Here is a 54,983-nt window from a genome sequence, read left to right on the forward strand (position 1 = left end):
CGCTGCTGGAACGCGATGCAGCCCGCGAGGCAACGGGCGCCGACCGCTACCTCGCGGTGATGCGCGATGCGAGCGGCGGCGACCTGCAACCCCTGGACTATGCCCGCGGCCTGGCGCGCGCAGCCCTGCAGGCCGGCGCCGCGGTGCATGGCGGCACGCCCGTCACCGTGCTGACCCGCGCCGAGGGGCGCTGGCGCGTGGCCACGCCGACCGGGACGGTCACGGCCGAGACGGTGATCCTCGGCACCAATGGCTATACCGGCGACCTCTGGCCGGGCCTCCGCCGCAGCGTCGTCCCCGTCTTCAGCTCCATCGCCGCGACGGCGCCGCTGCCGGAGGCGGTGGTGCGCGGCATCATGCCGATGCGGGCCTCGCTCTATGAAAGCGGGCATATCACCGTCTATCTGCGCGTGGACCAGCACAACCGCCTGCTGATCGGCGGCCGCGGGCCGCAGCGCCCGATCGCCGATCCCTCCCCCATCGCCTATCTCATCCGCTATGCGGAACGCCTCTGGCCCGCGCTCCGGGGGGCCGAGTGGACGCATGGCTGGAACGGCCAGCTGGCGATGACGCCGGACCATTATCCGCATATCCACCAGCCGGCGCCGGGGCTGCTCTGCTGCCTTGGCTATAACGGCCGCGGCGTCGCGCTCTCGACCGCAATGGGCGGCGAGGTCGCCCGGCTGGCGACCGGCACGCCGGCCGAGGAGATCGCCATGCCGGTGACGCCGATCCGGCCGATGCCCTTCCACGGCTTCTGGCGGGTGGGGGTCGCGGCCAAGGTCCTGGAGGGTCGCCTCCGGGATCGGCTGGGGCTTTAGACCAGGGTTTGAAGAGATTGCGCCGCCTGGAGCCCCAGGCACCGACCGCACAAGCGGAGAGCGCGTTCGCCGGGAGCGAACACTCCCTGGGCTACCCGCGTCACGCGGATCTCTTGCTGTGGCCCCTCACTGCGCGAGGCGATACCACCCCCCCTTCCGGTGCGCGGCCGTCCGGCCGCTCCACGGCGATGACCTTCTCCGCCAGCTCGATCCAGGCATCGAGGACGGCCTCGTTCACCGCGTCACTGCGGTTGAAGCTGGCGTGGATGGCCATGCCGCGGAGGAGGCAGAGCGTCATGTACTGGAACTGCTCCTCCTTCCGCACATCGGGAAACCGCAGCAGCGCGCGCCAGCGAAGGTTCCGCTGGCTGGCGGGCGAGTCGAGCGCCTGGCGCAACCTCTCGCCGAGTTCCTTGTCCACGCGTGCGGCCAGCATCAGCTCCAGCGCGGCGATATAGCTTGGCTTGCTGAAGATCTCCCGCCAGACGAAGCGGAGATAGGCCTCGAAGGGCAGCTCGCCCAGATCCCGTCCGCCGAAGGCCAGCTGGCGCGCCGCGTCCCAGCTCTGGAGCAGGTGCTCGAAGGCGCCTACCAGCATATCCGCCTTGGTGGCGAAGTGGTGCGTCTGCGCCCCGCGCGAGACGCCCGCGCGCGCCGCGATCATGGTGGTCGTGAGGGATTCGTAGCCCACCTCGCAGAGTGCATCGAGAGCGGCCTGGCAGAGGCGCTGGCGCATATCCGCCGACCGTTGCGCCTGTCGCCTGGGATTGGGCCTCGGCGCCGACGGGGCCGCCCCTTCCCTGCTCACCATGTCTGCCGGCATCAGCGGCCCCTCCCCTGGCCTGGCGGAAACGCCCCGATCCGATCGCCTGCCATCGGGCTTGCCCTTAATTTACAAACAGTCTAGTCTGTTTTTTAACGAGACGCCATAGGTCTTTGCGTCGCGCCCGGGCCCGCCATTCGGAAGGGTTTCGAACGCGGCAGCGCGATCCGGGGCGGCTTCATCCAGCGCCGCGGGCTGCGCCTCGGCTGACCAGAACGGACCACGAGGAAGGAGAACGCAACCATGGCCGCCCTCAGCACCGCCGTCCGCGACTACCGCTTCGGCCTCATGCAGGCCTTGATGGAGCGCGAGGGCTATGATGCCCTCGCCTTCACCCAGGCCGACTTCTTCCAGTTCGCCACCAATTTTGCGACCGACGTGCAGACCTGGGAGCGTCCGATCGTCTGCATCGTGCCGCGCAACGGCACGCCCTTCGTCATCCTGAACGAGCTCTCGACCAACCACTGGCGCTTCGGCATCGAGGCGGAGAAGCTCTGGGTGACGGATGCGGAATTCTACGCCGAGCATCCGCGCCTGACCCGCCGGGTGCCACTGGTGACGCAATGGGCCGAGGCCGTGGCCGACCGCCTGCGCCGCGCCGGCCTTGCCCGCGCCCGGATCGGCGCCGATGCTCCCGGCGGCATGCTGGCCCGCGCCGCGGCCCTGCTGCCGCAGATGAAGCTGGAGGGTGCCACGGCCGGCTGCCGCAGCCTGCGCTGGGTGAAGCACCCCGAGGAGATCCGTCTCCTGCGCGAGATCGCCGGCCTGACCGACTGGGTCCAGGACCGCTACCGCGAGGCGATCCGCCCCGGCCGGCTGGTGCAGGAGATGGACATGGCCATGGCCGCGGCGATGGCCGAGGAATCCGCCCGCCGCTTCCCGGGCGAGCATCTGGAGATCATGCGCTGCTGGACGCTGTCCGGCCCGGCCAGCTGCGCCCCGCATGGCGACGGGCGCTCCTCGGGCCAGCGGATCGAGAAGGGCCACGGCCTGGTCAACATCGTCATCCCCCGCGTGAACGGGCTGGTCGTGGAGAACGAGCGCACCTGGTTCTGCGGCAAGCCGGACAACCGCCAGGCCTTCCTGTTCGAGACCGCGCGCGCCGCGAACGAGGCCGCCTGCGAGGCGGCCATCACCGGGCGCCCGGTTTGCGACATCGACGCGGCCGCCCAGGCGGTGATCGAGCGGGCCGGCTGTGCGGACCTCATCCTCCACCGCACCGGCCACGGCATGGGCACGCTCGGGCACGAATTCCCCGAGGACATGGCCTTCAACACCCGCCCGCTGCTGGAGAACGAGGTCTATTCGGCCGAGCCCGGGCTGTACCAATGGGGATTGGGCGGCTTCCGCCACGACGACACGGTGGTGGTCGGGGCCCGGCCCGAGGTGCTGACGCGCGCCCCCAAGGACCTCGCCTCGCAGACGGTGGCATGAGCACGGAGCCGGTGCGGCGGGTGGCCGCCGCGCTCGCGGCCCCCGGCCAGCCGGGCTCCGGCCTGGCGGCACTGGACGTGGCGCTGGCCGATTCGGTCGGCCACCGCCTCTTCACCGTGCTGGTGCTCGACGAGGCGCGCGGCGTCAGCCGCCGCGCCTATACCAGCCAGCCGGAGGCCTATCCCGTCAGCGGGGAAAAGCCGCTGCGGCGCGATTCGGAATTCTACGCCCTGGTCGCCCGGCAGGGCCTGCCGCGCTTCTGCCGCGACCGCGGGGACATCATCCGCGCCTTCCCGGACCACGAACTGATCCTCTCGCTGGGCTGCGAAGCCGCGGTGAACATGCCCGTGCGCTGGGACGGGCGGACGCTCGGTGCCCTGAACCTGCTGCACGCGGCGGGCCATTACACCGAGGCCCAACTTCCCGCGCTGTCGCTCTTCGCGGCGCTCGCCGTCGCGCCCATCCTGCACATCCTCGGAGAAGAGGGACGATGACCCGCCCCGTCACGCGCCGCGCCGCCGGCGCAGTGTTCGCCGCCCTTGCCACCCCCGCGCTTGCCACCCCCGCCCTGGCGCAGGAGTCGGGGCAGCCGCTGCGCCTCATCATTCCGCAGCCGCCGGGCGGCGCCACGGATATCCTGGCCCGCCTGGTCGCCGAACCGCTCTCGAAGGAATTGGGGCGGCCGGTGGTGGTCGAGAACCGGCCCGGCGCCAACGGCATCGTCTCCATCAACGCGCTGAAGCAGGCCCGGCCGGACGGCAGCACCGTGCTGCTGGGTGGGGTCTCGATCTTCAGCTTCAACCCGAACCTCTACCCCAACCTCCCCTACGATCCGTGGCGGGACTTCGCCTGGATCGCGCCGATCGCCGACACGCCCTTCGTGGTGGTGGCGGGCCGCCGTACCGGCATCAGGAGCCTGGAGGAATTCGTCGGGCGCGCCCGCGCCAAACCCGACAGCATCACCTATGGCAGCGCCGGGATCGGAAACTCGACGCATCTGGCGATGGAGATGATCGCCGAGAGCGCCGGGATCCGCCTGACCCATGTGCCCTTCGCCGGCTCGGCACCGGCGCTGACCAGCATCGTCGCCGGCGACACGGATTCCATGGTGAATCCGCTCGGCAGCACCCTGCCGATGATCCGGGAGGGCGCGGTGGCCGCGCTCGCAACACTCGGGGCGGAGCGTTCTCCGGCGCTGCCCGATGTGCCCACGCTGCGCGAGACGGGACTGGCCGGCGTGACCATGCCCGGCTGGTATGCCTTCGTCGGCCCGGCCGGCATGCCGGCGCCGGTGGTGGAGCGGCTGAACGCCGCCACCCGCGCCGTGGTGGACAGCCCGGCCGTGACGCAACGCCTGCGCGAGGCGGTGCTGGAGCCGGTCTCCGGCTCGGCCGCCTATATCCAGGACCGCGCCCGCTCGGAGAGCGACATGATGGCGGCCTTCATCCGCCGCCGCGGCATCAAGGTGGAATAGCGCCATGTCCCGTCCCGAACGGCGCCTGGAGGCGGCGCCGCCCGCAACGCAACGGCTCGGCCGCTGGAACTCGTGAGGAACGACAGGTCATGACACTCTCCCGCCGCGGCCTCGGCCTCGCCGCGCTCTCCGGGCTTGTCACGCCCGCGCTGGCCCAGGCGCAACCCTCGGCCCCCTGGCCGCAAGCCCAGCCCGTCCGCTTCGTCGTGCCCTTCGCGCCTGGCGGCACCACCGACATCATCGCCCGGATCCTGATGGCCGATGTGTCCCGCCGGATCGGCCAGACGATCCTGGTGGAGAACCGCCCGGGCGCGGGGGCTACGCTCGGCACCGGCCAGGTCGCCCGCGCGGCGCCGGACGGCTACACGCTGGTGCTCTCGGTCATCAGCGCGATGGTGGTGGGCAAGGTGCTCTATGGCGAGCGCGTGACCTGGGACCCCGACCGGGACTTCGCGCACATCGCCATGGTAATGAGCACGCCCTACCTGATCCTCGTCCGCCCGGACCTGCCGATCCGCAGCCTGGCCGACCTCGTGGCCGAGGCGCGGCGCCAGCCGGACGCGCTGAGCTATGGCAGCGCCGGCATTGGCTCCATGCCGCACCTCGTGATGATGCGCTTCCTCGCCGCGGCCGGGATCACGATGACCCACGTGCCCTACCGGGGCGCGGCGCAGATCGCGACCGACATCGCGGGCGGCGTGCTGCCGATGATGGTGGACAGCCTGACGGCGGCCAGCGCCAATATCCGCAGCGGCGCGCTGCGCCCGCTGGCGCATACCTGGCCCGAGCGCATCCCCGCCTTCCCGGAGATTCCGACCTTCCGCGAACTGGGCTTCGGGGATCTGGTGGTGGACGGATGGTCCGGCGTCGCCGCGCCCGCGCGCACGCCGCGCCCGATCCAGGAGCGGCTGGCCGCCGCGATCCGCGAATCGCTGGAGACACCCGATGTCGTCCGCCGCTACGCCGAGACGGCGACCGCGCCGGGCCGCTTCTTCCTCGACGACGCGCAGCGCTTCGTGCGTGAGGAGCTGGTGGCCTGGACGCCCATCATCCGCGCCTCCGGCGCCACGGTGGACTGATGTTCTACGAGCCGCGCCACGGCCACGGCCTGCCGCACGACCCCATCAAGGCGATCGTCGCGCCGCGCCCGATCGGCTGGATTTCCACCATCGATGCCGCCGGGCGCCCCAATCTCGCGCCCTACAGCTATTTCAACATGGTGCATAACCGCCCGCCCATGGTGGCCTTCGGCAGCGAGGGGCTGAAGCATAGCGCGGCCAATGCCTTCGCCACGCGCGAATTCGTCTTCAACCTGGCGACGCGCCCGCTCTTCGCGGCGATGAATGCCAGTTCCGGCGATCTGCCGGAGGGCATGAACGAGTTCGATGCCGCCGGGCTTGCCGCCGTGCCCTCGCGCATGGTGCGCCCGCCGCGCGTGGCGGAGAGCCCCGCCGCCCTGGAATGCCGGGTGGTGCAGGCGATGAAGTTGAACGACCTGGACGGCCGCCCGACGGACGGCTTCCTCGTCATCGGCCAAGTGGTGGGAATCCACATCGACGACCGCTTCCTGATCGGCGGCCGGTTCGACGCAGTGGCAGCGCAGACCATCGCGCGCTGCGGCTACCGCGACTACACCCAGGTGACGGAGACGTTCGAGGCGCTACGACCCTCGGACCAGGGAAGGTTCCCGGACGCAAGCGACGCTGCACGATAGACCATATCGAACGGGCGTAGGCCGCGCCGCGCGCGAGACGCCTGCACGGCCCGCAGGTCGCGCCGGTTCCAGGCCGCGATCCACTCCGCCGCGTGCCGGATCATTTGATCCCGATCCAGGTGTGCCCGCTGGCGCGGCGCCGCGAGTGAGAACGGCGCGCGTCCGTTAACCGCCGTTCACTGAGGGGCCCGGCGGACGCCTTCGCATCGGCACTCGCGATGGCCACCGCGGCACGCCTTGAGGTTACCTCACGCGCCGTGAGGAGTTCTCGCTCGCTGCCCCGGTGCCGTCCGACGACCATGGCGGCATGACGACTTTGGCACAGGCTCCTGCAACGCCAATCCGGAGAGAGACACAGGCGCCAGACGCCGCGTGTCATGAGAGCGCATCACCCACGGCGCGTGACCGCCTGGCGGAAGGGACCAATGGGGTGCCGGTCCCGCCGGATGCGCTGCATCGGGCCACGCCGCTTGGGCGTCTGGTCGCCACGATCCGGCTCTGGCGGCGCCGCGCGCGGGAGAGCCAGGAGCTCCTGGGCATGTCGGACGCGGCACTGCACGACATCGGGATTTCACGCAACGAGGCCTGGCGCGAGGCGAGGAAGCCGTCCTGGCGCGCCTAGGCATGCGCCACCCTCCGGCACGACAAGGAGCAAGCCATGATTTCGGACCCGGGGCATCAGCCGGCGCCGCTCCACATAGCCCGCGACGGCAGCGTCGCGATTGTCACGCTCACGCGCCCCGAGGCGCTCAATGCCCTGAGCAACGAGCTCATCGGCCGGCTCATGGACGCCCTCGATGCGTTGGAGCTCGACGACGGGGTGCGCGCCATAGCGATCACTGGACGCGGGCGCGCCTTCAGCGCCGGGGCCGATATCAAGGGCTTTCTGCCGCATATGCGGGTGGGGCCGCGCGAGGCAGTCGCACATTTCCTGCGACCGGGGCAGCGGCTGACGGCGCGCGTCGAGGCCTTTCCAAAACCCATCATCGCCGCCGTGAACGGCCTCGCCTTCGGCGGGGGCTGCGAGCTGGTGGAGGCCACGCATATCGCGGTCGCTTCGACCTCGGCGGTCTTTGCAAAGGCCGAGATCAACATCGGGATCATCCCGACCTTCGGGGGAACGCAGCGGCTGCCGCGCAATGTCGGCCGCAAGGCCGCGACGGAGCTGATCCTGACGGGCCGGCGCTTCGACGCGGAGGAGGCGCTGCGGCTCGGGCTGGTCAACCAGGTTGTGCCGGACGAGGCGCTCATGCCGACGGTGCTGGGGATCGCCCGCGACATCGCGTCGAAGCCTCCCCTCAGTGTTTCGGCGGCCCTGTCCGCCATCCATCGCGGGCAGGATGCGGCGATCGAAGGCGGCCTCGCGATCGAGGAGGCGTCCTTCGCGGTGATCGTGCCGACGCGGGATGCCCTGGAGGGGGTTACTGCCTTCGTGGAGAAACGGGCTCCGCATTTCGTCGGGCGCTGACCTGGCGCTCCGCCGCAACATGTCAGCCATGCTTACCCGTCCATAGAAGCGGGACCTGTTCTGCCCTGAAATGGTGGCGGAGGTCCCTGGCTCATGGCGCACCGGCTGCCCCCCTTCTCCGCATTGCGCGTCTTCGAGGCGGCCGGCCGCTGCGGCGGCTTCACGGCGGCGGCCGCGGAACTCGGGGTGACACCGAGCGCCGTGAGCCACGGCGTGCGCACGCTCGAGGATACACTCGGCGTGCCGCTGTTCCACCGGGATCAGCGCGGCATGCGCCTTACGCCAGCCGGCGAGCAGCTTCTGCAGGAGGCGACGCGCGCCTTCGAGGGCCTGTCCCGCTGCGTGGACACCCTCACCCAGCCACGCACGGGACGGCGCCTGGCGGGCAGCGTGGCGCCAACCTTCGCCACGGGCTGGCTTCTGCCGCGCCTTCCCGAGCTGCGCCGGCGGCACCCGACGCTCGACCTGGCGATTTCCACGGAGCGCGAGCATGTGCAGCTCGGCGACGGGCGCTTCGACTTCGCGATCCGCATGGCCGCGGCGCCCTCCGGGGCGGCGGAGTGGCACCGGCTTGCGCCGGTGGGCCTGGTGCCGGTGGCGGCCGCCGAATGCCGGCTGACCCTGGCCGAGGCGCTGGCGCGCCTGCCAGCCATCCATGTCATGGCAGCCGGAGAGGATTGGGATGCCTGGGCCGCGTTGCGCGGCGTCGCGGCGCCTGATCCGTCGCGGGGGCTGCGCTTCGACACGGTCCAGATGGCGTTGGAAGCGGCCGCGAAGGGCCTGGGCCTCGCGCTCGCGCGGCTCCCGGTCTGCGCCGATGACATCGCGGCCGGCCGCGTGCGCAGCCTCGACGCGCCGGTGGAGGGCTGCACCGCCTACTGGCTCCTGACCCGCCCAGGGCTGCTGCGGCAGCGCGAAGGCCGGCTCTTCGCGGCCTGGCTGCGAGAGCAGCTGGAGGGCTGACGCCGGCCGCGAGAGGCATGAGCGGGTCGGCCCCCTCAACGTCTTACCTTCCCGCCGGAGTAGCATCCCTGCGCCGCAGGTCCGTGCCACGGCTTGCCAGGGAAAGAAGGCTGCCCCCCGCCAATACGGGGAGGGCGGGGGTAGGCGCCTCGGCCAATAGCGGCGCGGCGGCGAGCGCCGTCACGGATGGCACCAGCGCCATGCACGCCGCGGCGCCAACCGCCCAAGGCGCTGGACGACCCAGCTGTAGACGAACACGGACACCGTTCCGATCAACACGCCCTGGATCGCCACCTGTGTCAGCACCACGGCAGCGCCTGCCACATGCAGCTGTGGCTCCACGAGGAGCAGATACAGGGGCAGATAGCCGATCGCCGGCAGTACGGCGACCGTCGCTGCCGTGCCGATCGGATCGATCTTCAGGCGCGCCGTCAGGAGCCCGAAGCCAGACCAGACGGCAGAGGCGGAGAGGACGAGGCAGACGCCCAGGATCTGCCTGACGCCCCCCAGGCTTACGTCGTCCAGAAGGACCACGACAAGTGCGGCAGCCACGAGGCAGATCCCCCACAACCGGCGCCTGCTGGGTGGGGGTCTGGCCAAGGCGAACCCAATGACGAAGGTAAAAAGCGGCAGCGCCCCATGCAGCAGCGCACCCGCATGGGAGGCCGGCACGATAGCGAGGCCCGACAAAGGCAAGTCCGGCAAAGCCAATTCCCCCCGCGGCTGCCAGCTTTAGCGAGTCCAGACTGAGGAGGGCACGACCCCGTCGGATTGCGAAGGGCAGCAGCAGAAGACCGCTGGTAGCGAACCGGATGGCCAGAAGGTCCTGCGGCGCAAGGGCAGCCCCATAGGCGAGGCGCGAAGCGAGGGTGAAGGTCGCCAGGATGCCGATCAGCGCCACACCGCCAATGATGTTTCCAACTCTGCCAATGGCGGGCATGACCCCATCAGGCCGTGGCGTCACCATGGGCGGATCCATGCCGCGACGCCCGACCTGGCGGGCTGAAGGGCTGCACAACGGATGCGAAGGCCGGCATCGCCTCGCAAGCCGCGGCATGCGCCGCCAGATGCGGACGCTGCGCCGGGGCGTGCAAGGATGGATGCGCCTCAGCGAGGAACCGCAATGCGCAGGCGACCGCGATGTCGGGATGGCCGGGCGTAGCGCCGAACCAGAACGGCGTCGCACAGGCCACCCGCTCCGCCTCGAGTGCTGCGAGCACGTCGCTGATCTGGGCGGAGCAGCGCGCTATCCAGAGGTCCGAGATCTTGTCATGCAGGAGCTGTTCGTAGAGCAGACTCACCAGCTTGTCGCACAGCCCGGTGGCCAGCGCGCAGATGCGCAGCATGGTCCGCCGAGCCTGCCCCTCCCGCGCGATCAACCGGGCCTCGCCCGCGATCTCATCCAGATAATCCAGGATGGCTGCGCTTTCGATCAGCACTTCGCCGCCATCCAGCACCAATGCCGGCACGCGCCGCAATGGGTTGATGGCCGCCAGGCGGTCGGCATCGCCGAAGGTGGACCAGGGCCTATGCTCGTAGGTCAGGCCAAGGATGCGAAGCGCGACGGCCACGCGCCGCACGAAGGGTGAGTCGTATTGGCCTACCAGGATCACCGCTTTCGACCCATGCATGTCGGGCCATGTTAGCTGCCTGGCGGGTACGTGGCCAGCTTGTGCCTAGCAATTCACCTGGCCCGTCTTCGAATGCCCAAGGCATTCAGGACGTTGGGGATCATGCGCGTATTCGGCACCTTGGCGTGAGCCCCGCTCATCCTGCATGAGGAGATCTGGATTCCGTCGAAGGACAAGGCGGCCGGAAGGTCTCGCGCGCCCCACCCTGTGACGCCGGCTCGGCGCCTGTGACGAGAACTCATCCCCCACTCCGGCGGCCGGATGCCACCCTGCACAGCGTGGTGGATGAGGAGGCGCGGCGCTTGGCAGACAGAACAGCCTCTTCTGGCCTGCGGGCCACCGTCATCGTCGCGGCCTGCGTCATGGCGGTGTCCATGGGCTTGCGGCAATGCTTCGGCCTCTTCCTCGATCCCGTGGTCGCCGATCTCGGCACCTCCGCCGGGTCCTTCGGCTTCGCGGTCGCATTGCACAACCTCGTCTGGGGCCTCTCGCAACCCTTTGTCGGCGCGCTCGGCGACCGGTATGGCCCCCGGCCCGTGCTCCTCAGCTGCGGCGCGCTGTATGCGCTCGGGCTGCTGACCTTCGCGGCGTCCCGCACAGCCTGGATCGGCCTCGATCTCGGCATCGGCGTGCTGACCGGGCTTGGCATCGCCGGCACCGGCTTCGGCGTGCTGCTTGGCGCGGTCTCGCGTGCCGCGCCGCCCGAGCGACGGAGCGTGGTGGTCGGTTTGGTCTCGGGCGCTGGCTCCGCCGGCGTCCTGGCCATCGCACCGCTCGGGGAGGCATTGACGGCTGCCTTCGGCTGGCGCGCGGCGGCGTTCGCCTTCGCCGCGCTCTGTATCCTCATGGCGATGATGTCGGCCGCGATCGGCCGCCAGCCGCTGCGGGTGGATGTTTCGCCGGTGCGGGATGGACGATCCGGGGTGCGGGCAGCGATGGCGCATCCAGGCTTCGTCGCGATGTCTGTCGCCTTCTTCGCCTGCGGGTTCCAATTGATGTTCGTTACCACGCATCTGCCGCGCTTTCTTGGCCTGTGCGGGCAGCCTTCCGCGCTCGCCGCGCAGGCGCTGGCCGTCATCGGGATCTGCAACGCCTTCGGATCGTACGCCTTCGGCCGGCTCGGGCAGAGATACAGCCCGAAGCGGCTGCTGGCCGGCATCTACGCGATCCGCACGTCGGCCATCATCGCCTATCTGGCCGTGCCGGTCTCGGCTGAAACCTCGCTTGTCTTCGCTGCGGTGATGGGTGCCACTTGGCTCGGCGTGGTGCCGCTCGTCTCCGCGCTGATCGTGCGCCTGTTCGGCCTCGCGCAGTTCAACACGCTGTTCGGCCTTGCCTTTCTTGTCCACCAGCTCGGCGGCTTCGCCGGGGCATGGATGGGTGGCGTCGTGCTCGATGCGACCGGGCGCTACGATGCCGCATGGTGGTCCCTGATCGGCATTGGGGTCATTGCCGCGTTGCTGCAATGGCCCATGGATGACCAGCCGCGACCGCACGGCCATGCAGCCACCGCTTTGCCGTAGATCCCGCTGCCATGCAGGTCACCCCTGGCTCAGAACTGCCCTGCCCGAGACGGCCGATCGGCACAGGAGGAATCCTGACTGCGATTCAGTCGTCCGACAGCACGGACAGACCACAGAGATTTTGAAAGGCGTTTCCGATGACCACCGACACCGCCTTCCACGCGGCCGAGCGCGTTGTGGAACTGACCCATGCGGTACAGAGATACTTCGACCTCATGTACGACTGCGACACGTCGCGCTTCGACCAGGTCTTCCGTTCGACGGTGCAACTCCACGGCTTTCGCGGCGGCCAGATGCTGATGTGGTCCGCTTCGGCCTATCGCGGCATTCTCGACAATCGGCAATCTCCGAAGTCGGCGAATGCGCCGCGGTGTGATGAGATCCTGCTGATGGATTTCGCTTCCGACAGCATGGCGCTTGTGAAGCTGCGCCTGAGAGTCGGCCCGGCGGTGTATGTGGATTACCTCACCTGGCACCGTATCGACGGCGAGTGGCTGATCACCTCGAAGGGATACCACATCGAGGCGGAAGGCACAGCCATCCGCAGGGAATCCGGCGGCCATGCCGGGCCATGATCACATCGGCCCCGCATCGGTCAGGATCCGACACCTAGTAGCTGGCGAAGATCCGCTCGATCTCGGCGTGCTCGTTGCTGACGGTCAGCGCGAGCGCCAGCAGGATGCGCGCCTTCTGCGGGTTGAGGTTGTCGGCGGGGATGAAGCCGGCTTCCGCCAGCTTGGTTGTCGGGAAGACCCGGCCGCTGCCGGCGCGCGTCGATTGCATCACCACCACGCCGGCCGCCCGCGCCTCCCGCAGCGCCGCCGCATCGCCCGGCGTGACGAAGCCCGGCGCGAAGCCGGCGGCGATGATCCCTTTGGCCCCGGCGGCGGTGAAGGCGCGCACCGCCGTGCCATCTGCGCCGGCATAGCTGTAGGCGATATCGACCCGCGGCAGCGCCTCCAGCCCGCGAATGTCGAATTCGGTGTCGGGCGCCAGCCGCCGCAGCGGCCGGCGGTACCACACCACCTTGTCGCCATCGGCCTGGCCGAGCACCCCGAAATCCGGGCTCCGGAAGGTCTGCATCCGGCCGGTGGAGGTCTTGGTCACCTCCCGCGCCGCCTGGATCTCGTCGTTCAGCAGCACCAGCGCGCCGAGCCCGCGCGCGCCCTCATCCGCCGCGACCCGCACCGCATTCACCAGGTTCAAGCCGGCATCGGTCGAAAGCGCCGAGGCCGGCCGCTGCGACCCGACCACCACCACGGGCACCGGCACCTTCAGCGTGAGAGAAAGGAAATAGGCCGTCTCCTCCAGCGAGGCGGTGCCATGGCCGATGACGATGCCGGCGACCTGGGGATCGTCCTTCACCACCTTGTCGCAGAGCAGGACGAGCTGCTTCCACTCGGCCCAGGCGATCTGTGGCGAGGGCACGTTGCGGTAGGGCACCGCAAAGACCTCGGCCACCCGCTGCACATCGGGGAAGCGGTCGAGGATGCCGTCGGCCTGGAGCAGGTTGCCCATGGCGCCGTAATTGACGGTATCCAGCGGCCCGTTGCCGAGCGAGGAGATGGTCCCGCCCGTGCCGATGAAGGCGATCTTCTTCTTGCTCATGCAGCCGCACGCTCCTCGGTGGCGAGGCCGGCGATGCATTCATCGACCGTCAGCACATCGCCGAATTGCAGGTAGAAGCTGATCAGGGATGCGCTGTGCTCGGCATCCGTCACCGCGGCGCAGCCATCGCTGACCATGACGGTGCGGAAGTTCAGCATCATCGCGTCCCGCGCGCTGCTCTCGCAGCAGCAATTGGTCACGGTGCCGGTGATCAGCACCGTGTCGAAGCCGCGCGCCCGCAGCCGCTCCGGCAGGTCGGAGCCGCCCTGGATGAAGGCGCTGTAGCGATACTTCCGCACCACCTCGTCGCCGATCCGCACATCGAGCGTCGGCCAGAGCGCATGGCCCGGCATCCCCTCGCTCATGGAGGCGGCGCGGCGGGCGCGGGCCTCGGGCGTCGCCATCTCCTGCATGACGGACCATTCCGTCTCGCAGCGGGCGTCGAAGGTGTTCTGGATCCAGAACACTGCCCCGCCGGCCCCCCGCAGCCCGCCGGCCAGGCGGTTGATCGCCGGCACGACATGTTCCGCCATCGGGCAGAGCGCATGCGCCAGGTCTGCCCGCATGAAGCCGTTCTGCATGTCGATCACCACCAGCGCGGTGCGGCGCGCATCGAGTCGGGCGAAGGGATGCGGCGTGCCGCAACGGCCGGCGACGCGGGCGGCGACGGATGCCGGGATGGAGAAGGGATGCATGCGGGACCTCTGCGCCAATGGACCGAGCCCTGCGCCCTGCGATTCCTCATCCGCCACGCTCTTCGGCCGGCGCGGCGGAAGACTAGGCCGGGGCCGGAACCGCGGCAACCCGGCGACGTTCCGCGGCGGACAGGAAAGGCCATCCCCATGCCGCGCAACGCCAGCGAGATCGTCGTCGATACGTTGCATGCCTGGGGCGTCGATACGATTTTCGGCCTCGCCGGCGACGGGATCAACGGCGTGGTGGAGGCGCTGCGCACCCGCCAGGACCGCATCCGTTTCGTCGCCGTCCGGCATGAGGAGAGCGCCGCCTTCATGGCCGCCGCCTATGCCAAATGGACCGGGAAGATCGGCTGCTGCTTCGCCACCACCGGGCCGGGCGGGCTGCACCTGCTGAACGGGCTCTATGACGCGAAGCTCGACCTCGCCCCGGTCGTGGCGTTGACCGGCCTGCCCTATCACGACCTGGCCGATACCTTCACCCAGCAGGATGTCCCGCTCGACCGGGTCTTCGCGGATGTCGCCGTCTACAACGCCCGCATCATGGGCGCCGCCCAGGCCGAGACGGTGACCAGCCTCGCCTGCCGCACCGCGCTGGCCCGCCGCGGCGTCGCCCATCTCTCCCTGGCAACGGATACGCAGGAGGAGGCCGAGGACGAGGCCTCGCCGCGCGGCTCCGCCCAGACCGCGGGAACGCAATGGCAGGACGGCCTCCGCCTGCCCGACCCGGCCGAGATCGAGAAGGCGGCCGAGATCCTGAACGGGGCGCAACGCGTGGCCATCCTCGCCGGCCGCGGTGCCCTCGGCGCGAAGGCGGAGCTGGAGCAGACGGCGCAGCTGCTCGGCGCCCCGGTGGCGAAGGCGCTGCTCGGCAAGGCGGTGCTGCCGGACGACCATCCCTATACGACCGGCGGCATCGGCTACTACGGCACCTTCGGCACTCATGCCGTGATGGCGGAATGCGACGCGCTGCTGATCGTCGGCTCCACCTTCCCCTACGTCGAATACTACCCGAAGCCCGGCCAGGCCCGGATCGTCCAGATCGACCGCGACCCGCAGCGCATCGGTCTCCGCCAGGCGGCCGAGGCCGGCCTCGTCGGCGATGCCAAGGCGGCGCTCGAGATGCTGAACGCCCGGCTCCGCCGCAAGGAGGATCGGGGCTTCCTCGAGAAAGCCCAGGCCGAGACCCGGCGCTGGTATGAGGCGCTGCGCGCCGCCGAGGACAGCCCGCGCCTGCCGATGAACCCCTCCGCCCCGGTCGCCGCCTTCGGCGCGCGGCTGCCGGCGGATGCGGTGGTCGTCGCCGATAGCGGCCATCATACCGGCCTCGTCGCCCGCCATATGCGGCTCGGCCCGGGGCATGATTTCAGCGTCTCCGGCCTGCTCGCCTCCATGGCCTGCGCCATCCCCTATGCGGTGGCGGCCGGCTGCGCCTGGCCGGGGCGGCCGATCTTCGGCGTCATCGGCGATGGCGGGCTGTCCATGCAGCTCGGCGAATTCGCCACCGCCGTCGCCATGAAGCTGCCGCTGAAGCTGCTGGTGCTGCGCAACGGCGCGCTCGGCCAGATCAAGTGGGAACAGCTGCTTTTCCTCGGCCATCCGGAATTCGGCTGCGAGGTGCCGGCGATCGACTTCGCCAAGGCGGCCGAGGCGATGGGCGGCCGCGGCTTCACGGTGGAGGATCCGGCGCAGCTCGATGCCGTGCTGGACCAAGCGATGGCGGCGGACGGTCCCGTCATCATCCAGGCCATCGTGGACCAGAACGAGCCCCTGCTGCCTGCCGTGGTCTCCGAGGCCTATGCCAAGCACCTGAAGAAGGCGCTGGAGGAGGGGACCAAGGGCGCCACCGAGATCGAGCAGGCGCTGGAGCGCGAGCCCTCGCGGTCCATGCTGGGCGACAAGGCCGCTCTCCTGCCCAACCCGTAGCCCCGAGGCGGACCACCAACCCTTCCCGGCCCCCGCAGACCACGATGCCTTCTTTCTTCACGACAGCTCGCCAGGGATGGTCCCCGTGAACGCTGAGCCCCGCACCGGCTTTCCGGCCGCGCCGAGGGAGATGGGCACCCTCATCCAGGCGCAGGACTGGGCGGCGACGCCCCTCGGCCCCATCGGGGGCTGGCCGCAATCGCTCCGGACCACGGTCGAGATCCTGCTCGCGCACAGCATCCCGATGGTCGCGCTCTGGGGCGAGCAGCTGGTCCAGATCTACAATGACGGCTACCGCGCCCTGATGGGCGGCAAGCATCCGGCCGGCCTCGGCCAGCCCCATCGCGACAGCTGGCCCGAGATCTGGCATATCGACGAGCCGATCTTCCGGCGGGTGCGGCAGGGCGAGACCCTCTCCTACGAGGACAAATTCTACCCGGTCGCCCGCCATGGGCTGAGCGAGGAGGCCTGGTTCAGCCTCACCTACAGCCCGCTGCGCGACGAGGCGGGCGCGGTCGCCGGCGTGCTCGTCACCGTCGTCGAGACCACGGACCGGATCAGGGCCAGGGCAGCACGGCAGGAGAGCGAGCGGCGCCTGGATGGGATGCTCGTAGCCAGCGGCCTCTCCGCCGATTTCCGCGCCCTGTTCGAGGCCGCGCCGGCGCCCTTCCTGGTCGTCGCCCCGCGCGGCCTGCAGATCGTGGCGGCGAACGAGGCCTATCTCCGTGCCACCATGACCGACCGGGCGGCGCTGCTGGGCCGGATGATCTTCGACGCCTTCCCGGCCGATCCGGCCGACCCCGACCAGAGCGGCGTCGCCAATCTCCGCGCCTCGCTGGAGCGGGTGATCGCCACGCGCAGCACCGATGTGATGCCGGTCCAGCGCTACCCGATCCGCCGGCCGGAGGCGCAGGGCGGCTTCGAGGAACGCTGGTGGGCCCCGGTCAATTCCCCGGTGCTGGGCCGCAACGGCGAGATCGCCTTCATCATCCATCGGGTCGAGGACGTCACCGCCCAGTTCCGGGCCGAGGCGGCGCAGCGCGAGAGCGAGGAGCGGTTCCGCCTGATCGTCGAGAACACGCAGGACTACGCCATCTTCACCACCGATGCCGAAGACCGGATCGATGCCTGGTTCCCCGGCGCGGCCCGCGTCTTCGGCTGGAGCGCGGAGGAAGCGGTCGGGCAGCCCGCTGCCATCCTCTTCACCCCCGAGGACCGGGAGCATGGCGTGCCCGAGGCGGAGGTGGAGACCGCCCGGCGGGACGGCGCGGCGGCCAATGTGCGCTGGCATAGCCGCAAGGATGGCAGCCGCGTCTTCATCGAGGGCAGCACCCGGGCGCTGCGCGGGCCCGACGGAGTCCTGGAGGGCTTCCTCAAGATCGGCCAGGACGTGACCGAGCGGCGCGCCTCCGAGGAGCGCCAGCGGCTGCTGATGCGCGAGGTGGACCACCGGGCGAAGAATGCGCTGGCGGTGGTGCAGACCGTGCTGCGGCTGACCCGGGCCGACGACATGCCCTCCTTCGTAAAGGCGATCGAGGGCCGCGTGGCCGCGCTGGCGCGCGCCCAGACGCTGCTGGCCGAACAGCGCTGGCACGGCGCCGACCTGCGTGCCCTCCTTCTCGGGGAGCTGGCGCCCTTCCTCGCCGGCCAGCGGGCCGATCTCGCCGGGCCGCGGGTCTTCCTGCCGGCCGCTATGGCGCAGCCCATGGCCATGGCGGTGCATGAGCTGGCGACCAATGCGCTGAAGCACGGCGCCCTCTCGGTGCCGGAGGGGCGGATCGCCGTCGCCTGGTCGCTCACCGGGGGCAGCCCCGGCGTGCTGCGGCTGCGCTGGTCGGAAGCGGGCGGGCCGCCGGTCGAGGGGACGCCGATGCGGCGCGGCTTCGGCTCCCGCGTGCTCGAGGGCACGGTCCGCGACCAGCTTGGCGGCGCCGTGGCGCTGCGCTGGGAGAGAACCGGCCTGCTCTGCGAATTCGAGGTGCCGCTTCGCCGGGGCGGCTGAGGCGCCGGGGGCCGGCCGGGCCCCGGCGCCCTTGCCCTACCCCACCACCATCGCGGTGAAGGGCCAGACATAGGCCTGCAGCATCACCAGCAGGCCGACCAGCACCGCCAGGCAGATCGAGTGGAGGAAGACGAAGCGCAGGATCGTCCCCTCCTGCCCGAACCAGTTGGTCGCGGTGGAGGCGACGACGATGCTCTGCGCATCGATCATCTTGCCCATCACGCCGCCCGATGAATTGGCCGCCGCCATCAGCACCGGCGAGAGGCCGAGCTGCTGGGCGGTAATCTTCTGCAGCCCGCCGAACAGCACGTTGGAGGCGGTGTCCGAGCCGGTCAGCGCCACGCCCAGCCAGCCGAGCATCGTCCCGAAGAGCGGGAAGAGGAAGCCGGTGGAGGCGAAGGCGAGGCCCATCGTCGCATCCAGCCCCGAATAGCGCGTCAGCGTCCCGAGGCCGAGCATGGCGCCGATGGTGACGAGACTGAGCCGCACCTTCCAGATCGTCCGGCCGTATTCGGCGATCAGGGCGAAAGGCGAGAAGCGCATCAGCAACCCGGCGACGATGGCGGAGAACAGGATGCCGGTCCCGGTCATCGAGAGGATGTTGAAGGCCCAGACCGCGGCCTCGGGCGTCGCGCGTTCGACCACCGGCGGCGCCTTGACGACGGCATTGTGCAGCCCGCCGATCGGGAAGCTGGTGGTGAAGATCCCGTTCAGCGCCGCCCGCACGCTGGGCAGGCCCCAGGCGAAGACGAAGACCGTCAGGATCAGCCAGGGCAGCCAGGCCCGCACCAGCGCCCCGCGGTCGAGCGGCTCGGTGCCGAGCGGCGCCACGGCCGGCGCCGTCGCGGCGCTCGGGTCGCGTCCCCGCAGGCCGGGATTGGTCCAGATCTCGCGCGGCTGCCAGACCTGGAGGAAGCCGACCAGGCAGGCCATGCAGACCAGGGCCGAGATCACATCGACCAGCATCGGGCCGATATAGTTGCTGACCAGGAATTGCGGCACGGCGAAGCTGACGCCGGTGACGAGGATCGCCGGCCAGACATCGCGCATCGCCCGGAAGCCGGCGAAGGCCCAGATCAGCCAGAAGGGCACGATCAGGCTGAAGAAGGGCAGCTGCCGCCCGATCATCGCCGAGAGGTCATAGAGATCGAGCCCGGTGACGGCCGAAAGCGCGATGATCGGCGAGCCGAGCGCGCCGAAGGCGACCGGCGCCGTATTGGCGATCAGCGACAGGCCCGAAGCCGCCAGCGGCGAGAAGCCGAGGCCGATCAGGATCGCCGCCGTCACCGCGACCGGCGTGCCGAAGCCCGCCGCGCCCTCGAAGAAGGCGCCGAAGGCGAAGGCGATCAGCAGCAATTGCAGGCGCCGGTCCGGCGTCACCCCGGCGATGGCGCGCTGCAGGATGGCGAAGCTGCCATTGGCGACCGTCAGCCGGTAGAGGAAGATGATGTTCAGCACGATCCAGCCGATCGGGAACAGGCCGGAAAGGATACCCAAGCCGGCAGCACGCACCGCCATCCCGCCCGGCATGCCGAAGACGACGCTGGCGCAGAGCACGGCGACGACGAGGGCGATGATGGCCGCCCAATGCGCGGCGATGCGGAAGAAGGCGAGCGCCACCAGCATGACGACGACGGGCAGAGCGGCGAAGGCGGTGGACAGGGCGATATTGCCCAAGGGATCGTAAACCTGGGTCCAGGTCATTCGGACGGTTCCGTACTGGTCACGCGACAGGCGGCCAGGAAAGGCGGGCCGCCTGGCATGAATGGCGCAGCCCCCGCCCCCCGGCAACAGCGCCGCTTGGCACCGCCGGCCCGGCTATGGAACAGATGGCGGCCCTTCAGTCCCGGAGCCAACCGCCCCATGCCCGCACCAGTTCCACCCGGCGTCATCGGCCATAACCGCAGCCTCGTCTCCCGCAACTACGCCGTGCTGCCGCCGGAGGGGATGTTCCCCAGCTTCCTGCCCTGGCTGAGCGATGCCTCGGTCTTCTACCAGGCGACGCCCCGCATGGGCGCCCGCTTCACCCAGGGGCGGCTGGAAGCGGCACCCGGCGGCGGCACGGCGGCGCCGCGCCAGGACGGGCTGGAGCATTTCCTCTTCGTCCTCGCCGGCAACCTCGATGTCGCGGCCGATGATGCCTCGGCCCGGCTGGAGCCGGGCGGCTTCGCCTATATCCCGGCCGGCGCCACCTACAGCCTGCGCAACAGCGGGGCGGATCTCGCCAAGGCGGTCTGGATCAGCCGCCGCTACCAGCCGGCCGAGGGCATCGCCCCGCCGCCCCCACGCTTCGGCAGCCGGGAGACCACGCCCGTCACCCGCGTCGACGATAGCGGCCGCTGGCGGCAATACCTCCTCGGCAATCTCGACATGGCCATGGATTTCGAGATGAACGTGATGGGCTTCGACCGTGGCACGCATTTCCACTGCGTCGAGACCCATGTGATGGAGCACGGGCTGCTGATGCTGGAAGGCCAGGGGCTCCAGCTTCTCGACCGCGACTGGCATGAAATTTGGGAAGGGGATTTCGTCTGGATGGGCCCCTTCATCCCGCAGCAGTTCTACTGCACCGGCTGGGGCGGCGCGGCCTATCTGCTCTACAAGGACGTCAACCGAGAGGTCTTCGACTAGCCATGCAGGCGCCCGCCCCCTCGACGATGATGCATCTCTCGGCCCGCTCGGATCGGGCGGGGCTGCGCCAGTTGGCCTTCCACCTCGCCCTGCTGCTCGGCGCCGGCCTGCTGGTGGCGCTGGCCCCCGGCTGGTGGAAGGCGCCGGGGGTGCTGCTGCTCGGCATCGCCCAGGCCGCGCTGTTTGCCCCGCTGCATGAGACGGTGCATCACACCGCCTTCGCCAACCGGCGGATGAATGCCGTGGTCGGCTGGCTGGCCAGCGCGCCGGGCCTGTTCAACTGGCATTTCTACCAGCAATTCCACCTGGCCCATCACCGCCACACCCAGGACCCGGTCAAGGATCCGGAACTCACCCCGCCGCCGCCGACCCGGCTGCCGGGCTATGTGGTGAAGATGCTGGCCCTCCCCTATTGGCGGGGCCGGCTGCGGAACCTTTGGGACGGGCTGCGCGGCGACCTCTCCGCCTATGAATTCATCAATCCCGCCACCGCGCCGCGCATCATCCGCAGCATGCGGGCGATGGTGGCAGCGGTGCTCGGCCTCGCCATCCTCTCCGGCCTCGTCTTCGGCTGGCAGGCGCCGCTGCTCTTCTGGATCCTGCCGCAGCTGGTCGGCCAGCCCCTGCTCCGCCTCTATCTCTTCACCGAGCACACCGGCTGCTCGATGGACCGCAACGGGCTGACCAATACCCGCACCATGCTGACCACGCGGCTGATGCGGCTGCTGATGTGGAACATGCCCTTCCATGCCGAACACCACCTCTACCCCTTCATCCCCTTCCACCGGCTGGAGGAGGCGCATCTGGTGCTCCGCGACCGCCTCGCCCATGTGCATCCGGGCTATGCGAACTGGCATGCGGGGCAGCTGAAGACGATGAGGGCATGACGGCGACGCAGGAGGGCGTCTTCGAGCTCGGCGACCTGAAGCTGCATCGCGGCGGGGTGCTGCCGGGCGCGCGGATCGTCTGGAAGACCCATGGGGTGCTGAATGCGGCGCGGGACAATGTCGTCCTCTACCCGACCAGCTATGGCGCGCAGCACCCCGACCTCGAATGGCTGATCGGGCCGGAGGGCATCCTCGACCCGACGCGCTGGTTCATCGTCATCCCCAACATGTTCACCAACGGGCTCTCGACCTCACCCTCCAATTGCCCGGCCTGGCCGGGGCTGGTGACGGCCTGGGACAATGTCCGCGCCCAGCGCCGGCTGTTGCGCGAGGTCTTCGGGATCGAGCGGCTGCACGCCGTCTATGGCTGGTCGATGGGCGCGCAGCAGGCCTATCACTGGGCCGCCGCCTTCCCCGATTCCGTCGCCCGCATCGTCGTCAATTGCGGCAGCGCCCGCACCGCGGTCCACAACCAGGTCTTCCTCCGCAGCCAGATGGCGGTGCTGGAAGCCGCGCCCGAATATGACGGCAAGGGGCAGTTCACCGCCCAGCCGGCGGCCGCGCTGCGCGCCTTCGGCCGGGTCTATGCCGGCTGGGCGCTGAGCCAGGACTTCTACCGCGCCAATCTCCACCTCACCGCCCTCGGCGCCCCGGACCTTGAGACCTTCCTCCGCACCGATTGGGAGGAGCGCTTCGCCCGCCGCGCCGCCGCCGACCTGCTCGCCCAGCTCCGCACCTGGGATGCCGGCGACATCGCCGATGGCGGCGACCTGGCCGCGGCGCTGGCGCGGATCGAGGCGCGGGTCCTGCTGCTGCCCTCGGCGACCGACCTCTATTTCCGCGTCGCCGACAACGAGGCCGAGTTGCCCCACCTGAAGCATGGCCGGCTCTCGGTCATCCCGAGCATCTGGGGCCATCGCGCCGGCAACCCCGCCCCCAATCCTGCGGATGCGGCCTTCATCCGGGCCGAGGTGCGGGCGCTGCTGGAGAGCTGAATCAGCCAGCCAAGCGCGCCAGCGGCACCTCCAGCCGAAGGGTCAGTCCGGCCCTGTCCCAATCCTGGGCGACGCGGCCGCCGAGCTGGAGGGAGCCGCGCTCGGCCAGGATGGTGCCGAAGCCGCGGCGCTCCGGCGGACCCGCCACCTCCGGCCCGCCGCGTTCCTGCCAGGTCAGGCCCAGCCGCTCCCCGCGCCGTTCCAGGGTGATGGCGACATGGCCCGCCTCCCGCGACAGGGCGCCGTATTTCGCCGCATTGGTCGCCAGCTCGTGCAGGATCAGCGCCAGGGAGGTCGCGGCCTTCACCCCGACCGGCACATCATCGCCCATCAGCCGCAGCCGCCCCGATTCCTCCCCGCCATAAGGGGCGAGCAGGGTCGCCAGCAGCCCGCGCAGGGTCGTCCCCCCGCCCGGCGCCGCGCCCGCGGCTTCGGGCCGGACATAGTCATGCGCCACGGCCAGCGCCTGCAGCCGCCGCCGCAGCACCTGCGCGAAGCCCCGCACCTCCGGCGTCGCGCCGCTGGAGGAGAGCGAGATCATCCCGCCGATCACGGTGAAGATGTTCTTGATCCGGTGCGAGAGCTCCCGCGCCAGAAGCTCCTGCCCCTCTTCGGCCAGCTTGCGTTCGGTGATGTCCATGATGACGCCGCGCAATTCGCTGACCTGGCCGGCGGCATCCCCCTCGCAGCGGCCGCGCGCCACAACCCAGCGCAGGCCGCCATCGCGCTGGCGCAGCCGGTATTCCGCCTCGAACCCGCGTTCGCCCTGCAGCGCCGCGCGGATGCGCGCCCGCAGCCGCAGCGCGTCCTCCGGATGGACCGCCGGCTCCAGCGCCGCTATCGACACCCCGGCCGCCAAGGCCTCGGGCGCGACCGAGAAGAGCCGGGCGAAGCCGGGATCGGCGGCGATGCGGTCGGCCCGGACGTCCCAGATGAAGGTGCCGACCATCTCGGCCGCGCTCAGCGCCAGGCGCAGCCGCTCCTCACTCCGCCGCAGCGCGTCCTCGGTCGCCTTGATGTCCTCGATATCGGTGCAGGTGCCGAACCAGCGCTCGATCCGGCCCTCGGCGTCGCGCACCGGCAGCGCGCGGCCGAGCGTCCAGCGATAGACGCCATCCGCCCGGCGCAGCCGGTATTCGATCTCATAGGGCTCGCCGCTTTCCAGCGAATGGCGCCAGCGCGCCCAGGCCCGGGCCTGGTCGTCCGGATGGAACATGCCGTTCCAGCCGGCCCCATCGGTCGAGCCGAAGGGGACGCCGGTGAATTCGTACCAGCGGGCATTGTAGTAGTCGTGCGACCCGTCCGGCAGGGTGGACCAGACCATCTGCGGCATGGCGTCCGCCAGCACCCGGAAGCGCCGCTCGCTCGCCTCGCGCATGGCCAGGGCCCGGCGCAGCTCCAGCTGCGCCATCACCTGCCGTGCCAGGATCTGCAGCCCGAAGGCCTGCTCCGGCGTCAGCCCCTCAGGCCGCGCCACATAGTCGAGCACGCAGAGCGTCCCGAGCGGCAGGCCCTCCGCCGTCTCCAGCAAAGCGCCGGCATAGAAGCGGAGATGCGGCGCCCCGGTCACCAGAGGATTGGCCGCGAAGCGCGGGTCCCGCGTCGTGTCCGGCACCACGAAGAGGTCGGGCTGCAGGATGGCATGGGCGCAGATCGAGACATCCAGCGGCGTCTCGCGCAGGCTGAGCCCGATCTCCGCCTTGAAGAATTGCCGGTCCTGGTCGATCAGGTTCACCACGGCGATCGGCGCAGCGCAGAGCTGCGCGGCGAATTGCACCACCTCGTCGAAATCCCGCTCCGGCGGGGTATCGAGGATGCCGTAGCTGCGCAGCTCCGCCAGCCGATGGGCCTCGTCCCAGGCGGGGGCGCTGAAGCCGGGCATCTCCGCCAGCGCTGCGCCTGGGGGCAGTTCCGTCATGCGGTCGTCCGTCCTGGAAAACTAGTCCTCGCCGATCAGGCGGGCCCGGAGGGTCCGCTCGATATCGGCCGGGTCATAAGGCTTGGGTACGAAGGGCACATTCCGCAATGGCGCCGGAAGCTCCTCCGGCCGCGAAGCCGAAACAAATGCAAAGGGCGTGCCCCGTTCGTGCAGCCGCGTCGCCACCTCATAGGTCTTGCCGTCCAGGACGTCTATGTCCAGCAGCGCCGCATCGAATTCGAGGCTCGCCAAGGCCCGCTCGGCCTCGCGGACAGAGGCGGCCAGCGCCACGCGCGCCTGCGCATCGGCCCCCAGCACGATCTCCTCGAGATCGAGGGCGACCATCGGGTCGTCCTCGACGATCAATATCCGCCGCATTGCCTTCGATCGCCTGTATTGGGGCCCAAGGGTTGCATGCCCGCCGGCATGCCTCGCATCCCGCAACGCCGCATGCCGGACCCGGCCGCCCCGGATGCCATGGTTTTGACGCAAGCGCGGGGCGGCCTGCAACCACCCCCGCCAATTGTTGACCCGGGGCAAGCGGCCGTGTGCAATCCTGCCCGCCAGAGCAGGGAGGGCAGCAGGCCATGGTGGAAGAGGCCGCGCCGGGAGTCGTCATCGTCGGGGCCGGCCATGCCGGCGGCTCCGCGGCGGCCTTCCTGCGGCAATATGGCTGGAAGGGCCCGATCACCCTGATCGGCGAGGAGCCCCTCCTGCCCTATCAGCGCCCGCCCCTCTCCAAGGCCTGGCTGAAGCGCGAGGCGACGGCCGACAACCTCGCCCTCCGCCCCGCCCGCTTCTACGACCAGCAGCGGATCGAGACCCGGCTCGGCACCCGCGTCATCGCCATCGACCGCCCTGCCCGCCGGGTGCTGCTGGAGGGGGGCGAGAGCCTGCCCTATGCGCATCTGATCCTGGCGACTGGCGCCCGGCCACGCCGGCTCGGCCTGCCGGGGGAGGCGCTGGACCGGGTGCTGTCGCTGCGGAGCGCCGCCGATGCCGATGCGCTGGCCGCCGTCCTCGGGCCCGGCCGGCGGATCGCCATCATCGGCGGCGGCTATATCGGGCTGGAGGTCGCCGCCTCGGCCCGCGCCCTCGGCGCCGAGGCGGTGGTGATCGAGCGCGAGCGCCGCGTCCTCGCCCGCGTCGCCGGCGAGGCGCTTTCGGCCTTCCTCGGCAACCGCCACCGTGCCGAGGGAGTGGAGGTGCTGACCAGCACCACCACCGAGGCGATCGAGGGCGAGGGCGGCGCCGCCTGCGCGGTCCGGCTCGGCGATGGGCGCCGCATCCCCTGCGACGCCGTCCTGGTCGGCATCGGCGCGATGCCGGAGGTCTCGCTCGCCGCGGCCGCCGGGCTCGACGGACCGGGCGGGATCGAGGTCGATCTCGCCGCCCGCACCGCCGACCCGCTGATCCATGCCATCGGCGACTGCACGCGCCGCCCCCTGCCGCTCTATGCGCGGGAGGCGCGGCTGGAGAGCGTGCCGAATGCGATCGAGCAGGCGAAGCAGGCCGCGGCCGATATCTGCGGCCGCCCGCCGCCGGTGCCGGAGGTGCCCTGGTTCTGGTCGGACCAGTACAATCTCCGCCTGCAGATCGCGGGCCTCGCCTTCGACCCGGCCGAGGCGGTGCTGCGCGGCGATCCCGCCGAGGGCAGCTTCGCCGTCTTTCATCTCGGCGCCGATGGCCGCGTGCTGGCGGTGGAGGCGGTGAATGCGCCGGCGGATTTCATGGCCGGGCGGCTGCTGGTGGCGCGGCAGATGCCGGTGCCGCCGGCGCAGCTCCGCGACACGGGCCTGGCGCTGAAGGAACTCGCCGCCTGAGGCGGCCTGCAACGGGAGGAAGGATGCCGCGCGTCACCTATGTGGAATACACCGGAACCGAGCACAGCATCGATCTGGAGGTGGGCAAGTCGGTGATGCAGGGCGCCGTGGACAACGGCATCCCCGGCATCGATGCCGACTGCGGCGGCGAATGCGCCTGCGCCACCTGCCATGTCTATGTGGACGAGGCCTTCCTGGCCCGCTGCGGCGAGCCGGGCGAGCAGGAGGCCAGCATGCTGGGCTTCGCCGCCACCGCCCAGCCGAATTCCCGCCTCTCCTGCCAGATCACCATGTCGCCCGAGCTGGACGGCCTGGTGGTCCGCATGCCGGAGGCGCAACACTAGGCCAACCAAGAAGCAAAGCCAGGAGGAGCCGCCCATGAATGCCCCCGTCGATCTCGACCATGCGCGCCTCGCTGCGACGACGCCGCTCGACCGGCTCGACCCCAGCAACCCGGCGCTGTTCCGCGACGATGTCTGGCAGCCCTATTTCGCCCGGCTGCGGCGCGAGGCGCCGGTGCATTACTGCGCCGAGAGCATGTTCGGCCCCTATTGGTCGGTCACGAAATACAAGGACATCATGCAGTGCGAGCTGGCGCATAAGGTGCTGTCATCGGACAGCCTGCATGGCGGTATCTCCATCCGCGACCGCGACAAGGCGCTGCGGCTGCCGATGTTCATCGCCATGGACCCGCCGCAGCATGACGAGCAGCGGAAGGTGGTGCAGCCCATCGTCGCGCCCGGCAACCTGGCGAAGCTGGAGGCCACCATCCGCGAGCGCGCCATCCGCATCCTGGAAGGCCTGCCGCGCAACGAGACCTTCAACTGGGTGGACCGCGTCTCGATCGAGCTGACGGTTGCGATGCTGGCGACGCTCTTCGACTTCCCGCAAGAGGAGCGCCGCAAGCTCTCCTACTGGTCGGATTGCGCGACGGCCCTGCCCATGCCCGGCGGGCTGATCGAGAACGAGACCCAGCGCGAGGCCGCCTTCGCCGAGATGCTCGGCGCCTTCATGACGCTCTGGAACGAGCGGGTGAATGCCGACCCGCGGCCGGACCTGATTTCCATGCTCGCCCATGGCGAGGCGACGCGGAACATGACGCCGCGGGAGTTCATGGGCAACCTGGTGCTGCTGATCGTCGGCGGCAACGACACCACGCGCAATTCGATCAGCGGCGGCGTGCTGTTCCTCAACGAGAACCCGGACGAATACAGCAAGCTGCGCGCCAATCCGGCGCTGATCGAGACCATGGTGCCGGAGATCATCCGCTACCAGACGCCGCTCGCGCATATGCGCCGCACCGCCATCGCGGATTACCAGATCGGCGGCCAGACCATCCGCGCCGGCGACAAGGTGGTGATGTGGTACATCAGCGGCAACCGCGACGAGGAGGCGATCGAGCAGCCCGACCGCTTCATCATCGACCGCGCCCGGCCGCGCGGGCATCTCTCCTTCGGCTTCGGCATCCATCGCTGCGTCGGCAATCGCCTGGCCGAGCTGCAGCTGAAGATCCTGTGGGAGGAGATCCTGCAGCGCTTCCCGCGGATCGAGGTGGTGGGCCGGCCGGAGCGGACCTACTCCGCCTTCGTCCACGGCATCACCAACCTGCCGGTGCGCATCCCCGGCTGAGGCCGGAGAGGGGCGGCGGAAGCTCCGCCGCCCCTTGGCCTGGCTCAGCCCCGCTGCAGCATCATCGAGAGGTCCTGCAGCATCGTCAGGTGCTGCTGGATCGAGGCGCGGGCGAGCACCGCGATGTGCTGGCCATCCGGCGTGCGGTTGGTGTTCTCCAGATAGCCCTGCTGGATCAGCAGCAGCTCCTGATGGCCCTGGATCTGGCTCTGCACATAGGCGCGGTCGAAGGCCGGACCGGTCAGCCCCTGCAGGCTGGTCAGCATCGCCTGGTGCTCGGCATCGAGCGGCACCGGTGGCGGGTTGGCGACATCGGTCAGCACCTGGGCCAGCGCGGTCTGCTCGGCGATCTCGAAGCCGGCGAATTGCTTCACATGCGGGTTCACCGCCCGCTCCAGCGCGATCTGGCTGGTCTGCTTCGCCAGCGTGCCGCCCATCAGCGTCATCGCCAGGTGTTCGGTGGGGGAGAAGGTGCGGCCGGCCGTCTGGGCCTGGGCGCGGCTGATCAGCAGCGGCGTGGAGAGGCTCGCGGCGGCAAGCCCTAGGAATGCATGGCGTCGGTTCATGGTATCGGCTCCGTTGGCTGTGGCAGGCGGGCAACGCGCCGCCTCTTTCGCGCAAACGGGCCGATCCGGCGGAGGTTCATCGACTCCGCCGAACGAACCCCGAAAGGGCTTATCTATCAGGCCCTGTATGAATCGCGGGGCGTCAAGCCCAGTCGGTCAGGCCCTGGCCCCGCGCACCAGCCGCCCCGGCAGCGCCCCGGTCGGCTGGCCCTCGCGCGAGACCACCTCGCCATTCACGATGGTGGCGACATAACCCGCCGCCCCCTGCACCAGCCGCTTGCCGCCGGCCGGCAAGTCATAGCGCAGCTCCGGCACGCCGATCTGCAACCGGTCATAGTCGATGACGTTGAGGTCGGCCTTCTTGCCCTCCGCAATCAGCCCGCGATCCGCGAGGCCCAGCGCCAGCGCATTGTCCCGGCTCAGCCGCTTCACCGCGAAGGGCAGCGGCAGGCGCGGCCCGCGCTGCCGGTCCCGCGTCCAATAGGCCAGCAGATGCGTGGTCGAGGAGCTGTCGCAGATGATGCCGACATGGGCCCCGCCATCGCCGAGCCCCATCAGCGTCCGCGGATGCTCGACCATCGCCCGCACCGCTTCCAGGTCGCGATCGGCATAGTTGATGATCGGGCGGTTGAGGATGGCCTTCCCGTCCCGCTCCATCATCCAGTCGTAGCAGAGCGCGGCGGGATCGACGCCCTGCGCCCGCGCCACCGCGCCGACGCTGGTCTCCGGCCGCGGCTCGTATTCCGGCGGATCGCCGAGCGGGAAGATCATGTCCCAGGTATTCAGCCGGTCCCGCAGCGACGGGTCGGGCACCTCCTCGGCCAGGATGCGGGCGCGGAACCCAGGATCGCGCAGCGCCGCCATCCGCGCCTCGCGCGGCAGCCGCGCCACCTCGGCCCAGGAGGGCCGCGCCATGAAGGGGTGCTGCGACAGGTCGAAGCCGAACATCAGCCCGACCGGCCGGCCCATCACCTGGCCGGTCATCGGCACGCCGGCGGCATTCGCCGCCTCGATCCGCTCCAGCAGGTAGCGCCAGAGCCAGGGCCGGCTTTCCCGTTGCAACAGCGAGAAGGTCATCGGCCGGCCGGAGGCGGCGGCGATGCGCTGCAACCGGTCGAATTCCTGCTCCGGCTCGTCGAAATCGGAGATGACCTGCAGCCAGCTCGCCCCGGCGTCGCCGACCGCGCGGCCGATCGTCTCCAGCTCCGCCTCCGGCGTGCCGAGGGTCGGCGTATGGGTGCCGTCCAGCGTCTTATGGGCGATGGCGCGGGAGGTGGAGAAGCCGAGCGCCCCGGCGCGGATGCCCTCGGCCGCCAGCCGGGCCATCTCGGCGCATTCCTCGGGCGTTGCCTCGGCATAGGCCGCGGCGCGGTCGCCCATCACATGCACCCGCAGCGGGGCGTGGCAGACCTGCGCCGCCACGTCCATGTCGTAGTGCCGGGCCCCCAGCACATCGAGGAATTGCGGGAAGGTCTCCCAATTCCAGGGCAGGCCCTCGGTCAGCACGACCTCGGGCAGATCCTCGACGCCCTCCATCAGCTTCACCAGCGCGTCGCGCGCCGCCGGCCGGCAGGGGGCGAAGCCGACGCCGCAATTGCCGATCAGCGCCGTGGTCACGCCATGCAGCGAGGAGCTGTCGAGCCGGCTGCTCCAGGTCGCCTGGGCATCGTAATGGGTATGGATATCGACGAAGCCGGGGGTGACGATCATCCCCTTCGCATCGATCTCCGCCGCCCCGCGCGCCGCGACCTTCCCGACCGCGAGGATGCGGCCCCCGCCGATGGCGATGTCGGCCTCATAGGGCTCGCCGCCGCTGCCATCGATGACGGTCCCGCGGCGGATGACGAGGCTCGGCTCCATGGCTTCCTCCGGTGCTTTGGACCCTAGCCTTGGTCGGGCGACCGTCCCTGTCAACCGCGCTGCGGCCTGGCCCGGCGCCGGATGCCCCTCAGGCCTCGAACTGCAAGGCCGCCAGGCGCGAATACAGCCCACCCTCCCGCACCAGCGTATCATGCGGCCCGCTGGCGATGATCCGCCCGCCCTCCAGCACCACGATCCGGTCCGCCCGCCGCACCGTCGCCAGACGGTGCGCGACCACCAGCGTCGTCCGCCCCCGCGCCAGCCGCTCCAGCGCGCCCTGCACCGCACGTTCGGATTCCGCATCCAGCGCGCTCGTCGCCTCGTCCAGCAGCAGCACCGCCGGGTCGCGCAGGATGGCGCGGGCGATCGCCACCCGCTGCCGCTGCCCGCCCGAGAGCGTCACCCCCCGCGTGCCGAGATGCGTGTCCAGCCCCTCCGGCAGGGCTTCCAGGAACTCCGCCGAGGCGGCGCGCATCGCCGCCTCGATCTCGGCCCCCGAGGCATCGGGCCTGCCGAAGCGGATATTCTCCCGCGCCGTGGTGCTGAAGATCACCGGGTCCTGCGGCACCAGCCCCAGCCGCCCGCGCAGCGCCGCCGGCTCCAGCCGCGCGATATCGGCGCCGTCCAGCAGGATGCGGCCCGATTGCGGGTCGTAGAAGCGCAGCAGCAATTGCAGCACCGTGGTCTTGCCCGCGCCGGAGGGCCCGACCAGCGCCACCGTCTCCCCCGGCTCCACCGTCAGGGAGAAGCCCTCCAGCGCCGACCGGTCCGGCCGCGTCGGGTAGTGGAAGGTCACGTCGCGGAATTCGATCCGGCCCCGCGGTGCCGGCAGCACCAGCGGCGCGGCCGGGGCGGTGATGGCAGGCCGCTCGGCCAGCAATTCCAGCAGCCGCTCCGCCGCGCCGGCCGCCCGCTGGATCTCGCCCCAGACCTCGCTGAGGCTCGCCCCGGAAGTCGCCAGCATCACGGCATAGAGGACGAAGGCCGAAAGCTCGCCCCCCGTCATCCGGCCCGCGATCACATCCTGCCCGCCGACCCAGAGCGCGAAGGTGACGGCCCCGAAGCCCAGCAGGATCACCACCAGGATCAGCAGCGCCCGCGTCCCGATCCGCCGCAGCGCCGCGGCGACCGAGCCTTCGACCTGTGCCGCATAGCGTGCCCTATCGACCGGCTCATGCGTGAAGGCCTGCACGGTGCGGAGCCCGTTCAGCACCTCCTCCGCCGTGTCGCCGAGATCGGCGACGCGTTCCTGCGCGGTGCGGGACAGGCGCCTCTCCCGCCGGCCGAAGCCGATCATCGGCCCGATCACGAAGGGCAGGACGATGGCGACGATGCCGGCGAGCTTCGGGCTGGTCACCAGCAGCATGACGAAGGCGCCGGCGCCGGTCAGGACATTGCGCAGCCCCTGCGACAGCGCCGAGCCGGTCAGGGCCTGCAGCAGCGCGACATCGGCGGTGAGGCGGGAGAGGATATCGCCCGTCCGCGCCCGTTCGTAATAGGCGGGCGAGAGGGTCAGCAGATGGGCGAAGACGTCGCGGCGCAGATCCGCCGCGACCCGTTCGCCGAGCCAGGACATGAGGAAGAAGCGCCCGCAGGTCGCCGCCGCCAGCGCCGCCACCAGGCCGAACAGCGCCAGCGCCGTCCGGTCGAGCGCGGCGCCGCTGCCGGCCGCAAAGCCCTCATCGACCAGGTGCCGCAGCCCCTGGCCGAGCCCGAGCACCAGCCCCGAGGCCAGCACCAGCGCCAGCCCGGCCAGCGCCACCCGTCCGCGATAGGGCCGCAGATAGGGCAGCAGCAGGCCGAGCGCCGCGAGCCTGGCGCGGGCCGGCTTCACCTAGAGGATATAGCGGCTGAGATCGGCGCTGCCGGCGAGCGGCGCCACCTTCTCCCGCACATACTCCGCCGTCACCGGCACCTGGTCGCCATGCCGGTCGCTGGCACTGAAGGAGATCTCCTCCAGCAGCCGCTCCATCACCGTCGCCAGCCGCCGCGCGCCGATATTCTCGACCCGGGCGTTGATGTCGGTGGCGAGGTCGGCGATCGCCTCCACCGCATCCGGCTGGATGTCGAGCGCGACGCCCTCCGTCCCGAGCAGCGCGGTGTACTGCTTGATGAGCGAATGCTCCGGCTCGGTCAGGATGCGCCGCATGTCGTCCCGCGTCAGCGCGCCGAGCTCCACCCGGATCGGCAGCCGCCCCTGCAGCTCCGGCAGCAGGTCGGAGGGCTTGGCGAGGTGGAAGGCGCCCGAGGCGATGAAGAGGATGTGGTCCGTCTTCACCGGCCCGTGCTTGGTCGTGACGGTCGTGCCCTCGATCAGCGGCAGCAGGTCGCGCTGCACGCCCTCGCGCGAGACATCGCCGCCGCGCACCCCGCCCTCGCTGGCGCGGGCCACCTTGTCGATCTCGTCGAGGAAGACGATGCCGTTGTTCTCGGCATTGGCGATCGCCTCGCGGGTCAGCACCTCCTGGTCGACCAGCTTGTCCGCCTCGTCCTTGATCAGCGCGGCGCGGGCCTCGGCCACGGTCATCTTGCGCGGCTTGGTGCGGCCGCCGAACATCTTGCCGAGCATGTCCTGCATGTTCTGCATCTGGATGCCCTGGGTGCCCGGCATGTCGATCATGCCGATCGGCATGCCGCCGCCCTGGTCGGCAACCTGCACCTCGACCTCGCGGGTCTCGAGCTGGCCCTCGCGCAGCATGCGGCGGAATTTCATCCGCGTCTCGCCCGAGGCCCCCTCGCCAACCAGGGCCGTCACCAGCCGCTCCTCAGCGGCGAGCTCGGCCTTCGCCTGCACGCCCTTGCGCGAGGCTTCGCGGGTCTGGGTGATGCTCACCTCGACCAGGTCGCGGATGATGCTGTCCACGTCGCGGCCGACATAGCCGACCTCGGTGAACTTCGTCGCCTCGACCTTGAGGAAGGGCGCGTTGGCGAGCTTGGCCAGCCGCCGCGCGATCTCGGTCTTGCCGCAGCCGGTCGGGCCGATCATCAGGATGTTCTTCGGCACCACCTCTTCCCGCATGGCCTCGGGAAGCTGCTGCCGGCGCCAGCGGTTGCGCAGCGCGATGGCGACCGCGCGCTTGGCGTCGTTCTGCCCGATGATGTAGCGGTCGAGCTCCGAGACGATCTCGCGCGGCGAGAGATTGACGGCTTCCATGGTCACGCCGCCTCCAGGGTTTCAACGACGATATTGCCGTTGGTGTAGACGCAGATATCGCCGGCGATCTTCATCGCCCGGCGCACGATGTCCTCGGCCGAGAGCCCTTCGACCGGCAACAGGGCGCGGGCCGCGGCGAGGGCGAAATTGCCGCCCGAACCGATGCCGATCACGGCATCCTCCGGCTCCAGCACATCGCCCTGGCCGGTCAGTAACAGGCTGCGCTTGGCGTCCGCGACCGAGAGCAGCGCCTCCAGCCGGCGCAGGTAGCGGTCGCTGCGCCAGTCCTTGGCGAGTTCGACGCAGGCGCGCTCCAGCTGGTCGGGGAAGCGTTCCAGCTTCGCCTCCAGACGCTCCAGCAGGGTGAAGGCATCGGCGGTGGCGCCGGCGAAGCCCGCCAGCACGCGGCCGCCGGCGATGCGGCGGACCTTCCGGGCATTGCCCTTGACCACTGTTTGCCCAAGCGAGACCTGCCCGTCGCCCGCCATGGCGACGAGCCCGCCCTTGCGGACCGACAGGATGGTGGTGCCGTGCCAGCCAACGAGGTCCGGCGCGGCAGGGTGGAAATGATTCGACATGGGCGCGGATGTGGCCCCTTCACGCGCCCGGGGCAACACCCCCCGCCATCCGGCGGATCGGTGGCCAACCGTTCCCGTTGCGTCGCGGTCCCGGCGCCCGACGTTGCGGGCCGTTCCCTTCCCCATTCCCCCCCGCCCGCGCATCCGCTATGCCCCCGCCCATGTCCACCCCCCGCTCCGCCAGCATCAGCCGCAGCACGGCCGAGACCGCCATCACCGTTCGCCTTGCGCTGGACGGCACCGGCCAGGTTCGGGCCGAGACGGGGATCGGCTTCCTCGACCACATGCTGACGGCGCTCGGCCGGCATGCGCTCTTCGATCTCGAGGTGGAGGCCAAGGGCGACCTGCATATCGACTTCCACCACACCACGGAGGATGTCGGGATCGTGCTCGGCCAGGCGCTGCGCGCGGCGCTCGGCGACAAGCGCGGCATCCGCCGCTACGGCCAGGCCCTGCTGCCGATGGACGAGGCCCTGGCCGAGGCCGCCCTCGACATCTCCGGCCGGCCCTTCCTCGCCTGGAGCGTGCCTTTCGCCCGGGATAAGATCGGCGAGATGGACACCGAATTGTTCGAGGAATTCTTCCGGGCCTTCGCTTTCAATGCCGGGATCACCCTGCATGTCACCTTGAAGGCCGGGACCAATGCGCACCATGTCGCAGAGGCCTGCTTCAAGGCGCTGGCCCGGTCGCTGCGGATGGCCGTGGAGATCGACCCGCGCTCGCCTGATGCCATCCCCTCGACCAAGGGGGTGTTGGAGGTCTGATGCGCGTCTGGACGGTCCATTATCCGCCTGCCGATGCCCGGCCGGCGGGGCCGGAGGCCGGCCTGCCGGTCCTGGTGCCGGAAGGCTTCGCCTGGCTCGCCTTCCTCTTCGGCCTGCCCTGGCTGCTTTGGCACCGGCTCTGGTGGGAAGCGCTCGCCTATCTCGGCACCATGGCGCTGCTGACCGCCCTCGCCCCGGCCCAGGCCGCGACTCCGGCCGGTCTCGCCCTGCACCTGCTGCTCGGCTTCCATGCCCGTGACCTGTGGCGTGCCGGCCTCGCCCGGCGCGGCTGGCAGGAAGTGCGCGTGGTGGCCGAACGGGATGCCGACCGGGCCCTCGCCCGGGTGCTGGAGGCGCGCGCGGCATGAAGATCGCCGTCATCGATCCCGGCTCGGGCAACCTCGCCTCGGTGCTCCGCGCCCTCGACCGCGCCTCCGAGATGGCGGACCAGCCGATCCGGGCCGCCGTCACCCGCGACGCGGCCGAGGCCGCCGAGGCCGATCGCCTGGTCCTCCCCGGCCAGGGCGCCTTCGCCGCCTGCATGCGCGGGCTCGAAGCCCTGCCCGGCATGGTCGAGGTGCTGGAGGACCGGGTCCGCGGCCAGGGCGTGCCCCTGCTCGGCATCTGCGTCGGCATGCAGATCCTGGTCGAGCGCGGGCTGGAGCATGGCGTGACCCCCGGCCTCGGCTGGATCCAGGGCGAGATGGCGCCGATGGACCCGCGCGGCCCGGACGGCGCCCCCCTGCCCCTGCCGCAGATGGGCTGGAACACCCTCTCCTTCGCCCCGGGCGAGCATCCGCTGCTGGACGGCATCCGCCCCGGCGAGCATGCCTATTTCGTCCATTCCTATGCCCTGCGTGGGGCGGCGGAGGAGGAGGTGGCGGCCACCACGGAGTACGGCGGCCCGGTGGTCGCCATCGTCGCCCGCGGCAATGTCGCCGGCACCCAATTCCATGTGGAGAAGAGCGCCACGCTCGGCCTTCGCATCCTCGCCAATTTCCTCCGGTGGGAGCCATGAGCAGCGGGACGGCCGAACGCACCACGCCGCATCTCTGGGTGGACCGCGTCACCGAGCTCGACGACCACGACATCGCTGAGCTCTGCGAGGCGACCGATGCCGCCATCATCGAGGGCGGCGGCTTCGGCTGGGTCGAGCCGCAGGGCCGCGCCGCGCTGGAACGCCATTTCCGCGGCGTCCTGCTGGTGCCGGAGCGGGAGCTGTTCATCGCCCGGCTCGACGGCATGGTGGTCGGCAGCGCCCAGCTGGTGCGCCCGCACCGCAACAATGAGGCCCAGGCCTTCGCCGCGCAGCTGACCCATGCCTATATCGCCCCCTATGGCCGGGGCCATGGCCTGGCGCGGCTGATGATCCAGCGGGTCGAGGAGCATGCCGCCTCGCTCGGCCATCGGGTCCTCAACCTCGACGTGCGGGAGACCCAGCTCACTGCTATCTCATTGTTCCAGGCACTCGGTTATGTGCTTTGGGGCAGTCATCCGGTCTACGCCCGGGTCCGCGGCCAGACCGTGGCGGGGCAATACTATTACAAGCTGCTGGAGCCGGGCCGCGGCCGCCGCACAGGACAGATGGTGCCATAACCGATGGGCCTCACGCTTTACCCTGCGATCGATCTCAAGGGCGGCCAGGTCGTCCGGCTGAAGCGCGGGGACATGCGGGAGGCGACGGTTTATTCCGCCGACCCGGCCGCCCAGGCGCGGCTCTTCGCCGCCGCCGGCTTCCGCTGGCTGCATGTGGTCGACCTCGACGGCGCCTTCGCCGGCCGCCCGGCCAATGCCGGGGCGGTGCAGGCCATCCTCGCCGCCAGCCCCGGCCTGCCGATCCAGCTCGGCGGGGGCATCCGCAGCATGGGCACGGTGGAGGCCTGGCTGGACCAGGGGATCCGCCGCGTCATCCTCGGCTCGGCGGCGCTGAAGAACCCGCAATTCGCCCTGGCCGCCTGCCGCGCCTGGCCGGAGCAGATCGCGGTCGGGATCGATGCCCGGGGCGGCATGGTGGCGACCGAGGGCTGGGCCGATATCAGCACCATGCCCGCCACCGACCTGGCCCGCCGCTTCGAGGATGCCGGGGCGGCGGCCGTGATCTACACCGATATCGACCGCGACGGCATGCTGGGCGGGGTGAACCTGGAAGCGACGCTGGCGCTCGCCCGCGCTGTCCGGGTGCCGGTCATCGCCTCGGGCGGCGTCGCCTCCCTGAACGACCTCGCCTCGCTGACCGCGGTGGCGCATGAGGGAATCGAGGGCGTCATCATCGGCCGCGCCCTCTATGATGGCCGGGTGGACCCGGCCAAGGCCCTGGCGCTCGCGGAGGGCGGGTCGATCGGCGGCTAGCCAGAGGGGGGAGCCCATGGGAAAGACCGAGAGCGCGGCAGGCGACCGCCCGGCGCTGACCCAGGGCTGGATCGACCAGCGCGTCTTCGACCTCTACGACGAATACTGCCATGGGCGGATGGACCGGCGGTCTTTCCTCCAGGCCTGCGCCGCCATCGCCGGCGGCCTCGCCATGGCCCAGGCCCTGATGCCCCGCTATGCCGAGGCGCAGACCATCTCCTTCACCGATGAGCGCATCAAGGCGCGCTACGTCACCTATCCGTCCGAGGGCGGCAATTCCGGCAGCATGCGCGGCTACCTGGTGCAGCCGAGCGGCGCCGGCCCCTTCCCCGCGGTGCTGGTGATCCACGAGAATCGCGGCCTCAACCCCTATATCGAGGATGTGGCGCGGCGCCTGGCGGTGGAGGGCTTCCTCGCCCTGGCGCCGGACGGTCTCTCGCCGGCCGGCGGCTATCCCGGCAATGACGATGACGGGCGCGCGCTGCAATCCGGGCTCGACCAGGCGAAGCTGCGGACCGACATGCTGAACGGGGCGCGGGCGGTGAAGGCGCATGCGCTCTCGACCGGGAAGCTCGGCGCGACCGGCTTCTGTTGGGGCGGCAGCACGACCAACTTCCTCGCCACCGCGCTCGGCGCCGACCTCCAGGCCGCGGTGCCCTTCTATGGCGCGGCGCCCGAGACCGCCGCCATCCCGGCCATCCGCGCGCCGCTGCTGATCCACTATGCCGAGCATGACGAGCGCATCAACGCGCTCTGGCCCGGCTACGAGGCGGCGCTGAAGGCCAGCGGCGCCTCCTACGAGATGCACCAGTATCCGGGCACCCAGCACGGCTTCCACAACAACTCGACGCCCCGCTACCAGGAGGCGGCGGCGGCCCTGGCCTGGACCCGCACCATCGGCTTCTTCCGCCGGCACCTCGCCTGACTGCCCGTTTTGGGGGTCAGGTGGGGACCGGCCGCCGCACCGCTCGGCAAGCGCCAAGGAGGGACGTCAAGCCAGGGCAGGTGGTCCTCGGCTCGCAATCCGGTCCGGTGCGGGTAACGGCTCCTTGGCTACTAGCCGTTTCGGCGATCACTCAACGTGATCCAGGTATCTCCGAAACAATCCCGTAGCGTCTGCGTTTCGATGTCATGGACGCTTCCGACCTCTTGCCCAACACCCGGCAACTCGCGTTCGTCCCACACATCCGCGATCTCACCATTGCCTATGTGCTGGCCTTCCTGATCGGCTGGAACCGCGAGCGTGAGGACCGCAGCGCGGGGTTGCGAACCTTTCCACTCGTGGCCATCGCCGCCTGCGGCTTCGTGCAAGCCACGGAGGGCATGTTGCGCAGCCATCCTGAGGGCGCAGCACGAATTGTCGAGGGCGTGATCACTGGCATCGGCTTCATCGGCGGTGGCGCCATCCTGAAAGGTGGCGGTGAGGTCCACGGGACCGCAACCGCGGCGAGCTTATGGGCCACGGGAGCGATCGGTATCGCTGTCGGTCTGGCCAACTACGATGTCGCTGTGGTCATCTGCCTTTTTACAGTCCTTACCCTTTATGTACTCAGCCGGCTCAAGCCGAAGGAACGGTCCTGAGCGACGCACTCAGTCCCCGTTTGCGAAGGGCGAGGGCACTGCCTGACGGGTTGACCCGGGACCCCTGAGGCGGCGTTGAAGGCGGTTTCGTGCTGATCATCGTCCGCCGGGCCGCAGGCAGCACCGGCGATGTCGGGGCGTGCCGTTTCCGCTGGCACCCGCGCCTCCCTCCGCCGCAGACTGGTGGCAAGCCGGCCGCAGAGCCTGGCCGAAGGGAGGACCCGACCATGCCGCAGACCAACCTGCCCCGTCGCGGGCTGATCGCCGCCGGCCTTGCCATGCCATCCCTGGCACGCGCCCAGTCGTACGACTGGCCCCGGCAGACCGTGCGCTACATCAACCTCTATGCGCCGGGCGGCGCCAACGACATCCTCTCCCGCGCCTGGTGCCAGGCGATGACGCAGTTCACCGGCCAGCAATTCGTGGTAGAGAACCGCACCGGCGCCGGCGGCACGGTGGGCAGCGACGCCATCGCGAAGTCCCGCGCGGATGGCTACACGGTCGGGCTCGGCGGCGTCGCCAACCTGGCCATCGCGCCCTCGCTCTTCCCCAACCTGCCCTATGACCCATCGCGGGACTACAGCTTCGTCTCCGGCCTCTACCGCCAGCCCAATATCCTGATCGTCAACAACGACTTGCCCGTCCGCTCCGTGCCGGAGCTGATCGCGCTGCTGAAGGCGCATCCCGGTCGCCTCAACTACGCGACCGGCGGCGCCGGCACGACCCCGCATCTCTCGGCCGAGCTGTTCAAGATGATGACCGGCACGGAGATGCCCTTCGTGCAGTATCGCGGCGGCGCGCCGGCGCTGGTGGACCTGATGGCCGGGCAGGTGCAGGTGATCTTCGACAATCTCGCCGGCCCGATCGGCGCGGTACGGGACGGCAAGGCGCGGGCACTGGCCGTCACCAGCCCGGAGCGCAGCCCGGCCCTGCCCGACCTGCCGGCGCTGGCGGAATTCCTCCCCGGCTTCGACCTCACCAGCTGGAACGGGCTGATCGCCCCGGCCGGCCTGCCCCCGGCATTGGTCGAGCGGATGGCATCCCTGTCGCTCCGCGCCCTGACCAGCCCGGAGCTGGTGAAGACCTATACCGAGAATGGCGCGACGCCCTGGACGGTCGGGCCCGAGGACTATGCCAGCTATGCCCGCGCGCAGGAGCCGCTGATGCGCCGCCTGGTGCGGCTCAGCGGCGCCTCGCCGAGCTGAGGGGCGGCCCATTGCCCTCCCCTTGCAGCCAGGCGCGGAAGGCGAGGGTGAGGTCATCCCCCTCCTTCGCCTCTGGCACATAGGCGCAGTAGCTGCGGGCCGGCAGGCGCGGGCCGTCGAAGGGCGCGACGAGGCGGCGCTGCCCCAGATCCTCCGCCGCCAGCGCCGTCGGCCCCATGGCGACGCCGATCCCGTCCAGGGCGGCCTGCAGCGTGAGATAGAAGTGGTCGAGGCTCAGCACCGCGGCCGGCTGGAGATCGGCGGCGCCCGCCCTGGCAAGCCAGTCCTCCCAGAGCCGCGGCAGGCTCGTGCTGTGCAGCAGCGTGTGGTGTCGCAGATCCTCGACGGTCCGCAGCGGGATCCGCTCCAGCAGGGCCGGGCTGCAGACGGGCAGCCGCTCCTCGGACAGGAAGGGGCAGGCGGAGTAGCCATAGAAGGCATCCGGCCCGCCCCGGATGATGACGTCATAGGGCGCCTGCAAGGCCTCCAGCGCCTCGTTGGAGGTCTCGAGCCGCACCCGGGCGCCGGGATGCGCCGCCTGGAACCGCGCCAGCCGCGGCACCAGCCAGCGCAGGGCGAAGCTCGCCGGCGCATTGACCCGCAGCACGACATCCGCCGCGGCGCCGAACCGCTCCGTCGCGGCGGCAACCCGGTCCAGCGCGGGCCCGATCTCGGCGACATAGGCCCGCGCCGCGGGGGTGAGCACCACCAGCCGGTTGTGCCGCTCGAACAGCGGCGCCCGCAGCCAGACTTCCAGCAGCCGCACCTGCTGGCTGACCGCGCCCTGGGTCACGCCCAGCTCCCCCGCCGCGGCCTTGAAGCTGCCGAGGCGGGCCGCGGCCTCGAAGGCGCGCAGGGCATTGAGGGGCGGCAGGGCGCGGCGCATCCGGATGAGTTTTCCTGACGAACGATCCCAGGATTACTCGTTTGCCGCCCGGGAAGGCAGCAGGAATACTGCGGCGAAACCCTGCGGAGCGCCACTCCTTGGCTATCGTCCTCCCTCCTTCGGGCTGCCCCCGGCGCAGCGTATGAGCCCCCTGGTCCTCGCCTGCGTGACCTGCGCCGCGGTCATGCATGCCGGCTGGAACGCGGTGCTGCGGGGCGGCAGCGACCGGCTGTGGTCGATGACGCTGATGATGATCGCGGTCGCCGGCGTGACCGTGGTTGCGGCGGCATTCCTGCCCTGGCCCGAGGCGGCGAGCTGGCCTTATGTGCTGGCCTCGGCCGCCATCCATACGGCCTACAACCTGTCCCTCGTGCGGACCTACCAGGCCGGCGATCTCGGCCAGACCTATCCGGTCTCGCGCGGCTCCTCGCCGGTTCTCACCGCACTGGGCGCGGCGGCCTTCGTGCAGGAGGCGCTGGGTACCCTCTCCTGGATCGGCATCGCGCTGGTCTCCGGCGGCATCCTGTCGCTCGCCTTCCAGGGCGGGGCGGGACGGGCCAGGTTCCTGCCCGCGGCCTTCACCACCGGCGTCCTGATCGGGGCCTATACGGTCGTCGACGGCATCGGGGTCCGGCTCGCGGGCAATAGCCTCTCCTATGCGAACAGCATGTTCCTGCTCTGGAGCCTTACCATGCCCCCGCTTTTCTATGCCCTGCGCGGGAGGCCGCCGGCCTATACGGGCGCGCAGACGGCCGCGGCACTGGCGGGTGGCGTCGTCTCGATCCTCGCCTATGGCATCGTCATCTGGGCCATGCAGAGTGCCCCGATGGGCGTGGTCTCCGCATTGCGGGAGACCAGCGTGCTCTATGCCGCCGTCATCGGGCGCCTGTTCCTCGGGGAGAGGCTGACCATGCAGCGGATCGCCGCCTGTCTCGCCATCGCCCTGGGCGCGGCCTGCCTGGCGCATTGACCGGCGCCATCCGTCACCCGCCGGGCTTCGCCCCCAGCCCCGCCACCAGCATCCCGTGGAACTGCTCGGCGATGGCGCTCGCCGGCAGCGGCCCCTTCGGGTCGTACCATTTGGGCATCCAGTTCAGCGCCCCCAGCACCAGCCGTCCCGCCATGCCGATATCGGCGATCCGGAAGGCGCCGCTCCGCACCCCCTCCTCCAGGATGCCGCGCAGCAGCGCCTCATGCCGGTCGCGCCATTCAATCCGCTGCCGCCGCTGCCGCGCCTGCGGGTCGGTCCAGAACACGGTGGAGGAGACGATGAAGGCCCAGCGGTAATCCTCGAAGAAGCGCGCGCTCTCCGTCAGGAAGGCGCGCAGCTTCTCCGCCGGATCGGCCCCGGACGGAATCGCCCCCAGCACGCGCTGGTGCAGCGACCGGGTGATGCCCATCACCAGCGGCCGCAGGATCGCGTCCTTGTCCGGGAAGTGGTGATAGAGCGTCGCCTTCGAGATCCCGCATTCCTGCGCGATGTCCCGCACCGAGACGCCGTCGAAGCCGCGCGTGGCGAAGAGCCGGCAGGCCTCGGTCAGGATCTGCAGCATCCGCTCCGTCGGCGGCCCGGCGGCACCCTCCAGGTCCAGGATATCGGCGAGGTTCTTCATGCATCTCCAACTGGCGCATCCCGCGTCAGGATGACGCCATCCAGCGCGAAGCCGCCGCTTTCCTGCACCAGGAAGGGGTTCACGTCGATGCTGGCGATCTCCGGCCGCGCCGCCGCCAGCGCCGCGACGGCGACCAGCGCCGCCTCCAGCGCCGCGCGGTCCAGCGCCGGGCCGCCGCGCCAGCCCGCCAGCAGCCGCGACCCGCGCACCCGGTCCACCAGCCGGGCCGCCCGCGCCGGGGAGAGCGGCGCCGAGGCAAAGGCGACATCGGCGAAAAGCTCCACCGCGACGCCGCCCAGGCCGAACATCACCATCGGCCCGAAGACCGGGTCGCGCAGCGTGCCGATGATCGTCTCCACCCCGCCGCGCAGCATCGGCGCGATCAGCACGCCCTCGATCCTCGCCTCCGGCCGCGCCGCGCGGGCGCGCCGCAGCAGCTCGGCGAAGGCGCCCTCCACCGCCGCGGCATCGGCGAGGCCGAGCATCACCCCGCCCACCTCGGTCTTGTGCGGGATGTCCTCCGACAGGATCTTCGCCACCACCGGGAAGCCGATCGCCTCGGCGGCCCGTACCGCCGCCTCGGCCGTGGCGCAGGCGCGTTCGGGCGGGACGGGAATGCCGGCCGCGGCCAGCACCGCCTTCGCCGCCGCCTCATGCCCGCCGAGCGCCGGCAGTGGCGGGAGGGTCGGCACCGGCGGCAGCGCCTCGGCCTCCGCGCGCAGCCGACGCAGCCGCTCGGCGCCGGCCACCGCGCGCACGGCCCGGGTCGGGTCCTCGAAGACGGGGATGCCCTCCGCCTCCAGCCGCAGCCGGACCTCCTCCACATGCGTCATCACCGCGACCACCAGCCGGTCGGGGAAGTTGCGGCGCAGCGCGACCAGCGAGCGTTCCAGCGGCGGGAAGCGCGGCACGTTGCGGCCGATATGCGCGAGGTAGAACAGGACCGAGCCCAGCTCCGCCCCGCGCATCATCGCCTGGCTGATGCCCTCGAAGATATGCATCCGGCCGCCGAGCTGCGCCGTGGTGTCGATCGGGTTGCGCCCGCCGGCAACGGGCTGGATGGCGCGGATCTCGGCCAGCACCTCGGCCGACATGGCCGGCACCGCCAGCCCCGCCTCGATGCAGGCATCGGCCATCAGCACGCCGATGCCGCCCGAGACGCTGAGGATGCCGACCCCGGGCGCCGGCGGCAGCGGCGCGAGGGAGCAGAGATAGGCGATATCCAGCATTTCCTCGATCGAAGCCACGCGCAGCGCGCCGCATTCGCGGAACACCGCATCAACGATCCGGTCCTCGCCGGCGAGGGAGCCGGTATGCGTCGCCGCAGCGGCCGCGCCGACCTCGGTGCTGCCGACCTTCATGACGATCACCGGCTTGCCCGCCGCGGCGGCCTTCAGCAGCGCCCGGCGCAGCCCGTCCCCGTCGCGGCACCCTTCCAAGGAGGCGCAGATCACCCGCGTGCCGGGATCCTCGGCGAGGTAGTCGATCGCCGCCGCCACATCGATATCGGCCTCGTTGCCGGTCGCAATCGCGCGGCTGATGCCGATGCCGCGGAAGCCCGCGACGGCATAGATATGAGAGCCATAGGCGCCGCTCTGCGTCGCCACGCCCACCGTGCCCGGTCCCGGCCGCGCGGTGGCGAGCAGGCTGGAGAAGGTGCCGAAGAACCCGTCCGGCGGGCTGATGCTGCCGAGGCAATTCGGCCCGGTGAAGCGGATGCCGTGCCGCCGCGCCGTCTCGGCCAGGCGCGCCTGCATGGCGATGCCCTCGCCGCCCTCCTCGGCGAAGCCGGAGGAGAGGACCTGCACATGGCGGATGCCCTTGGCGGCGCAATCCTCCAGCGCCCGCTCCACCATCGGCGCGGGCAGCAGGATCAGCGCGCTGTCCGGCACCTCCGGCAGTTCGGCGACGCTGGTCCAGGCGGGCAGGCCCTGCACCTCGGGCGCGCTGCGGTTGATCGGGTAGATGCGGCCGCCATAGCCGAGTTCCTTCAGGTGCAGCAGCGTCCGGCCGCCGAGCTTGTCGGGATCGCCCGAGGCGCCGATGACGGCGACCGAGCGCGGGCGGAACATCCGCTCCAGCGGGTGCAGGACGTCGCTCATGCCGCCCTCCGCGCGGCATCCAGCAGCCGCTGCGCGTGGAAGGTGCGGTCGCCGAACTCGAATTCCGCCATCATGATCCGCCGCGCCAGGCGGATGGCCGGCAGGGCTTCGGTCATGCCCATGCCGCCATGGCACTGGATGGAGGATTGCGCGATGAAGCGCCCGGCCTCGCCGAGCCGCAGCTTGGCGAAGGCGATGTCGCGCCAGGGCATCCCCTCCCCCGCGCCGGCCGCGCGCAACGCCTGGAGGACGAGGCCGCGCAGGTTCTCATACTCGACATACATCTCCGCCACCCGGTGCCGCAGCGCCTGGTGGGAGGCGAGCGGCACGCCGAACTGCACCCGGTTCAGCAGGTAGTCGATGGTCTGCTCCAGCAGCGCCCCGGCGGCCGAGACCGCCTCCACGCAGGTCAGCAGCGCGCCGAGGTCGCGCGCCTCCGCCGCCCGCCGCGCCACCGCCTCGCCGCGGCCGAGGATCCAGCCCGGCTCAACCGCGAGGCCGGTGAAACGCCAGTCGGCGGCGGGCCGGCCATCGATGCGGAGAGTGTGCCGCGCGCTGATCCCCGGGATCCCGGCCGGCAACAGCAGCAGGACCGGCTCCGCGCCGCCCAGCACCAGCAGCAGATGCGTGGGGTCGGGCGGGCTCTCGATTCCGACGACGGCGCCGGTCAGCTTCCCGTCCGGTGTCAGCTGCGGCACATCCGCCGCCTCATCCACGGCCGCATCGGCCGGGATGAAGGCGATGCGGTGCTGTCCCTCTGCCATCCCGGGCAGGAGCGCCGGCTGGTCGGCCAGAAGATAGGGGATGACTCCGCAGGCCGCGGCGATGGGCAGCGGCAACCCCCCTCGCCCGGCACCGCCGGTCAGCGCCGCGAGGTCCGAGAGCGTGCCGCCGGCGCCGCCCGCTTCTTCCGGCATGGCGACGGCGAGCCAGCCGAGGCCGGCCAGGCTGTCCCAGTGGCGCCGCAAGCAGGCGAGCTGCCCGGCGGGGTCGTCGATCAGGGCGAGTTGCCGGTCGGCCTCCTGGCCGATGCGGCAGGCCTGGTCGAAGGCATCGCCCCCGACGATGGGCGTGGCGGTGAAGGGCATGGGCGTCAGGATCCGAAGAGCTGCTTGGCGATGACGTTCTTCTGCACTTCGCTGCTGCCACCGTAGATCGTGCGGACGCGGCTGTACATGTAGTTCTGCACCCACTCGATCCCCGGCGCCTCGGCATTGGGGCCGGCGGCGTCGGTCGGGCGGAAGCGCGGCGCCAGCCTCTCGCCCACCGCATCCAACGCCACTTCCGCGACATGCTGGAAGGTGACGCTGGTGCCGAGCTTCAGTACCGAAGGCAGCAGGCCAAGTGGCCGCCCCTCCATCACGGCCGCGATCGCCTCCTGTCCCAGCGCCTGGGCGCCGCGCAGCTCGGCTTCGGCCAGCAGCAGCCGCTCCTCCAGCATCGCCCGCTTCAGCCGCTGCGCCTCGCCGCCCAACTCGCGGGCCAGCAGCTCCCGCGTGCGTTCCAGGTTGCGCAGCGCCGGGGCGACATTGGCGCCGCCCAACCGCTCCCGCTCCAGCAGGAATTTGCCATAGGTCCAGCCGCTGCCTTCCTCGCCGACGCGGTTGGCCACCGGCACGCGGACATTGTCCAGGAAAACCTCGTTCACATGGTGCCAGCCATCGATGGTGCGGATCGGCCGGATGGAGATGCCGGGCGCGTTCAGCGGGATCAGCAGCAGGCTGATGCCCTGCTGCTTCTTCGCCTCCTTCGAGGTGCGGACCAGGGTGTACATCCAGTCCGCCTCATGCGCGTGGGAGGTCCAGGTCTTCTGCCCCTCCACCACATACTCGTCACCCTCCCGCCGCGCCGCGGTCCGCAGCGAGGCGAGGTCGGAGCCCGCGCCGGGTTCCGAATAGCCCTGGCACCACCAATCCTCGCCGCTCAGGATGCCAGGCAGGAAGCGCTGCTTCTGCTCCTCCGACCCGTATTCGATGATGACCGGGCCGATATGCCGGAGGCCATGATGGTATTGCGGCGGGCAGTCGCATTCCGCCATCACCTCATCGAAGATGTGGCGCTGCTTCAGGTCCCAGCCGGTGCCGCCATAGCGCTTCGGCCAGCCCGGCGCGCCCCAGCCATGCTCGAACAGGATCCGCTGCCAGGGATACCAGACCTTGCGCGACAGCTTGCGGTAGGTCGCGACCACCGCGCGGATCTCCGGCGGGCAACGCGTCTCGGCGAAGGCCCGAACCTCGGCGCGGAAGGCGTCGTAGTCGATGGCGGCCGACATGCTCAGCGGCCCTTGAATTCGGGCTTGCGCTTCTCGAGCTGCGCGGTGCGGGCCTCCTTCGCATCCTCGGTCTTCGACAGCTCGTAGGTGAAATTCTGCTCGAAGCGATAGGCGTCCTTCGGGGACATCAGCTCGACGAAATTGCAGCTGTTCTTGGCGTATTTGATGCCGAGCGGGCTCTTCTCCGCGATCCGGGCGGCCATGCGCATCGCCGCCGGCAGCAGCTCCTCCGGCGCCCAGACGGAATCGATCACACCCAGCCGGTAGAGTTCCGCCGCCGGCAGCCGGTCGCCGGTGAACATCAGCCGCCGGGTGAAGGACTTGCCGAGGAGCTGGTTCAGCATCGCCGCGCCGCCGGCGAGGCCGACATCGATCTCCGGCATGCCGAAGACCGCCGTCTCGCTTGCCATCATGATGTCGCAGGCCGCCATCAGCCCGAAGCCAGCGCCGAGTGCCGCGCCGTTGACCGCCGCGATCACCGGCTTGGTGCATTCCTTGATGGAATTGCCCGTCTCCCGCGTCGCCCGGTTGTGGTGCCAGTATTGCCCCGCCACCGAGGCATCCGGCCGCTGGCGGAGATCGGCGCCGGCCGAGAAGATCTTGCCCTGGCCGGTCAGCACCAGCGCGCGGATGTCGTCGCGGTCGGTCGCGGCATCGAAGATCTCAATCAGGCGGTCGCGCAGCTCCGCATTCACCGCATTCACGGGCGGGCGGTTCAGCGTGACCACGGCGACGTAGTCGGCGACTTCGAACTTCACGACATCGGTGGACATTCCGGTGGTTCCTTCTCGTCTGTTCGGGTCAGCCGGCCTGGATGCCGGCGCGGCGGATGACCTCGCCCCATTTCGCGGATTCGGCCCTGAGCAGCGCGCCCAGCTCCTCCGGCGTGCTGCCCTGCGGCGGGCTCGATCCGGCGGCGCGCATCCGCTCATCGAGCGCGGGGTCGGAGAGGACGCGCACCAGCGCCTCGTTCAGCCGTGCGATGATCGGCTGCGGCGTGCCCGACCGGACGCAGACATAGTTGACGACCGTGACCTCGAACCGGGGGATCGTCTCGCCGATGGTGGGCAGGTCGGGCAGTTCCGGCATGCGCTCCGCGCTGGTGACGGCGATGGCGCGCAGGTTGCCGGCCTGCAGCAGGGGCAGCATCGGCCCGTAGGAATCGATCGACATCGTGACGCGCCCCGCCGCCGTTTCCTGCAGGGCTGGGCCGGTGCCGCGGAAGGGGACATGCGCCATGCGGATCCCCGCCTCGATGCAGAGCAGCTCGCCCGCCAGGTGGCTGCCGGCGCCGACGCCGGAGCTGGCATAGGTCAGCTCGCCCGGACGCGTCCGGGCAAGGGCGATCACCTCCGCCACGCTGCGGGCCGGCACGTCGCGATGCACCGCCATCACATAGGCGCCCTTGGTCAGCACGCTGACCGGGGCGAAGTCGCGCGCCGCATCATAGGGCAGCGAGGCCATGAGATGCGGATTGGTGATCAGCGGCCCCGGCGTGCCGTAGAGCAGCGTATAGCCATCCGCCGGGGCCTGGGCGACCGCCGCGGTGCCGATGGTCCCGCCCGCCCCGCCCCGGTTCTCGATGACGATCGGCTGGCCGAGCACGGTGCCCAGCGGCTCTGCCACGAAGCGCGCGGTGATGTCGGCGCCGCCGCCCGGCGCGAAGGGCACGATCATGCGGATCGGCCGGCTGGGCCAGGACTGCGCCCTGGCGTCACCCGCGATGGCGCCGAGGCCGAGCAAGCCGCCCAGCGCCGCCCGGCGCGAGATCCCTGCCGCCGCAAGCCCATGGCGAAGCCGGCCTGTCGTCATCCCTGGCGTTCCTTCCATCCCCGCAACCCGACCGACCGATCGGTCGGGCCACGGCCGGACCCTAGACCGCCCCGGCAGGTCCCGCAAGCACGGCACCCCAGGGGTCTTGCCCCGCAGCCACGCGCGCCCTAGCGTCCGCGGCAACGAAAACCCGACCGATCGGTCGGTAGGAGGAGGACGCCCGATGTCGCGCTGCCCGCGCCGGCTGCTGCTCGGCCTGGCCATGCTGCCCTGCCTGGCCGCCGCCCCGGCCATGAGCCAGAGCCTGACCATGGGCCTCGGCTCGCCGGTCTCCTCCCTCGATCCGCACTACCACCTGCTGCGGTCCAACGGCGAAGTCGGGGCGATGCTGTTCGACACGCTGCTGACGACAGATGCGCAGGCGCGGCTGCATTCCGGCCTCGCCGAAAGCTGGCGGCCCGTCGGCACGGAGGCCTGGGAGTTCACCCTGCGGGAGGGCGTGCGCTTCCATGACGGCACGCCGTTGCAGGCCGAGGACATCGCCTTCACCTTCGGGCGCATCCCGCAGGTGCGCGGCCCCGGCGCCTCCTACACCACCCATATCCGGCCGGTCAGCCGGGTCGAGATCCTCGATGCGCGCCGGTTCCGCCTGCACACCAATGGGCCTGCGCCGCTGCTGCCGACCTATCTCTCGCAGGTGCTGATCCTCAGCCGCCGCATCCATGCCGATGCGACGACGGCGGATTTCAACAGCGGCAAGCTGGCGATCGGCACCGGGCCCTTCCGCCTTGCCTCCTATGCCGCGGGCGACCGCATCGCGCTGACCCGCAACGACGCCTATTGGGGCGAGCGGCCGCATTGGGCGAGCGTCACCTACCGGATGATCACCAATGACGCGGCGCGCACCGCCGCGCTGCTCGCCGGCGATGTGGACTTCATTGACCAGGTGCCGACCAGCGATCTCGAGCGCCTGCGCACCGATCGCCGCTTCCGCCTCGCCGAGACGACCAGCCTGCGGGTGATGTATGTCACTCTCGACGGCACCCGGCCGCCGCCAGTGCCGCTGCTGACGGCGGCGAATGGCGGGCCGCTGGAGGCCAATCCGCTGGCCGATCCCCGCGTGCGCCGCGCGCTGGCCATGGCGATCGACCGGCGCATGCTGGTGGAGCGGGTGATGCAGGGCGCCGCACTCGCCACCACGCAATTCATGCCGCCCGGCAGCTACAGCGCCCTGCCGGACCGGCCCGTGCCCGCAGCCGATCCCGACGGCGCGCGCCGCCTGCTGACCGAGGCCGGCTATCCGGGGGGCTTCGGCCTCACCCTGATCGGCTCCAACGACCGCTACATGAACGATGCGCGCGTCGTGCAGGCGCTCGGCCAGATGTGGACCCGCATCGGCATCCGCACCACGGTCGAGGCGCAGCCCTATGCCAGCTTCATCAACCGGGCGACCCGGCGCGAGGCGCCGGCGGCGCTGCTCACCTGGGGCAATTCCACCGGCGAGGCCTCGGTGCTGCTGAACTCCGTCCTCCGCACCCCGAACCGCGAGGCGGGGCATGGCGCCGCCAACCGCCTCCTCTATTCCAACCCGGCGATGGATGCGCTGGTGGCGGCGGCCGAGGTGGAGATGGACGAGGCGCGGCGGGAGGAGTTGCTGCGCCGCGCCAGCCAGGCGGCGCTGGACGATGCGATGCTGGTGCCGCTCTACTTGCAGAATGCGCTCTGGGCGATGCGGGCCGACCTCACCTATGAGGCCCGGATGGATGAGCGCAACGACCCGGCCGCGGTGCGGCCGGCGGCACGATAGAACCAAGGGGGAGGCGAGACAGCATCATGGCGGAAACCCGTCGCAGCATTCTGGTGGCCGGGGGCGCGCTGGCCGGGATCGGCCTCGGCCGCAACGCGCGGGCGCAGGCGGCGCCGGTGCTGCGCCTCGGCATCCTCGGCGACCTGTCGGGGCCCTATCGCGACCTCTCGGGCCTCGGCACCATGGCCTGCGTGCGGCAGGCGATTGAGGATCATGCCCGCGCCGGCGGCGCCCCCTTACAGGTGGAGGTGCTGCATGCCGACCACCAGCACAAGCCGGATGTCGGCGCCGCCCTCGCCCGCCAGTGGTATGACCGGGAGGGGGTGGATGCGATCCTGGAGGTCAACAACTCCGCCATCGCGCTGGCCGTCGCCGATCTGGCGCGGGAGAAGGACCGGGTCTTCCTCGCCACCGGCCCGGCCACCGCGGATCTGCATGGCAGCCGCTGCGGCCCGAACCATGTCCACTGGACCTACGACACCTGGATGCTGGCACATGGCGCCGGCACCGCGACGGTGCGGGCCGGCGGCGATAGCTGGTTCTTCCTGACCGCCGACTATGCCTTCGGCCATGCCCTGCAACGCGACACCGTCGGCGCGGTGGAGGCGGCGGGGGGCAAGGTGCTTGGCCAGGCGCGCTACCCCTTCCCGCAGACCACCGACTATTCCTCTTTCCTGCTGCAGGCGCAGTCCTCGCGCGCCAAGGTGTTGGGCCTCGCCAATGCCGGGACGGATACGGTGAATTGCGTGAAGCAGGCGCATGAATTCGGCCTGACGCGGCGGATGAAGCTGGTCGGGCTGCTCTGCCTGCTGGGCGATGTGCGGGCGATGGGGGCGGAGGCGGCGCAGGGCCTGCTGCTGACCGAGCCATTCTACTGGGACCTCAATGACCGGACCCGCGCCTTCACCCAGCGGGTGCTGCCGAAGATGCCGCCCAATATCTATCCCAGCACCAACCATGCCGGCGCCTATTCCGCGGTGCTGCACTACCTGAAGACCGCCGCCGCCATGGGCCCGGCCCAGGCCAAGGCCTCCGGCCGTGCCACCATCGAGCGGATGAAATCGCTGCCGACCGAGGATGATTGCTTCGGCCCCGGCCGGGTGCGGGAGGACGGGCGGAAGATCCACCCCGCCTATCTGTTCGAGGTGAAGGCGCCGGCCGAGGTGAAGACCGGCTGGGACCTCTACCGGCTGGCCGGCACGATCGAGGCGGATCAGGCGATGCGGCCGGTGAGCCAGGGAGGGTGCCCGCTGGTTCGGGGCTGAGGGCCGGCCCAGGCCCGGCGGGTGCAGGCGGCCGGCGGCCTCGGCTGTTGCGTCATGGGTTCATCGCCCAGGCGTCAGCCAACCCGGCCGCGTGTCCTGTGTGGACGCGGATTACCCCACTCGCTGCCCTGGCTCCGCCGGAGCGCATCCGGTTCGGGAGGATCGCAGCTCGCCATCCGCCCGTCGCATAGGTAGGAGCGAAGGACTCCGGGACTCTCCTTGTTGCCCGGACTGCGGGCGTGTGCATCGGGCCTCCTCCGCCAGGCAGGTGGCGATGCAGGCATTGCGCTTCGGGTCGATGGTGAAGAATCGCGCGCGGCATTCGGTGATGCAGGACTGGCGCTTCACCTCACATTCGGTCTGTGCCGCCGCGGGAGTGGGCGCCACCGCGACCAGGCCAAGGATGGCGAAGGCAAACAGCCGCAGGTAGCCCGCAGAATGGCGCATCAGCTGCCGACTCTCGACGGCGCAGGAACGGGCATGGGTGCCGGCCTGTCGAGCATGAGGGCGGTCAAGCCGCGATGACGGATCATGACTGCTCCGGAGCGGGATGGGATGTTCAGCGCTGCGGCACTCCCACAGGTGCGCGCTGTTGGCCGGCGGCACGGTTCCGGTCGATCCACTCTTGCGCCGGGGTGAACCGCCTCAGACCCGATACCTGCGCCGTGAGATTGACCTCTCTCCAGGCGGGATGGAAGCCCGGTGCGCGAAACTGATCGAGCCGGCTGAACAGGTGGTTCACCAGGCGCGTGACCCGGGCATAGCGTTCCGTGTTCTGCGGCCAGTTGTAGGCGACGAGGATGGTAGGCACGGAGATGGTCTGGATGTCCTGGCCTTCCGGGATGAGCTGTGGATAGTCCTTCGACGTCAGGACCGAAGGGAGATAGTAATTCATGAAGTCTCCCTCCATGATGTCCACGGGCAGGAACCTGAAGCCGGGATCCCAGCGCCCGCGCAGGAATGCATCGACCGGCTTGGAGGTGACGAAGACGACGGCAGCGATGCCGCCTTCACCCCTGCGCATCTGCTCGAGCGCGACCGGATGCGGGATGAACGTCTTGTCGACATCAAGCCTGAGGCGATCGAAGATCAACGGGCCGGAATAGGCTGCGGTCGTGCCGGGCGTGTTGAAGTTGACCTTCTTGCCCCTGAGGTCGGCCAGCGACTGGATCTCGGGGCGGACGAAAATATGCAGCTCTGAGGGGAAGAGGTTGAGGATGTGGCTGACACGCTGGTCGAGGTTCGGGACCAGGGTGCGGAATTGCTCGAGCGCATCGGCATTGATGATCGCCGCATCGATACCGCGCAGGTACAGCAGCGCCTCCAGATTCTCCACCGGGCCGCGCGTGACGACGGGAAAGACATGGAGAGCACTGCTCTCATCAACCTCGTCCACCACGCGGGCAATCTCGGTTGCGAAGCGGATCGGCGCTCCTTCGAGCAAGCCACCGGCCAGGCCCACCGTCCAGGCGTTGATCTTGGCGACTGCCTGAGCGTTGCTCATAGCGCGGTCAGCGCGCGTCTGCGCGGCGCTCGGTGTCAGCACCTGCGCCAAACCGGCAAGGACAATGAAGAGCACAGCTCCGATGACCGGCATGCGCATGGAAATTCGCGTCCACCCTGAAGGCAGCGAGCGTGACATGTTCCATGGGCCTGTCACAAAGTCGGCGGCACGCCGGGTCCCGAAAATTTTCGCGATGACGGCGGATCGCAATCGATGAGCTTTTGCAGCGATGGACAGGATTCCACGCGTCCCAGGGCATGAAGCAGCCGCGGCCCTCAGCTCCTGTCGAAGCTGCCTGTCGCGGTCGAGGCCCATCCCAAACGCCACCAAGCGGGAGCGGCGACAGGAGCGCACTCCGCCTGGAACGGTCAGCCTGACCACGGGAATGACGAGTTCCTGCCAGCGGACGCGATATCCGCCGCGCGAACCTGAGTTCTTTGCATCGCGTATCTGGATTGCGACGATCTCCATCCTTCAATGGCAGATCATTGACCAAACAGGAGCGCTGCAGCACGAGCGCTGAGTGTTGTGTGCGATCTCCGGCGAGGTATAGGCTGACGCTGTCCCGCTCGTCGTTGACTGGATTTGCCATGATGCCAACCCGCCGTGCGCTCATCGCTGGCTCGACCGTGCTGACCACGACTGCGTCTTTTTCCGGGAAGGCGGCGTCCTGGCCTGAGCGGCCGCTCCGATGGGTCGTCGGCTTCCCGGCTGGCGGCGCGCCAGACCTGCTCACGCGGATCCTGGCGCAGCGGCTGGAGCCTGAACTCGGCCAGCCGGTCGTGGTGGAGAACCGGCCTGGCGCGGCCGGCAATCTCGCCGCCGCAGCACTGGCCCGGAGCGCGCCGGACGGCCAGACATTCGGCACGCTCTTCGCGGCGACGCTCGCGGTGAACCGCCACGTCTACCGCAACCTTCCCTTCGACCCGCGGCGCGACTTCACGCTCATCAGCGAATTCGCGCGCTTCCCCTCGGCGGTCATGGTGAATCCCGCCGTTCCGGTTTCAAGCATCACCGAGCTCGGTGCCTGGATGAAGGCGCAGGGGGCGCCTCCGATCTGCGCGACGCCAGGCGCGGGCGTCATTCCCCACCTGGCCACGGAGATGCTGCTCCAACGGTTGGGGACACGCTGCGAGCTGGTGCATTACCGCGGCAATCCCGATGCGTTGCGCGATCTGGCGGCGGGACGGGCGCAGGTCATGGTGGACGCGTTCCCGACGGCCTTGCCCCTGGTGCAGGACGGTCGTGCCCGCGCGGTGGCGGTCACCAGCGCCCGCCGTTCCCCGCTGGTGCCGAACATCCCGGCCGTCGCCGAAACCCTGCCAGGCTTCGAGACGGCGTCGTGGCTCGCCGTCGGCGCCCCCGCGGGCCTGCCCCAGGCGATCGCCGCGCGGCTCGGCGCCGCCGTGATGGCCGCGGCCCGCGACCCGGACACCGCGAAGCGCTTTGCCGCCCTGGGGGCCGAGCCCATCGGCTCGACCCCTCAGGAGCTCGCGGCACGCATCGCGGCAGAGGATGCGCGCTGGGGCGAACTGGTCCGCGCCACGGGCATCACCGCGGACTAGGCTGGCCAAGCCTTCCCGGCGCCGGGCCTGTCGCCGGTGTCCCGCGTCTGCCGGGGGCAGCGCGTGGCCGCGACCTGATCGTGCCGGACGAGACGCGGATCAGCCCTCTCGTCGCGCGGACATCAATGTCCGGCTGGGGCCCTGCCCCGGCGGCATCGCCATGATGCTGCTCGG

At 70.5% G+C, this 54,983-nt stretch carries 53 protein-coding genes (2 of these 53 cut by a window edge); 32 read left to right on the forward strand and 21 right to left on the reverse strand.

Annotated features, from left to right (window positions below; genetic code table 11):
* Positions 1 to 821: the 3' portion of an NAD(P)/FAD-dependent oxidoreductase gene (locus tag JMJ55_RS23900; RefSeq protein WP_202828126.1), read on the forward strand. It extends 457 nt beyond the left edge of the window; the window shows 821 of its 1,278 coding nt (coding positions 458-1,278); its start codon lies beyond the left edge, outside the window; the stop codon is at positions 819 to 821.
* A 100-nt stretch (positions 822 to 921) separates the two neighbouring features.
* Here JMJ55_RS23900 and JMJ55_RS23905 read toward each other — a convergent pair whose 3' ends face one another.
* A complete protein-coding gene (locus tag JMJ55_RS23905) occupies positions 922 to 1,557 on the reverse strand; it encodes a TetR/AcrR family transcriptional regulator (RefSeq protein ID WP_202828127.1) in 636 nt (211 codons plus the stop codon).
* Positions 1,558 to 1,887: 330 nt separating this feature from the next.
* On the opposite strand from JMJ55_RS23905, the gene JMJ55_RS23910 reads away from it, so the two are divergent.
* From JMJ55_RS23910 to JMJ55_RS23945, 8 genes are all read left to right on the forward strand, one after another.
* Positions 1,888 to 3,078, forward strand: coding sequence for a M24 family metallopeptidase (locus tag JMJ55_RS23910; protein ID WP_202828128.1), 1,191 nt, complete (start codon positions 1,888 to 1,890; stop codon positions 3,076 to 3,078).
* On the forward strand, positions 3,075 to 3,572 hold the full coding sequence (locus JMJ55_RS23915) for a GAF domain-containing protein (RefSeq protein ID WP_202828129.1): 498 nt from the start codon (positions 3,075 to 3,077) through the stop codon (positions 3,570 to 3,572). Before JMJ55_RS23910 ends, JMJ55_RS23915 begins: the two co-directional genes overlap by 4 nt.
* Entirely contained in the window at positions 3,569 to 4,552 is a 984-nt protein-coding gene (locus JMJ55_RS23920) for a Bug family tripartite tricarboxylate transporter substrate binding protein (RefSeq protein ID WP_202828130.1), read from the forward strand. The genes JMJ55_RS23915 and JMJ55_RS23920 overlap by 4 nt, the downstream gene beginning before the upstream one ends.
* 89 nt (positions 4,553 to 4,641) lie before the next feature.
* Positions 4,642 to 5,631: a Bug family tripartite tricarboxylate transporter substrate binding protein gene (locus JMJ55_RS23925; protein ID WP_202828131.1), complete on the forward strand. Its 990-nt coding sequence runs from the start codon at positions 4,642 to 4,644 to the stop codon at positions 5,629 to 5,631.
* Positions 5,631 to 6,266 (forward strand): flavin reductase family protein, encoded by a 636-nt coding sequence (locus JMJ55_RS23930; RefSeq protein ID WP_202828132.1) that lies wholly within the window; start codon positions 5,631 to 5,633, stop codon positions 6,264 to 6,266. Before JMJ55_RS23925 ends, JMJ55_RS23930 begins: the two co-directional genes overlap by 1 nt.
* A gap of 307 nt (positions 6,267 to 6,573) precedes the next feature.
* A complete protein-coding gene (locus JMJ55_RS23935; protein WP_202828186.1) occupies positions 6,574 to 6,888 on the forward strand; it encodes a DUF1127 domain-containing protein in 315 nt (104 codons plus the stop codon).
* 36 nt (positions 6,889 to 6,924) lie between these two features.
* Positions 6,925 to 7,734 carry an enoyl-CoA hydratase-related protein gene (locus tag JMJ55_RS23940; RefSeq protein WP_202828133.1) on the forward strand — a complete coding sequence of 270 codons (810 nt, stop codon included), beginning with the start codon at positions 6,925 to 6,927 and terminating at the stop codon, positions 7,732 to 7,734.
* Positions 7,735 to 7,827: 93 nt separating this feature from the next.
* Complete coding sequence (locus tag JMJ55_RS23945) at positions 7,828 to 8,697, forward strand: LysR substrate-binding domain-containing protein (protein ID WP_202828134.1); 870 nt, start codon at positions 7,828 to 7,830, stop codon at positions 8,695 to 8,697.
* A gap of 180 nt (positions 8,698 to 8,877) precedes the next feature.
* Here the strand turns inward: JMJ55_RS23945 and JMJ55_RS23950 are convergent, their stop codons facing one another.
* Both JMJ55_RS23950 and JMJ55_RS23955 read right to left on the reverse strand, forming a co-directional pair.
* A complete protein-coding gene (locus tag JMJ55_RS23950; protein WP_236033996.1) occupies positions 8,878 to 9,249 on the reverse strand; it encodes a hypothetical protein in 372 nt (123 codons plus the stop codon).
* 395 nt (positions 9,250 to 9,644) lie between these two features.
* Entirely contained in the window at positions 9,645 to 10,310 is a 666-nt protein-coding gene (locus JMJ55_RS23955) for a glutathione S-transferase family protein (RefSeq protein ID WP_202828136.1), read from the reverse strand.
* Between the two features lie 380 nt (positions 10,311 to 10,690).
* Here JMJ55_RS23955 and JMJ55_RS23960 point away from each other — a divergent pair, with 380 nt between their 5' ends.
* On the forward strand, positions 10,691 to 11,851 hold the full coding sequence (locus JMJ55_RS23960) for an MFS transporter (RefSeq protein ID WP_268885398.1): 1,161 nt from the start codon (positions 10,691 to 10,693) through the stop codon (positions 11,849 to 11,851).
* A 137-nt stretch (positions 11,852 to 11,988) separates the two neighbouring features.
* The gene (locus tag JMJ55_RS23965) at positions 11,989 to 12,426 is read left to right on the forward strand and encodes a nuclear transport factor 2 family protein (RefSeq protein WP_202828138.1); all 438 of its coding nucleotides are present in this window, start codon (positions 11,989 to 11,991) and stop codon (positions 12,424 to 12,426) included.
* 34 nt (positions 12,427 to 12,460) lie between these two features.
* On the opposite strand, the gene JMJ55_RS23970 is transcribed toward JMJ55_RS23965, so the two are convergent.
* On the reverse strand, positions 12,461 to 13,459 hold the full coding sequence (locus JMJ55_RS23970; protein ID WP_202828139.1) for an asparaginase: 999 nt from the start codon (positions 13,457 to 13,459) through the stop codon (positions 12,461 to 12,463).
* A complete protein-coding gene (locus JMJ55_RS23975; protein WP_202828140.1) occupies positions 13,456 to 14,154 on the reverse strand; it encodes an isochorismatase family cysteine hydrolase in 699 nt (232 codons plus the stop codon). Before JMJ55_RS23975 ends, JMJ55_RS23970 begins: the two co-directional genes overlap by 4 nt.
* A 147-nt stretch (positions 14,155 to 14,301) precedes the next feature.
* On the opposite strand from JMJ55_RS23975, the gene JMJ55_RS23980 reads away from it, so the two are divergent.
* Positions 14,302 to 16,080: a thiamine pyrophosphate-dependent enzyme gene (locus JMJ55_RS23980; RefSeq protein ID WP_202828141.1), complete on the forward strand. Its 1,779-nt coding sequence runs from the start codon at positions 14,302 to 14,304 to the stop codon at positions 16,078 to 16,080.
* 85 nt (positions 16,081 to 16,165) lie between these two features.
* On the forward strand, positions 16,166 to 18,082 hold the full coding sequence (locus JMJ55_RS23985) for a PAS domain S-box protein (protein WP_202828142.1): 1,917 nt from the start codon (positions 16,166 to 16,168) through the stop codon (positions 18,080 to 18,082).
* Positions 18,083 to 18,118: 36 nt separating this feature from the next.
* On the opposite strand, the gene JMJ55_RS23990 is transcribed toward JMJ55_RS23985, so the two are convergent.
* Positions 18,119 to 19,786, reverse strand: a complete 1,668-nt coding sequence (locus JMJ55_RS23990; RefSeq protein ID WP_202828143.1) for an L-lactate permease — start codon at positions 19,784 to 19,786, stop codon at positions 18,119 to 18,121.
* Positions 19,787 to 19,945: 159 nt separating this feature from the next.
* Here JMJ55_RS23990 and allE point away from each other — a divergent pair, with 159 nt between their 5' ends.
* Genes allE through JMJ55_RS24005 form a run of 3 tightly spaced genes read left to right on the forward strand, consistent with a single transcriptional unit; the run spans position 19,946 to position 22,595 of the window.
* Positions 19,946 to 20,713, forward strand: coding sequence for a (S)-ureidoglycine aminohydrolase (gene allE, locus JMJ55_RS23995; RefSeq protein ID WP_202828144.1), 768 nt, complete (start codon positions 19,946 to 19,948; stop codon positions 20,711 to 20,713).
* 2 nt (positions 20,714 to 20,715) lie between these two features.
* Positions 20,716 to 21,600 (forward strand): fatty acid desaturase, encoded by an 885-nt coding sequence (locus JMJ55_RS24000; RefSeq protein WP_202828145.1) that lies wholly within the window; start codon positions 20,716 to 20,718, stop codon positions 21,598 to 21,600.
* On the forward strand, positions 21,597 to 22,595 hold the full coding sequence (locus JMJ55_RS24005) for an alpha/beta fold hydrolase (protein WP_202828146.1): 999 nt from the start codon (positions 21,597 to 21,599) through the stop codon (positions 22,593 to 22,595). The genes JMJ55_RS24000 and JMJ55_RS24005 overlap by 4 nt, the downstream gene beginning before the upstream one ends.
* Position 22,596: 1 nt before the next feature.
* Here JMJ55_RS24005 and JMJ55_RS24010 read toward each other — a convergent pair whose 3' ends face one another.
* A complete protein-coding gene (locus JMJ55_RS24010) occupies positions 22,597 to 24,513 on the reverse strand; it encodes a PAS domain-containing protein (RefSeq protein WP_202828147.1) in 1,917 nt (638 codons plus the stop codon).
* Positions 24,514 to 24,534: 21 nt separating this feature from the next.
* On the reverse strand, positions 24,535 to 24,891 hold the full coding sequence (locus tag JMJ55_RS24015) for a response regulator (protein ID WP_202828148.1): 357 nt from the start codon (positions 24,889 to 24,891) through the stop codon (positions 24,535 to 24,537).
* A gap of 209 nt (positions 24,892 to 25,100) precedes the next feature.
* Here JMJ55_RS24015 and JMJ55_RS24020 point away from each other — a divergent pair, with 209 nt between their 5' ends.
* The 3 genes from JMJ55_RS24020 to JMJ55_RS24030 are packed head-to-tail and all read left to right on the forward strand — an operon-like array spanning position 25,101 to position 27,965.
* The gene (locus JMJ55_RS24020; protein ID WP_202828149.1) at positions 25,101 to 26,336 is read left to right on the forward strand and encodes an NAD(P)/FAD-dependent oxidoreductase; all 1,236 of its coding nucleotides are present in this window, start codon (positions 25,101 to 25,103) and stop codon (positions 26,334 to 26,336) included.
* Positions 26,337 to 26,359: 23 nt separating this feature from the next.
* Entirely contained in the window at positions 26,360 to 26,680 is a 321-nt protein-coding gene (locus tag JMJ55_RS24025; protein ID WP_202828150.1) for a 2Fe-2S iron-sulfur cluster-binding protein, read from the forward strand.
* Between the two features lie 34 nt (positions 26,681 to 26,714).
* Positions 26,715 to 27,965: a cytochrome P450 gene (locus JMJ55_RS24030; protein WP_202828151.1), complete on the forward strand. Its 1,251-nt coding sequence runs from the start codon at positions 26,715 to 26,717 to the stop codon at positions 27,963 to 27,965.
* A gap of 44 nt (positions 27,966 to 28,009) precedes the next feature.
* Here the strand turns inward: JMJ55_RS24030 and JMJ55_RS24035 are convergent, their stop codons facing one another.
* The 5 genes from JMJ55_RS24035 to hslV all read right to left on the reverse strand — a co-directional run bounded on the left by JMJ55_RS24035 (position 28,010) and on the right by hslV (position 34,123).
* On the reverse strand, positions 28,010 to 28,531 hold the full coding sequence (locus JMJ55_RS24035; RefSeq protein ID WP_202828152.1) for a DUF4142 domain-containing protein: 522 nt from the start codon (positions 28,529 to 28,531) through the stop codon (positions 28,010 to 28,012).
* Between the two features lie 156 nt (positions 28,532 to 28,687).
* Positions 28,688 to 30,391, reverse strand: a complete 1,704-nt coding sequence (locus tag JMJ55_RS24040; protein WP_202828153.1) for an N-acyl-D-amino-acid deacylase family protein — start codon at positions 30,389 to 30,391, stop codon at positions 28,688 to 28,690.
* A gap of 88 nt (positions 30,392 to 30,479) precedes the next feature.
* On the reverse strand, positions 30,480 to 32,225 hold the full coding sequence (locus tag JMJ55_RS24045; RefSeq protein WP_202828154.1) for an ABC transporter transmembrane domain-containing protein: 1,746 nt from the start codon (positions 32,223 to 32,225) through the stop codon (positions 30,480 to 30,482).
* Entirely contained in the window at positions 32,226 to 33,545 is a 1,320-nt protein-coding gene (gene hslU / locus JMJ55_RS24050) for an ATP-dependent protease ATPase subunit HslU (protein ID WP_202828187.1), read from the reverse strand.
* A gap of 2 nt (positions 33,546 to 33,547) precedes the next feature.
* Positions 33,548 to 34,123 (reverse strand): ATP-dependent protease subunit HslV, encoded by a 576-nt coding sequence (gene hslV / locus JMJ55_RS24055; RefSeq protein WP_202828155.1) that lies wholly within the window; start codon positions 34,121 to 34,123, stop codon positions 33,548 to 33,550.
* Positions 34,124 to 34,284: 161 nt separating this feature from the next.
* On the opposite strand from hslV, the gene hisB reads away from it, so the two are divergent.
* The 8 genes from hisB (at position 34,285) to JMJ55_RS24095 (ending at position 40,022) form a co-directional block, all read left to right on the forward strand.
* On the forward strand, positions 34,285 to 34,887 hold the full coding sequence (gene hisB, locus JMJ55_RS24060; protein WP_202828156.1) for an imidazoleglycerol-phosphate dehydratase HisB: 603 nt from the start codon (positions 34,285 to 34,287) through the stop codon (positions 34,885 to 34,887).
* Positions 34,887 to 35,255: a DUF2628 domain-containing protein gene (locus JMJ55_RS24065; RefSeq protein WP_202828157.1), complete on the forward strand. Its 369-nt coding sequence runs from the start codon at positions 34,887 to 34,889 to the stop codon at positions 35,253 to 35,255. Before hisB ends, JMJ55_RS24065 begins: the two co-directional genes overlap by 1 nt.
* Entirely contained in the window at positions 35,252 to 35,905 is a 654-nt protein-coding gene (gene hisH / locus JMJ55_RS24070; protein WP_202828158.1) for an imidazole glycerol phosphate synthase subunit HisH, read from the forward strand. Before JMJ55_RS24065 ends, hisH begins: the two co-directional genes overlap by 4 nt.
* A complete protein-coding gene (locus JMJ55_RS24075) occupies positions 35,902 to 36,483 on the forward strand; it encodes a GNAT family N-acetyltransferase (RefSeq protein WP_202828159.1) in 582 nt (193 codons plus the stop codon). The genes hisH and JMJ55_RS24075 overlap by 4 nt, the downstream gene beginning before the upstream one ends.
* Before the next feature lie 3 nt (positions 36,484 to 36,486).
* Complete coding sequence (gene hisA, locus JMJ55_RS24080; RefSeq protein ID WP_202828160.1) at positions 36,487 to 37,236, forward strand: 1-(5-phosphoribosyl)-5-[(5-phosphoribosylamino)methylideneamino]imidazole-4-carboxamide isomerase; 750 nt, start codon at positions 36,487 to 36,489, stop codon at positions 37,234 to 37,236.
* 16 nt (positions 37,237 to 37,252) lie between these two features.
* On the forward strand, positions 37,253 to 38,161 hold the full coding sequence (locus tag JMJ55_RS24085) for a dienelactone hydrolase family protein (protein ID WP_202828161.1): 909 nt from the start codon (positions 37,253 to 37,255) through the stop codon (positions 38,159 to 38,161).
* A gap of 206 nt (positions 38,162 to 38,367) precedes the next feature.
* Positions 38,368 to 38,817 carry an MgtC/SapB family protein gene (locus tag JMJ55_RS24090; RefSeq protein ID WP_202828162.1) on the forward strand — a complete coding sequence of 150 codons (450 nt, stop codon included), beginning with the start codon at positions 38,368 to 38,370 and terminating at the stop codon, positions 38,815 to 38,817.
* Between the two features lie 227 nt (positions 38,818 to 39,044).
* Entirely contained in the window at positions 39,045 to 40,022 is a 978-nt protein-coding gene (locus JMJ55_RS24095; RefSeq protein WP_202828163.1) for a Bug family tripartite tricarboxylate transporter substrate binding protein, read from the forward strand.
* On the opposite strand, the gene JMJ55_RS24100 is transcribed toward JMJ55_RS24095, so the two are convergent.
* Positions 40,000 to 40,908 (reverse strand): LysR substrate-binding domain-containing protein, encoded by a 909-nt coding sequence (locus JMJ55_RS24100; protein WP_202828164.1) that lies wholly within the window; start codon positions 40,906 to 40,908, stop codon positions 40,000 to 40,002. The genes JMJ55_RS24095 and JMJ55_RS24100 overlap by 23 nt on opposite strands.
* 142 nt (positions 40,909 to 41,050) lie before the next feature.
* Between JMJ55_RS24100 and JMJ55_RS24105 the strand changes: the two genes are divergently transcribed.
* A complete protein-coding gene (locus JMJ55_RS24105; RefSeq protein WP_202828165.1) occupies positions 41,051 to 41,878 on the forward strand; it encodes an EamA family transporter in 828 nt (275 codons plus the stop codon).
* Positions 41,879 to 41,891: 13 nt separating this feature from the next.
* Here the strand turns inward: JMJ55_RS24105 and JMJ55_RS24110 are convergent, their stop codons facing one another.
* The 6 genes from JMJ55_RS24110 to JMJ55_RS24135 are packed head-to-tail and all read right to left on the reverse strand — an operon-like array spanning position 41,892 to position 48,707.
* Positions 41,892 to 42,521, reverse strand: a complete 630-nt coding sequence (locus JMJ55_RS24110) for a TetR/AcrR family transcriptional regulator (protein ID WP_202828166.1) — start codon at positions 42,519 to 42,521, stop codon at positions 41,892 to 41,894.
* Positions 42,518 to 44,623, reverse strand: a complete 2,106-nt coding sequence (locus tag JMJ55_RS24115; protein ID WP_236033997.1) for an acetate--CoA ligase family protein — start codon at positions 44,621 to 44,623, stop codon at positions 42,518 to 42,520. The genes JMJ55_RS24110 and JMJ55_RS24115 overlap by 4 nt, the downstream gene beginning before the upstream one ends.
* Positions 44,620 to 45,711: an acyl-CoA dehydrogenase family protein gene (locus tag JMJ55_RS24120; protein WP_202828167.1), complete on the reverse strand. Its 1,092-nt coding sequence runs from the start codon at positions 45,709 to 45,711 to the stop codon at positions 44,620 to 44,622. Before JMJ55_RS24120 ends, JMJ55_RS24115 begins: the two co-directional genes overlap by 4 nt.
* Positions 45,712 to 45,716: 5 nt before the next feature.
* Positions 45,717 to 46,895, reverse strand: coding sequence for an acyl-CoA dehydrogenase family protein (locus JMJ55_RS24125; protein WP_202828168.1), 1,179 nt, complete (start codon positions 46,893 to 46,895; stop codon positions 45,717 to 45,719).
* 2 nt (positions 46,896 to 46,897) lie between these two features.
* Positions 46,898 to 47,668, reverse strand: coding sequence for an enoyl-CoA hydratase/isomerase family protein (locus tag JMJ55_RS24130; RefSeq protein WP_202828169.1), 771 nt, complete (start codon positions 47,666 to 47,668; stop codon positions 46,898 to 46,900).
* 28 nt (positions 47,669 to 47,696) lie between these two features.
* Positions 47,697 to 48,707 (reverse strand): Bug family tripartite tricarboxylate transporter substrate binding protein, encoded by a 1,011-nt coding sequence (locus JMJ55_RS24135; RefSeq protein ID WP_202828170.1) that lies wholly within the window; start codon positions 48,705 to 48,707, stop codon positions 47,697 to 47,699.
* A gap of 184 nt (positions 48,708 to 48,891) precedes the next feature.
* Between JMJ55_RS24135 and JMJ55_RS24140 the strand changes: the two genes are divergently transcribed.
* On the forward strand, positions 48,892 to 50,475 hold the full coding sequence (locus tag JMJ55_RS24140; protein ID WP_202828171.1) for an ABC transporter substrate-binding protein: 1,584 nt from the start codon (positions 48,892 to 48,894) through the stop codon (positions 50,473 to 50,475).
* Positions 50,476 to 50,501: 26 nt separating this feature from the next.
* Entirely contained in the window at positions 50,502 to 51,740 is a 1,239-nt protein-coding gene (locus JMJ55_RS24145; RefSeq protein ID WP_202828172.1) for an ABC transporter substrate-binding protein, read from the forward strand.
* Positions 51,741 to 52,299: 559 nt separating this feature from the next.
* On the opposite strand, the gene JMJ55_RS24150 is transcribed toward JMJ55_RS24145, so the two are convergent.
* Positions 52,300 to 53,715, reverse strand: coding sequence for a TAXI family TRAP transporter solute-binding subunit (locus JMJ55_RS24150; protein ID WP_202828173.1), 1,416 nt, complete (start codon positions 53,713 to 53,715; stop codon positions 52,300 to 52,302).
* A 119-nt stretch (positions 53,716 to 53,834) separates the two neighbouring features.
* On the opposite strand from JMJ55_RS24150, the gene JMJ55_RS24155 reads away from it, so the two are divergent.
* Both JMJ55_RS24155 and JMJ55_RS24160 read left to right on the forward strand, forming a co-directional pair.
* Positions 53,835 to 54,809: a Bug family tripartite tricarboxylate transporter substrate binding protein gene (locus JMJ55_RS24155; RefSeq protein WP_202828174.1), complete on the forward strand. Its 975-nt coding sequence runs from the start codon at positions 53,835 to 53,837 to the stop codon at positions 54,807 to 54,809.
* Between the two features lie 160 nt (positions 54,810 to 54,969).
* On the forward strand, positions 54,970 to 54,983 hold the start of the coding sequence (locus JMJ55_RS24160; RefSeq protein ID WP_202828175.1) for a hypothetical protein. The gene runs 142 nt beyond the window's last position; only the first 14 of its 156 coding nucleotides appear in the window; it begins with the start codon at positions 54,970 to 54,972; its stop codon lies off the right edge, out of view.

This window comes from Belnapia mucosa, assembly GCF_016775475.1.
Taxonomy (GTDB): domain Bacteria; phylum Pseudomonadota; class Alphaproteobacteria; order Acetobacterales; family Acetobacteraceae; genus Belnapia; species Belnapia mucosa.

What these genes read in the sequence shown, in the direction of transcription:
- JMJ55_RS23905 (WP_202828127.1), bottom strand. Translation starts at nt 1,557, where the DNA reads ATGCGCCAGCGCCTCTGCCAGGCCGCTCTCGATGCACTCTGCGAGGTG.
- JMJ55_RS23910 (WP_202828128.1), top strand. Translation starts at nt 1,888, where the DNA reads ATGGCCGCCCTCAGCACCGCCGTCCGCGACTACCGCTTCGGCCTCATG.
- JMJ55_RS23915 (WP_202828129.1), top strand. Translation starts at nt 3,075, where the DNA reads ATGAGCACGGAGCCGGTGCGGCGGGTGGCCGCCGCGCTCGCGGCCCCC.
- JMJ55_RS23920 (WP_202828130.1), top strand. Translation starts at nt 3,569, where the DNA reads ATGACCCGCCCCGTCACGCGCCGCGCCGCCGGCGCAGTGTTCGCCGCC.
- JMJ55_RS23925 (WP_202828131.1), top strand. Translation starts at nt 4,642, where the DNA reads ATGACACTCTCCCGCCGCGGCCTCGGCCTCGCCGCGCTCTCCGGGCTT.
- JMJ55_RS23930 (WP_202828132.1), top strand. Translation starts at nt 5,631, where the DNA reads ATGTTCTACGAGCCGCGCCACGGCCACGGCCTGCCGCACGACCCCATC.
- JMJ55_RS23935 (WP_202828186.1), top strand. Translation starts at nt 6,574, where the DNA reads ATGACGACTTTGGCACAGGCTCCTGCAACGCCAATCCGGAGAGAGACA.
- JMJ55_RS23940 (WP_202828133.1), top strand. Translation starts at nt 6,925, where the DNA reads ATGATTTCGGACCCGGGGCATCAGCCGGCGCCGCTCCACATAGCCCGC.
- JMJ55_RS23945 (WP_202828134.1), top strand. Translation starts at nt 7,828, where the DNA reads ATGGCGCACCGGCTGCCCCCCTTCTCCGCATTGCGCGTCTTCGAGGCG.
- JMJ55_RS23960 (WP_268885398.1), top strand. Translation starts at nt 10,691, where the DNA reads ATGGCGGTGTCCATGGGCTTGCGGCAATGCTTCGGCCTCTTCCTCGAT.
- JMJ55_RS23965 (WP_202828138.1), top strand. Translation starts at nt 11,989, where the DNA reads ATGACCACCGACACCGCCTTCCACGCGGCCGAGCGCGTTGTGGAACTG.
- JMJ55_RS23970 (WP_202828139.1), bottom strand. Translation starts at nt 13,459, where the DNA reads ATGAGCAAGAAGAAGATCGCCTTCATCGGCACGGGCGGGACCATCTCC.
- JMJ55_RS23975 (WP_202828140.1), bottom strand. Translation starts at nt 14,154, where the DNA reads ATGCATCCCTTCTCCATCCCGGCATCCGTCGCCGCCCGCGTCGCCGGC.
- JMJ55_RS23980 (WP_202828141.1), top strand. Translation starts at nt 14,302, where the DNA reads ATGCCGCGCAACGCCAGCGAGATCGTCGTCGATACGTTGCATGCCTGG.
- JMJ55_RS23990 (WP_202828143.1), bottom strand. Translation starts at nt 19,786, where the DNA reads ATGACCTGGACCCAGGTTTACGATCCCTTGGGCAATATCGCCCTGTCC.
- allE (WP_202828144.1), top strand. Translation starts at nt 19,946, where the DNA reads ATGCCCGCACCAGTTCCACCCGGCGTCATCGGCCATAACCGCAGCCTC.
- JMJ55_RS24000 (WP_202828145.1), top strand. Translation starts at nt 20,716, where the DNA reads ATGCAGGCGCCCGCCCCCTCGACGATGATGCATCTCTCGGCCCGCTCG.
- JMJ55_RS24005 (WP_202828146.1), top strand. Translation starts at nt 21,597, where the DNA reads ATGACGGCGACGCAGGAGGGCGTCTTCGAGCTCGGCGACCTGAAGCTG.
- JMJ55_RS24010 (WP_202828147.1), bottom strand. Translation starts at nt 24,513, where the DNA reads ATGACGGAACTGCCCCCAGGCGCAGCGCTGGCGGAGATGCCCGGCTTC.
- JMJ55_RS24015 (WP_202828148.1), bottom strand. Translation starts at nt 24,891, where the DNA reads ATGCGGCGGATATTGATCGTCGAGGACGACCCGATGGTCGCCCTCGAT.
- JMJ55_RS24020 (WP_202828149.1), top strand. Translation starts at nt 25,101, where the DNA reads ATGGTGGAAGAGGCCGCGCCGGGAGTCGTCATCGTCGGGGCCGGCCAT.
- JMJ55_RS24025 (WP_202828150.1), top strand. Translation starts at nt 26,360, where the DNA reads ATGCCGCGCGTCACCTATGTGGAATACACCGGAACCGAGCACAGCATC.
- JMJ55_RS24030 (WP_202828151.1), top strand. Translation starts at nt 26,715, where the DNA reads ATGAATGCCCCCGTCGATCTCGACCATGCGCGCCTCGCTGCGACGACG.
- JMJ55_RS24035 (WP_202828152.1), bottom strand. Translation starts at nt 28,531, where the DNA reads ATGAACCGACGCCATGCATTCCTAGGGCTTGCCGCCGCGAGCCTCTCC.
- JMJ55_RS24040 (WP_202828153.1), bottom strand. Translation starts at nt 30,391, where the DNA reads ATGGAGCCGAGCCTCGTCATCCGCCGCGGGACCGTCATCGATGGCAGC.
- hslU (WP_202828187.1), bottom strand. Translation starts at nt 33,545, where the DNA reads ATGGAAGCCGTCAATCTCTCGCCGCGCGAGATCGTCTCGGAGCTCGAC.
- hslV (WP_202828155.1), bottom strand. Translation starts at nt 34,123, where the DNA reads ATGTCGAATCATTTCCACCCTGCCGCGCCGGACCTCGTTGGCTGGCAC.
- hisB (WP_202828156.1), top strand. Translation starts at nt 34,285, where the DNA reads ATGTCCACCCCCCGCTCCGCCAGCATCAGCCGCAGCACGGCCGAGACC.
- JMJ55_RS24065 (WP_202828157.1), top strand. Translation starts at nt 34,887, where the DNA reads ATGCGCGTCTGGACGGTCCATTATCCGCCTGCCGATGCCCGGCCGGCG.
- hisH (WP_202828158.1), top strand. Translation starts at nt 35,252, where the DNA reads ATGAAGATCGCCGTCATCGATCCCGGCTCGGGCAACCTCGCCTCGGTG.
- JMJ55_RS24075 (WP_202828159.1), top strand. Translation starts at nt 35,902, where the DNA reads ATGAGCAGCGGGACGGCCGAACGCACCACGCCGCATCTCTGGGTGGAC.
- hisA (WP_202828160.1), top strand. Translation starts at nt 36,487, where the DNA reads ATGGGCCTCACGCTTTACCCTGCGATCGATCTCAAGGGCGGCCAGGTC.
- JMJ55_RS24085 (WP_202828161.1), top strand. Translation starts at nt 37,253, where the DNA reads ATGGGAAAGACCGAGAGCGCGGCAGGCGACCGCCCGGCGCTGACCCAG.
- JMJ55_RS24090 (WP_202828162.1), top strand. Translation starts at nt 38,368, where the DNA reads ATGGACGCTTCCGACCTCTTGCCCAACACCCGGCAACTCGCGTTCGTC.
- JMJ55_RS24095 (WP_202828163.1), top strand. Translation starts at nt 39,045, where the DNA reads ATGCCGCAGACCAACCTGCCCCGTCGCGGGCTGATCGCCGCCGGCCTT.
- JMJ55_RS24100 (WP_202828164.1), bottom strand. Translation starts at nt 40,908, where the DNA reads ATGCGCCGCGCCCTGCCGCCCCTCAATGCCCTGCGCGCCTTCGAGGCC.
- JMJ55_RS24105 (WP_202828165.1), top strand. Translation starts at nt 41,051, where the DNA reads ATGAGCCCCCTGGTCCTCGCCTGCGTGACCTGCGCCGCGGTCATGCAT.
- JMJ55_RS24110 (WP_202828166.1), bottom strand. Translation starts at nt 42,521, where the DNA reads ATGAAGAACCTCGCCGATATCCTGGACCTGGAGGGTGCCGCCGGGCCG.
- JMJ55_RS24115 (WP_236033997.1), bottom strand. Translation starts at nt 44,623, where the DNA reads ATGAGCGACGTCCTGCACCCGCTGGAGCGGATGTTCCGCCCGCGCTCG.
- JMJ55_RS24120 (WP_202828167.1), bottom strand. Translation starts at nt 45,711, where the DNA reads ATGCCCTTCACCGCCACGCCCATCGTCGGGGGCGATGCCTTCGACCAG.
- JMJ55_RS24125 (WP_202828168.1), bottom strand. Translation starts at nt 46,895, where the DNA reads ATGTCGGCCGCCATCGACTACGACGCCTTCCGCGCCGAGGTTCGGGCC.
- JMJ55_RS24130 (WP_202828169.1), bottom strand. Translation starts at nt 47,668, where the DNA reads ATGTCCACCGATGTCGTGAAGTTCGAAGTCGCCGACTACGTCGCCGTG.
- JMJ55_RS24135 (WP_202828170.1), bottom strand. Translation starts at nt 48,707, where the DNA reads ATGACGACAGGCCGGCTTCGCCATGGGCTTGCGGCGGCAGGGATCTCG.
- JMJ55_RS24140 (WP_202828171.1), top strand. Translation starts at nt 48,892, where the DNA reads ATGTCGCGCTGCCCGCGCCGGCTGCTGCTCGGCCTGGCCATGCTGCCC.
- JMJ55_RS24145 (WP_202828172.1), top strand. Translation starts at nt 50,502, where the DNA reads ATGGCGGAAACCCGTCGCAGCATTCTGGTGGCCGGGGGCGCGCTGGCC.
- JMJ55_RS24150 (WP_202828173.1), bottom strand. Translation starts at nt 53,715, where the DNA reads ATGGAGATCGTCGCAATCCAGATACGCGATGCAAAGAACTCAGGTTCG.
- JMJ55_RS24155 (WP_202828174.1), top strand. Translation starts at nt 53,835, where the DNA reads ATGATGCCAACCCGCCGTGCGCTCATCGCTGGCTCGACCGTGCTGACC.